Raw genomic sequence first — 57,274 nt, forward strand, 5'->3', positions numbered from 1 at the left:
GGCCGCGTTGCGTGCCGGACACGGCGTGCCCACCGCCGCACCGCGCGCCCTGCGCCAGTTCGCGCCGCAGATCGAGGCCGCCGCCCGCATGCCGTTCGCGCGCTGGGCCATCCTCGATGCGTTGACGCTGGCGTGGCAACCGTCCACCCAGCGCGACCCGACCGCCGCCGTCGCGCAATGGCTGGCGTCGGCGCCGCTGGAACGCTTGCCGCTGCCGTCGGCCGGTGCATGCGCGGCGCAGCTGGGTACGCTGGCACGGTTCTTCGACTTCGATCCGGCCGCGCGGCGCGTGCTGGGCGCGCGCCTGGCCCAGGCCCGTCCGGACATCGCCGCCGTGCTGGCGGCCCACGATTTCATTTCCCGAGGAGACCTATGATGAGCAATGGCAGCCTGAAGATCACCGGCGCGACGGTCACGCGCCCGGCCGCGGCGGCGGACGGCGCCAGTCCGGCCCCGCTGCAACTGTCGCTGTCGCTGGAAAACCCCGGCGACCAGGCCCTGCATGTCTGGGCCGGCTGGCGCGCCTACGACTACGATGCGGCCACCCACGTGCTGACCGTCTACCTCACCAGCCACACGCCGCCACTGCCGCCCGGCATCACACTGATTTCGGACCATCCGCGCACGCCGGCCCAGGTGGTCGTCGCGCCCAGGGCCAAGCTGAAAATCAAGGTCGAGATCCCGTCCACGATCCGCCGCCGCACGGCCGGGGCCGGCAAGGGCATCAGCTTCGTCGAGGAGCCGATCAGCCAGGTCGACCGGGTCGATACGCATCTGCAGTTCGCCCCCGAAGCGTTCGAAACCCGGCCGCATGAAACACCCGAACAACACCGTTCCCGCCTGCTCGCGCACGGCGACGTGGCGCGGGCCACCATTTCCACCAAGGAAGAAAAGGAGTAGCGGCTATGGCTTCCATCAACGACGTATTCAATGAACTGCAGGCGGTCAACGGCAATCTGGGCCTGATCCACGCGGACGGCATCGCGCAGACCAACGCCACCAACACGGTCAATGGCAGCGTCAACACGCTGGATGGCGACGTCAAGGCCGGCTTCACGGCCACCGTCAACGCGCTGAACATGAACGCGGCCATTGAAATCGAGGCGGTCAAGCTGCTGTTCCACCTGACGCAGCAGGCCGACACCATGATCTGCACGCTCGAGCATATCTCGAAAAACACCTGCGGCATCCTGACCCAGGCGACGATCCAGACCCATCTGCAAAAGGCCATCGCCGGCGAGCTGCACACCCTGGTCGAGCTGACCAAGCTGGCGCATCCGGCGGCGGCGCTAGAGCTCGAGCACTTCGCCAAGCTGCGCGCCGAGATCGAGCACTGCTGCCCGCCGCCGCAGATGCCGCCGCCGGCCTGCACTTACGAGCCGTGCAAGGCGCCCAAGCCGGTGGACATGCCGGACCTGCCCAACCCCTATCCGCATCAGCCGGGCTGATGGCGTCCGTGCGCGGCATGGCCGCCGAGCGCGCGGCCTGGGGCGCCGGCCTGCTGGTGCTGTGGGCTGCTGGCTACTTCGGCATCGGGCTGGCGCCGGCGCGGCTGGCGCTCGACACCTCCACCGCGTGGGATGCGGCGGTGCCGTTCGTCGGCGCCTCGGTGTGGATTTACCTGGCCGGACTGGCGATGATGGCGGCGCCGCTGTGGCTGCTGCCTTGCCGGCGTCTGCTGCGTCGCACCGGAATGGCCTATGCGCTGACCATCCTGGTATCGCTCGCCTGTTTCGCACTGTGCCCGGCATCGTCGGCCCGGCTGCGCGCGGCAATTGACCTGGAGCACATGGACCCGGTCAGCGGCTGGGCGCTGCGCGCGCTGCACGCAATCGACCCGCCCACCAATCTGTTTCCATCGTTGCACGTGTCGCTGTGTGCGCTGGCGGCGTTCGCGCTGGGCGAGGCGGCGCCGCCCGCGCGGCCGGCGTGGCTGGCCTGCATGGCCCTGGTCGCCATCTCCACCTGCACGCTCAAGCAGCATGTGCTGGCCGATGTGGCGGGCGGGCTGGTGCTGGCCCTCGCCGTGGGCGGTTTGCGCTGATGCGGCGCGTGTCGCCGGAAGCGCCGCTGCGCTCGATCACGGCCTGTCTGGAAGGGCGCGCCGCGCGTGAGCCGGAGCAATTGCTGTTCCGCTTTCTGCGCGCGGACGGCAACGGGGCTGAACATTACACCTGCCGCGCTTTCCTTGCACGCTCACGCGCCATCGCCGCCGGTCTGATCAGGACGCTGGGCCCGGCGCGCGGCCAGCGTGTGCTGCTGGCCTATCCGCCTGGACTGGAAATGGTGCTGGCCTTTTTTGCCTGCGCGCGCCTCGGGGTCATTCCGGTACCGGTGATGTCACCGGGTGCCGGCAACTTCAGCGGCGCCATGCACAAGCTCGACGTGATCGCGGCCGATTGTGGCGCCTGTGCGGTGCTCAGCACGGCCGCGCTGTGTGAATTCGTCGCCGCGCGCGACTGGCCGCAGCCGCAGCCGCGCTGGCTCGCCACCGATGGCATGACCGACCCTGCGGATGCGCCGCCAGACCATCCGCACCCGGTGCTGTTCTTGCAGTACACATCGGGCTCGACCGGCGATCCGCGCGGGGTGGTGGTCAGTCACGACAATGTGATCGCCAACGCGTTCGCCACCATCGATCACGTGCCGGTTGGCGTCTCGTGGCTGCCCCAGTATCACGACATGGGCCTGATCGGCTATTACCTGTTTCCGGTGGTGTGCGGTGGCGCCACGCATGGCATGGCGCCGGCGGATTTTTTGCGCCGTCCGGCGCTGTGGCTGCAGACCATCAGCCAGGTGCGCGCGACCTACGCGTCGGCGCCGAATTTCGGCTTCGACTATTGCCTGCGCGACGGCAAAATCAGCGCTGACGAGATGCGCGGAGTGGACCTGGGTTCGCTGCGGGTGCTGATGAATGCCGCCGAGCCGGTGCGGCCGGCAACGCGCGAGCGCTTCATCGAGCGTTTCGCCCGCCATGGCCTGCGTGACGACGCCTGCGTCGCCGCCTATGGGCTGGCCGAGAACACGCTGGCCGCGACGCATTACGGCCGCCACACGCTGGCGCTCGGGCAGGACAGCTTCCAGCGCGGCATCGTGCGTCTTGCCGCGCAAGGCGATGCCGTCCCGGTGCGCTTGGCCAGCTGCGGCGCGCCCTTGCCAGGCGTGGCGCTGCGTATCGTCGCGGCGGAGCGCGGCGTCGCGCTGGCGGAGGACGAAATCGGTGAAATCTGGCTGGCCGGCAGCAGCACCGCCGCAGGGTATTGGGGCCGCGAGCGAAGCGGCGGCGAAGCGTTCGGCAACCGCCTGGACGGCAGCGCGCACGCCTGGCTGCGTACCGGCGACCTCGGCTTTCTGCATGATGGCGAACTCTACGTATGCGGTCGCAGCAAGGATCTGATCATCGTGCGCGGGGTGAACCACTATCCGCAGGATATCGAGGCGGCGGTGGAGGCCGCGTGTCCCGCGCTCCGCTCCGGCGGCGTGGCCGCCTTTCAGGGGCGCGACGATGCCCTGGTGGTGCTGGCCGAGTCGCGCCGCGCGGCGCCCCCGGACATCGACGCGATGGCGCGCGCGCTGCAGATGCGCTGCCAGGTGACGCCGGACGCCATCGTGCTGGCGGCGCCGGGGATGATCGCCCGCACCACCTCCGGCAAGCCGGCGCGCAGCCTGACACGGCAGCGATACCTGGCGGGGCAATTGACCGTGTACGCCGTCCACCATCCGCCGGCGGATGGGCTGCTCGCACATCTGCGGGCGGCGCTGGCCGGCGGCGGGGCCGGCGACGCCAGCCTGGCCGACCTCGGCCTCGACTCATTGATGCTGACCGAGCTGGCGCTCGACCTGGAGCGGATGCTGCACCGCCGCGGCGGCGCGCAGCTGGCGGAGGTCATCGACCTGCCGCTGCTGCAGCGGTTGACGCTGGCGCAACTGGGGCAGCTGCTGCGCCAGCTCGACGGCGGTGGGGCCGCGGCGGCCATCGCGGCCGACCTGCGGCAACTGCGCGCCGGCTTCGACACCGATATCAGCCTGCGCATGCGGGCCGACGCGCAGTGGCGGCCGCCCCGCGCCGCTGCGCCCCGTCTGCCTGGCGCAGCGCCGGCGTCCGCGACGCCAGCGGACGGATCGCCACCTGCGTCACGGCCGGGTGGGCTGCTGTCGTCGGAGCCATCGGACGTCTTGCTGACCGGCGCGACCGGGTTTTTCGGCCCCTACCTGCTGGCCAGCCTGCTGCGATTGACGCCGCACACCTACCACCTGCTGGTGCGCGCCGACGACCAGGCGCATGCGGTACGGCGCGTGCGCCAGGCGCTGCACGACGCGGCCCTGCTGACGCCGTCCATGGCGACATTGCTGGCGCAGCGCACGCGCATGGTTTGCGGCGACCTGGCGCGGCCCGGTCTCGGGCTGGCAGCAGGCCAGTGGGACAGCCTGGCGGGCCGCACCGGCGCGGTGATCCACAACGCCGCCGCCGTCAACTACGTCGCTAACTACGAAGCGCTGCGTCCCCACAACGTGGAGGGCACGCGCACCCTGCTCGAGTTGGCCCATACCGGCCGGCGCAAGCAATTTCACCTGATCTCCACTACCTTCATCTTCGGCTGGACCACACAGGCGCTGTTGTCCGAGACCGACAACAATGACGCCATGGCCAACCTCGATTTCGGCTACGCCCAGACCAAGTGGGTGGCCGAACAGCTGGTGCTGGCCGCCCGGGCCGGCGGTCTCGATGCCCGCATCTACCGCCCCTCGCTGATCTCGACCTCGACCACCGGCGCCGGCGACCGCGATGACGTGGCGGTGCGGCTGCTGGCCTTCATGATCAACCACGGCGTCGCGGTCGATGCCGCCAACCAGCTCAGCATCCTGGCGGCCGACGTCGCCGCCGACAACCTCGCGGCCATCATCGGCGCCGGCGGCGAGGGCGGTGCCGCCATGCACCTCACCGTCGACGACTATTACAACATGGCCGACCTGACGCGTCTCATCACCCGCGACTACGGCTACCGCTTCACCTACTACGATATCCCCGGCTTCATCGCCGAAATGAACCGCCGTTGCACGCGGGCCGATCCGCTGTATCCGCTGCTCGACTTCTTCAACCGTTCGGCAACGAAAATCGCCGCGATGCAGCTCAAACGTTACAGCAACCAGCGCTATCGCGCCGCGCGCAGGCGCAGCGGCCAATCGCGCGCCGCGCCGGCGCTGGCCGACACCGTCTCCTTCCTGATCGCCTACCTGCGTGCCGAGCGCATGATCATCTGATTGGCCTCAGCTGTTAAGATAGGCGCAACCGGGAAGGACACGCATGAACGCGCCACACTTTGACGAATGGGAACTGACGGGCCGCACGCGCCGGCACGTGCAGCAGCACGCGCAACCACGTTTCGCCGCGCGGCCCGAGGTCGCCGCCGCCTTCCTGGCGCTGCGCGAGGCGGCACTTGCGGACGGCATCGACCTGTTGCCGATCGCCTCCTACCGGCCATTCGACAACCAGCTGCGCATCTGGAACAACAAATTCTCCGGCGAAAAGACGCTGTACGACCAGGCCGGCCAGCCGCGTGACTATGCCAGCCTGACGCCGCCCGAACGCGTGCGCGCCGTGCTCGGCTGGTCCGGCCTGCCCGGCGCCACGCGCCGTCACTGGGGCACCGACATCGACGTATTCGACCGCGCCGCCATGCCGCCCGGCTACCACACCAGACTGCTGCCGCAGGAAGTCGCGCCGGGCGGCGTGTACGAACGCCTGCATGCCTGGCTCGACGTGCACATCGCGCGCTTCGGCTTTTTCCGCCCCTACCGCGCCTACCGCGGCGGCATGTATCCCGAACCCTGGCACCTGAGTTACGCCCCCTCGGCGCAGGCGGCGCTGGACGCCTACCGCGCACAGGGCGTCGACCTGCTGGCGCGCGTGCTGCGCGAGGCCGACATGCTGGGCCGCGAACTGGTGCTCGAGATGCTGCCCGACCTGTTCCGCGACCACGTGCTGAGCGTCGATACACCAGACGCCGGATGACGGAGCTTTGGTGCCTAACGCGCACCAGTGTGTACCCGTTTCCATGCCTACCGGCGCCGCTGCGTCGTCTCTACCATGCAAGACATACGGCCTGTGCCGTGATCCCCGTCCGTCATCCCGTGATGCCGGACCGCCCACTGTCTTTTTGGAGATTCGATTATGTTATCCGTAGATCAAGCCATGCGCCCCGACCGCGCCGCAGCCAATGAACTGGTCCCGTCCCGCTACGCGCTGAAAGTTGGCGATCTCGATGTGCTGGTGGTCAGCGACGGTGTGCTGCCACTGCCGACCTCGACGATGGCTACCAATGCCGATCCAGCCGACCTGGCCGACTGGCTGAAACACCAGTTCATGCCGTCCGACGCCTACGATTGGCCGCTGAACGTGATGGTGGTGCGTAGCGGCGACAAGACCATCCTGATCGACGCCGGCCTGGGTTCGCAATTTTCCGGCTTCCCGCGCGCCGGCATGTTCCCCAAGCGCCTGCAGGACGCCGGCGTTCCGCTGGAAGAGGTCACCGACGTGATTGTCACCCACATGCACATGGACCACGTCGGCGGCCTGCTGGTGGAAGGCATCAAGCAGCGCCTGCGCCCGGATGTGCGCATCCACGTGTCCGAGGACGAAGTCAATTTCTGGGTCCAGCCCGACTTCACCCAGACCGTGATGCCGAATCCGGTGCCGGACGTGCTGCGTTCGACCGCCAAGGAATTCTATGCGGCCTACCGTGAACAGCTGCACATCTTCAAGGACAAATACGAAGTGGCGCCGGGCGTCGTCACCCGCCAGACCGGCGGCCACACGCCGGGCCACTGCGTGGTCGATTTGACGTCGAACGGCGAACGTCTGATGTTTGCCGGCGACGCCATGTTCCCGGTCGGCTTCGAGCACCCGGACTGGCACAACGGTTTCGAGCACGATCCGGTCAAGGCGGCGCAGGTGCGCAAGGGCCTGTTCCGCGAACTGTCGGAAAGCGGCGGCCTGCTGGTGGCCTCGCACCTGCCGTTCCCGTCCGTGGGCCGGGTCGGCACCGTCGGCGGGAACTTCCGCTACGTGCCCGTGATCTGGGATTTCTGAGTCCCCGCGCTTGATCGCCAGCCCTGCCACGGCAGGGCATTTTGCGTTGCCTCTCTCTTTTGCCAGAGCGCCTGGCCGAGTCACTAACCATAATTCGGTAATGACATGGTGCACTTTGTTTGACACACTCAGTCTACTTGCATTTTGTTAAGCAAGTCCCGTCGCACGCATTCCGCACATCCGCAGCACGTTTTAAGGGGTTCTCATGAATATCCATGCGATGTTCGTGCCAGCGCGCACGACCAAGCAATTTTTATGGTTGGGTCTGACACTGTCATTGACACTGACGCTGGCCGGTTGCGGCAAGCAGGATGACTCCGCCCAGCATGCCGGCGGCCCGCCGCCCGTGTCGGTGGCGCCGGCGGTCAAGCGCGATGTGCAGGAATTCGACGAATTCACCGCCCGGCTGGAAGCGCCCGACACCGTCGACGTGCGCTCGCGCGTGGCGGGGACGCTGGTGCAGGTGCATTTCCGCGAAGGCCAGCTGGTCAACAAGGGTGATCCGCTGTTCACCATCGATCCACGGCCGTTCGCGGCCGAAGCAGCCCGCGCCGAGGCGCAACTGGCGTCGGCCCGTACCCAAAGCGAACTGAACAAGCTGGAACTGGCGCGTGCCGAGAAACTGGTGGCGGTGCGCGGCGTCAGCCAGCAGGAGCTGGACCAGTTGCGTGCCGCGCTGGCCACGTCGCAATCGGCGGTCAAGGCCAACGAGGCGGCGCTGGTGCAGGCCCGGCTGAACCTGGAATTCACCCGCATCACCGCGCCGGTCAGCGGCCGCACCTCGCGCGCGAATGTCACGGTGGGCAACCTGGTCAATGTCGGCGATCCGGTGCTGACCACGCTGGTGTCCAATGACCGCATTTACGCGTATTTCGATGCCAGTGAGGCCATTTACCTGAAATACATGCGCGCCGCCCGCGATGGCACCCGGCCGTCGTCGCGCGACAAGCCGAACGCCGTCCGGCTCGGCCTGGCCAACGAGGAAGGTTATCCGCACGAAGGCAAGATGGACTTCGTCGATAACCGCCTGAACCCGGCCACTGCCTCGATGCGCGGCCGCGCCGTGTTCGACAACAAGGATGGCTTGTACACGCCGGGCCTGTTCGCACGCCTGCAAATGGTGGGCAGCGGTACGTATGCGGCTACGCTGGTGGCGGACCGCGCCATCACCACCGACCAGACCCGCAAGGTGGTGCTGGTGGTCGGCAAGAACAATATCGTCGAGCAGCGCGAAGTCAAGCCCGGCGCCCTGATCGACGGCATGCGCGTGGTCACCGGCGTCAATCCCGGCGAACTGGTGATCATCGACGGCCTGCTGCGCGCCTTCCCCGGTGCGCCGGTCGCGCCGCAGGTGCTCAAGCTGGACGAGCACGGCAAGCCGATACCGCCCGCGCCGGCCGGGGCTGCTCCGGCGGCCAAAGGCTGAGGGGCGGCGCATGGATATCTCGCGTTTCTTCATCGACCGGCCCCGTTTCGCCACGGTGCTGTCGGTCTTCATTTTCATGGTCGGCCTGCTGGCGATTTTCCAGCTGCCGATTTCCGAATATCCGGAAGTGGCGCCGCCGCAGATCGTGGTGCGCGCGCAGTTCCCCGGCGCCAATCCACGGGTGATATCGGAAACCGTGGCGGCGCCGCTGGAAGAGCAGATCAACGGCCTGGAAGGCATGCTGTATTTTGAAAGCCAGGCCACGGCCGACGGCAGCATGACCCTGACCGTGACGTTCAAGATCGGCACGGTGCCCGAGCAGGCGGAGACGGCGGTACAGAACCGCATCAACCGCGCGCTGCCGCGGCTGCCGGACATCGTGCGCCAGATCGGCGTCACCACCGAGAAGCAGTCGCCCAACCTGACCATGGTGGTGCACATGGTCTCGCCCGACAACAGCCACGACGCGCTCTACCTGCGCAACTACGCGGCGCTGAACGTGCGCGACGACCTGCTGCGCATCCCCGGCATGGGCTCGGTGCTGCTGTTCGGCTCGGGCGATTACGCGATGCGCGTGTGGATCAACCCGCGCCTGCTGGCCGGGCGCAACATGACCGCCGGCGACGTCGTCACCGCCATCCGCGAGCAGAACAACCAGGTCGCGGCCGGTGTGGTGGGCTCGCCGCCGGCGGTCAACGATACCGACTTCCAGCTGCAGGTCAACGCCCAGGGCCGGCTGATCAAGGAGGAGGAGTTCGCCAACATCATCATCCGCAGCGATCCCAAGACCGGCGCGCTGGTGCGCATCAAGGATATCGGCCGGGTCGAAATCAGCGCCAACTCGTACTCGCTGCGCAGCCTGCTCAACAACAAGGAAGCGGCGGCGATCGGTATCTTCCAGTCGCCGGGTTCCAACGCGCTCAAGCTGTCCAACGACGTGCGCGCCACCATGGAAGCCGCCAAAAAGAATTTCCCGAAAGGCGTGGATTACGACATCGTCTACGATCCCACCCGCTTCGTGCAGACATCGATCGAGAAAGTGGTCCATACGCTGGTCGAGGCGGTGCTGCTGGTGGTGCTGGTGGTAATCCTGTTCCTGCAAACCTGGCGGGCGTCGGTGATTCCGCTGCTGGCGGTGCCGGTGTCCATCGTCGGCACATTCGCGATGCTGCTGTTGCTGGGCTACTCGATCAACACGCTGACCCTGTTCGGGCTGGTGCTGGCGATCGGCATCGTGGTCGACGACGCCATCGTGGTGGTGGAAAACGTCGAACGCAACATCGCCGACGGCCTGACGCCGCACGACGCCACCGTGCGCGCCATGCGCGAGGTGAGCGGCCCCATCATCGCCATCGCGCTGGTGCTGTGTGCGGTGTTCATCCCGCTGACCTTCGTGCCGGGCTTGTCGGGCCAGTTCTACAAGCAGTTCGCCGCCACCATCGCGATCTCGACCGTGATTTCGGCGTTCAACTCGCTGACCCTGTCGCCGGCCATGGCGGCCTTGCTGCTGCGTCCGCACGACGCGCCCAAGGACCGCGTGATGCGCGCCATGGACAAGGTGTTCGGCAAGTTTTTCCACTGGTTTAACTGCATGTTCCAGCGCCGCAGCGCGGCCTATGGACGCGGCGTCACCGGCCTGCTGCAGCGCAAATCGCTGGCCCTGGTGGTGTACGGCGTCCTGCTGCTGCTGACCGGGCTGCTGTTCACGCGCATTCCCAGCGGTTTCGTGCCGGCGCCGGACAAGCAGTACCTGATCGGCATCGCCCAGCTGCCGGCCGGCTCCTCGCTGGGCCGTACCGAGAAAGTGATACGCGACATGAGCGATATCGCGCTCAAGGTGCCGGGCATCGTCGATTCGATCGCCTTCCCGGGGTTGTCGATTGCCGGTTTCTCGTCGGCGCCGAACGAGGGCATCGTCTTCTTCGGCCTGGCGCCGTTCGAGCAGCGCACCTCGCGCAACCTGTCCAAGGACGCCATTCTCGGCAAGGTGAACGGCGCAATCCAGGCCATCCAGGGCGCGCGCATGTTCGTGGTGCCGCCGCCGGCCGTCGATGGCCTGGGCAACGCCGGCGGCTTCAAACTGCAGGTGCAGGACCGCGGCGGGCAGGGCGAGCAGGCGCTGTATGGCGCGGTGTGGGGCAGTGTGCTGGGGCCGATCTACGGCAATCCCAAGTCCGGCATCGGCACGCCGTACTCGAATTACGATATCAATGTGCCGCAGCTGTTCGCCGATGTCGACCGCACCAAGGCCAAGCAGATGGGCCTGCCGCTGCAGGAAATCTACGACACCCTGCAGATCAACCTGGGCTCGCTGTACGTGAACGACTTCACGCGATTCGGCAAGACTTACCAGGTGGTGGTGCAGGCCGACGCGCCGTTCCGCGCGCAGGCCGACAGCATCACCAACCTGGAGACGCGCAACCAGTTCGGCCAGATGGTGCCGCTGGGCGCGGTGCTGCAGGTGGCGCCGACCTTTGGGCCGACGCGGGTGACGCGCTACAACGGTTTCCCGTCTGCCGACATCAACGGCGCCGCCAAGCCGGGCTTCTCCAGCGGCCAGGCGGAAGCCGAGATCGAAAAGCTGGTCAAGCAACTGCCGCGCGGCATGTCGTACGAGTGGACCGACCTCAGCTATCAGGACCGGCTGACGCGCGACATCACGCTGCCGGGCCTGAACATCAAGATTCCGACGCTGGGCGCCGTGCTGTTCCTGTCGGTGGTGCTGGTGGTGCTGGTGCTGACCGCCCAGTATGAAAGCTGGAGCCTGCCGCTGGCCATCATCCTGATCGTGCCGATGTGTATTTTGTCGGCCTTGTTCGGCGTCTGGATCTCGCACTTCCCGCCGTTCTCGCAAGGCGGCGACCTCAACCTGTTCACCCAGGTGGCGCTGGTGGTGCTGGTCGGCCTGGCGTGCAAGAACGCGATCCTGATCGTCGAATTCGCCAAGGACCTGGAAGAGCAGGGCCAGCCGATGCTGGAAGCGGTGATCAACGCCTGCCGTCTGCGTCTGCGGCCTATCCTGATGACCTCGATCGCCTTCTGCGCCGGCGTGATCCCGCTGATACTGGGCAGCGGCGCCGGCAGCGAAATGCGGCGCGCCATGGGCATCGCCGTGTTTTCCGGCATGGTCGGCGTGACCGTGTTCGGCATCTTTCTGACGCCGGTGTTCTACAGCCTGCTGCGCAAGAGTACCGAGAAAGGCCGTGCCCACGCGGCCGAACTGCGGCACCAGATCGACGCGTCCGCCCATCCATTCCACGCCGGCATCGACGATGCCGATCCGCCGCGCACCAAGGGGGGCGTATGATTTTGTCTCGCACACATCTGCTGGCCGCGGCCGCTACTGCTGCCGCGCTGGCATTGGCCGGTTGCTCCAGCGCGCCGCCGGTGAAGCTCTACCAGCCTGAGCTGGGCGGCGCCTTCGTCAACGCGCCGGCCTCGGCTGTGGCTGCGGCGGAAGAACCGGTCGGCGAATTCTGGCGCGCCTTCCACGACCCGCTGCTCGACTCGCTGGTACAGCGCGCGCTGCAGGCCAACACCGACCTGCGCACCGCCACCGCCAGCCTGCGCGAGGCGCGCGCGCTGAACCGCTTTGCCGATGCCGAGCTGCTGCCCAATGTCGGCGTCAACGCCGGCGTCTCGCGCATTCGCGGCACCAACGACCTGGGCGTGCAGAGCACCAACAATAACTACGCGGTCGGCTTCGACGTCGCCTGGGAAGCCGACCTGTTCGGCCGCCTCGGCGATGCACGGCGCGCCGCGCAGGCCAACGTGCTGGCCGGCGCGGCCGGCGTACGGGCGGCGCAGGTCAGCGTCAGCGCCGAAGTGGCGCGCAACTACTTCGAGCTGCGCGGCCTGCAGGAACAGCTGCGGGTGGCGGTCGCCTCGCTGCAGACCCAGCAGGCGGCGCTGGAACTGGTCGACGCCCGTCTCGACGTCGGCCGCGGCACGGCGCTGGATTCCGAACGTGCGCGCGCGCTGGTCAGCTCGACCGCGTCCAACGTCCCGGCGCTCGAGGCGGCCTTGATCCGCACGCGCTACCGGCTGGCCGTCTTGTGCGGCCTGCCGCCGACCGCACTCGATGCCGAGCTGGAGCCGGTGCAGCCGCTGCCCGGGCTGCAGGCGGTGCAACTGTCGGCGATAGGTTCGCCATCCGCGCTGCTGCGCCGGCGGCCCGACATCCAGCAAGCGGAAGCGCAGGCGGCCGCTGCGGCGGCGCAGGTCGGCGTCGCCCGCAGCGCGCTGTTCCCGACATTGACGCTGGGCGGCACGATCGGCCAGAACGCGCTGCAGTTCAGCGACCTGGGCAAGGGCAGCGCCTACGTCTACAACCTGGGCGCGCAGTTGACCTGGAACCTGCTCGACTTCGGCCGCATCCGCGCGCAGATCGCCGCCGCCGATGCGCGCAACGATGCGGTAATGGTCAACTACGAGCGTGTGGTCCTGGCTGCGCTGGAAGAAACCGAAGGCTCGCTGGCCACCTACACGCGCACCCAGCGTCAGACCCAGCTGCTGTTTGAATCGGCGCGCTCGTCGGAACAGGCGGCCGTGATCGCGCGCGAGCGCTTCGCGGTCGGCTCCACCGACTTCCTGACCGTGCTGGACGCCGAACGCGAACTGCTGTCCGCGCGCGACCGCCTGGCGCAGGCCCAGACCGGCGCCGCCACTTCACTGGTGGCAGTGTACAAAGCCCTCGCCGGCGGCTGGGAGGTGCCGGCGCCAGAGCATCATACTTTGACTGAGGAGATCCCATGAAAGCATACATCCCTATCGCGGCACTGGCGCTGATGGCGCTGGGTGCCGGCACGGCCCAGGCCAGCCCGGAACTGGCCAAGGCCAAAAACTGCACCGCCTGCCACGCCGTCAGCACCAAGCTGGTCGGTCCGGCATTCAAGGACATCGCCGCCAAGTACGCCGGCAACAAGGAAGCGGAAGCCATGCTGGCGCAGAAAATCCGCAAGGGCAGCACCGGCGTCTGGGGTGCGATCCCGATGCCGGCTAATCCGCAAGTCAATGAGGCGGAGGCGACCACGCTGGCGCAGTGGGTACTGTCGCAGAAGTGAAAGGCAGGCGTGGCCCGCTCAATGATCAAGCGGGCTGATAACGCCGCGCCCGCCGCGGTTCAGAACGTGGGTATAGATCATGGTCGTGCGGACGTACTTGTGGCCGAGCAGTTCCTGCACCGTACGTATGTCGTAGCCATTCATCAGCAGGCGGGTGGCGAAGCTATGGCGTAGTGTATGCGGCGTCACCTTCTTATCGATATTCGCTTCGATGGAAGCCTGTACCGCCTGTTCTTCGACATGATGGCGGCGCATCGCGTCCGAGCGTGGGTCGCGCGAGATCCGGCTGGCGGGGAAAACATACTGCCATTTCCATTCCCGGGCCGCAGTCGCGTATTTACGATCGAGCGCAAATGGCAGGTACACTTCACCGCCACCCTGTTCGCGGTCGCGCTGATGTTGCAAGCGAACCAGTTCCAGATGTGCCCGGAGCGGTTCGATCAAGGCGTCTGGCACCATCGTGATTCTGTCTTTCGCGCCTTTGCCATTCCGGACAATAAGCTGGCGCATGTTCAAGTCCAGATCGAGCACGCGCAGCCGGCATCCTTCCAGTACGCGCAGGCCGCTGCCGTACAGCAGAGACGCGATAAGCCATGCGTTGCCTTCCAGGTGAGCCAGCAGAGACCGAACCTCGTCCGTGGTCAAGACTGTCGGTAAATGCTGTGGCTGCTTGGCGGTGACCACATCGGTCAGCCAATCCACTTCAAGGCGAAGCACTTTCTGATACAGGAAAAGCAGGGCGGCTTTGGCTTGCGCCTGAGTCGACGCGGCGAAGTGGCGATCCACTGCGAGATGCGTGAGAAACGCTTCCAGCTCCTGCTTACCCATTTCTGCAGGGTGCCGCTTGCCGTGGAACAGGATGAAGCGGCGCGTCCAGTCTACATGGGCTTGCTCGGTGCGGATGCTGTAGTGCATTGTGCGGATGAGGGAGCGTACCTGTTCGAGTAGCTTCGGCGGATTCGGGGTCATGATGCTTTCCCACGGCGTTAGGAGGTTTTATCCTGACCGGAAGCGGAAGTCCACTGCTAGACCTTGATCAAATTGCCGTTATCTGGCATCTTGATGTTTTTAAAACGTCAATATTATGTCCACTTTACGTTAGTGCCCACAATGACGCCAACTGTCTACATTTACGCGGATGGATCTGACCTGCACGATGTTGCCGAAGAACTGCTATCGGGCTTCGGTGACCTTGCGAATTCATGGTTCGACCGTGGTGCCGTTTTAGTGAATTCTGCTCCGGGAAATACGCCTGCGGTGGAAGGCGAGGACTTCCCGGATTGGTTCTTGGGTATTAACATTCCGCTGGCCAGGTTTCATGATCGGGAGGTTTCTGAACTTCTCCCTGTCCTGACTACGCTCACTGAATCCACTGGGCGCGAATTTGTAATTGGTGTAGCTGACGAATCCGGACGTACTGAAGATCTGGTATTTTTTGATGAACGCAATGGCGAAAGCGCGCGACAAGAGCTACTTCAACGCGTGTGTGGGCTCTAACATGGCGGTCAACTGGACTGCCTCCACGCTGCGCGTTCCGGCAGCCAGTTACCTTGAACGTTAGGCTCTGTGATCATGGAAAAAGTCAGCTTTGCGCTAGATGTTGAAGATGGATGGCCTCCCGTCGCCGTGGCTTCCGCGCTGCGCGCTCCAGCTGCCGGTTATCGCATACGTTGGGCATCTCATGGACATCACTGAAGAACAAATAAAGGCTGCGCTTGAAGGAGGAGGCAATGCTTGGACAGAATTCTTTGTCCTCAATTCCCTTATCATCGCAAGACGAGACAAGAATGGCACTCTCTTTGCCAAGCTCATTGAGGATGACGTTTTGTCGAAGGCAGTTAAAGACTTCCTTATAACCCAAGGTATGGTGCAGAACCATTCGCCCAACCAAACAATCCAGCGGACGCCTGACGGCGCCGCTGATCGGTAACGTTGGCGTGTGGTCGGAATTGGTGTGCGAGCTGTAGCTCAGAGCTTGGCGCTTGGGCCGGTAGCAAATCAGGCTTCGCGGCTTCGGTAATGTTTTGGCCCGTGCTGTTTTGCGGGTAGTAGTGATGGTCGGCGTTTTGTCCGCGGTGACGCGCATTGTGCGAACTTCGGTCAGCGCTTTGTCCTTTGCTGTATTTGGTGCTGTGGTTCCGGTTTGTGTTTGGTTCGTGGTCCGCACGCGCCAACAGCTAGCTCAAGCGGACTGGCCGGACCCTAGCAGTTTTTTGTTTAATTTACGGGCGGCCAGCCGCTTAGCACCACGTTATGCCGCAAAAAGATGAAGACAACACAAATCACATTGCTAGCGCTCGCCCTTTTTTCGCCGCTTTCCTCTGCTTTTGCGGGCGGAATAAAACTCAGCCCTGCATTTGATAAGTGCATTACCAAAGCGGGTGCTGTTGATCCCGCAGTTCTGGAATGTATTGGCAATGAACATGAGGTACAAGATCGTCGCCTGAATTCAAGCTACAAAGCTTTAATGGCGAAGCTGGGTGCTTCACGAAAAAAACAACTGCAAGAGGCGCAGCGGCTTTGGTTAAAGTACGTCGAGGCCAATTGCGACTTTTACTACGACCCTAACGGTGGGACCTCCGCGCGGATGATGTCGGCGCAGTGTTCGGTCGATGCAAGGGCACAGCGCGCGGGTGAGCTAGAAGATCTCGCAAAATGGAACTAAAGCATAACCATAAGCTCCAGCGGACGCGCTACAGCGGGCTTCGCCCACTTACGCGCGCCGCTGAGCAATCACGTTGGCCCCGATGAACTATATCGATGTAATTTGGCATACCACTGATCCAGCTAATCCAATTCGGTTGGTATCGGAGCTCGACGAGCATGGCTTTGAGACACGTAAGCTGGAGTTCTTTCGTGATGGTGCTGTCGGATACGCTGATGAGACAACTTCGGCAAATGGCTGTGCTCTTGGTGAGCTTGCGGTGGCAGTGCTGGCCAAGATCAACGAGGATCGGGAGTTTGCGGGAGTGGCTATAACAGCGGCCGCCTTTGAAGAACTTTGGTCGGGGCGCTTTTCTGGCCCAACCATGCAATCAACTCGGACGCGCTAAAGCGCGCCGGTTATTTTGAAACGTTGGGCCAATACATGAAGCGGCTATTTGCATTCTTACTTTGGATTTCACTTTCCACCGCATCTTGGGCTGGTGCTTGGGGTGCTGGTAGTTTTGAGAATGATGACGCGTTGGACTGCGTCGCTTCGTGTACGGGACAAAATGATGAGAGCTGTCTCTCCCAGGCACTTCAGGCGGTTCGTTCGGCCTCATATGTTGAGGCTCCTGACGCAGCCGCAGCAGTCGCTGCGGCTGAAGTGATTGCGGCTGTCCTTGATAGCAATCAAGCTGCACTGCCTACTGAACTACGCTCGTGGCTGGCGAAACAAGATCAATCGAGAATTCGTGCGCTCGCGCCGTTTGCGTCGACCGCACTGAATAGAATTGCTAATTCTAGGGTTTCGGAGCTGGCCGCGTTGTGGTCCGAGGACGCCAAGAGCAATTGGGATGTTCGTATAAAGGCACTGGCGGGGCGCCTATCAAGCCTAACCAAGCAATCAACCCGGACGCGATAAAGCGCGCCGGTTATTTTTGGACGTCGTGCTAGATGTTATACCTCCGCAAATTTATGCTGATGACATTGTTTGTTGTCTGGGCAGCTTCTGCTCTTGCGCAGCGTTCTGAGCCGCATAACTATAAGCCGGAAGTCGGTTATGTGCCTGATGCTGCAACTGCTATACGAATCGCTGTGGCTGTTTGGGGACCAATTTACGGGGAAAAGATAATTGCGGCCGAGGCTCCTTTCCGCGCAGTCTTAAAAGATAATGTTTGGACGGTAGAGGGCTTTCTGCCTAAGGGCCACGTTGGCGGCGTTGCGATCGCTGAGATTTCAAAAAAAGACGCAACGATACTTCGGATTAGTCATGGAAAGTAAATCGCCCAATCCATCATTTCAGGGTCTTTGGGATAGCCTGGGAGTAGTTTTTTTATGAATATCCTTTTAATCAACGGGGCGGCTTAATTCGCATGTTGAGATGCCATGACGATCTTTCGTCTACTTGTGTGGTTGTATGCGGCGCTCGTTTTTTTGGTGGCTGCCTGTGCCTGGTATTTCGATATCCGTCTTTTGAATTCGGTTCGCGAACACCTGCTGCCCGACGTCTTGCTAATGTTGGTCTCCCTCCCAGCGTCGCTCTCGCTTGGGCCGATCTATGAGAATTGGCCTGGCGTTTTTTCTGAGCCTTTTGCTCAGCTTACTTGGCTTACTCTGTGTGGCGCTGGGCAGGTGGGGGTCTTATTTTCCGCGGTAAAGCTGGCTTCGCGTAAATAAAAGCGGAGCAGCCCTGACAGTTCATTCCAGCGGGCGTCTGACGGCGTCGCTGACCAATAACGTTACCTTATGAAATACGTCTCACTCATTCAAAACGGCCGCATGCACACTTCTGGCGCGCATGTATCTTCATTTGAATTCACGAACGATATGGATCTGGCGGCGCTGGCGAGTCGGCTCATTGATGAAGGGTTTGCGTTCGTTGATGAGCCCGCCGGCTGGCCACCTGCTGAAGTGCTGCGCGACCTGAATTCGAAAGGAATTTTGAATCGTTCATTCAATCCAATTAGCTGGACCAGCCCCGAGGTGTTTCATGTGTACGAGGTAGCACACGACTAACTACCCATCTTCTCATCCGATGGACGTGTATAAGCGTGATCGTTTGGGTTGCTGCGTCCGCTTATCGCTGCACTGCGGGATACCGGGATGGAGATAGTTGATGTGCCAGAAGCTGGCGCCGACAAAAACAGCCTCAGTTTTCAATGCTATGGGCGCCGCCGGCACGGCGCTCGAGCGACGTCATCATCATGACGTTACCCACAGAGTCAAGTACTCGTCCCTCGCGGTGCGCGGCATCGGGTTCGCGGCGGTCATCCATGATCACAATCACTTTCAACTCACGGTAGGCCGGCACCGCGCGGATGTCGAGCAATTTTTTTGCCGCAGCGCCGACCGAAGTATGGTGTGGGGTGATGGCGATGACGGCGTCGCTGTCAATGCTGAAATCAAGTCGATAGATATGTCCTGAAATTCCCGTGTATTCGGGGCCGGCCGAAATCCTCGCGGTCGGACGCCACGCCTGAAGATAGATGGCGACCTCGTCCAACAGCAGCGAGATATCGGTTGATACACCAACTTGGTCGGCCTCCCATTTTGCCAACGCGAGCATCGTGGAGATATAGTTCGCAAAAGCGGCTGGCGCGGCTTCCTCACTCGACCATATCTCCAGCTCGCCGAGATCACTCAATGAGACCTGGTATTGTTCAGCTATAGTTTTGACGAACTTTGTCTTACGATTGTCATCCATAGACAGACCGCGACCCATCAGATGCAGTAGCGCGCCGCCATCGTCAAAGAACCTGAGCTGAGGACCTAATTTTTCGACAAATATCGGCACGCCATCCCCATCTGGGTATTTGAATGGGGACTCTATCATGGCGACTGAGCCGTCGTCGGTCAGCGGATGGCAGATCAGGCCAAGCAGTTCGGAAATTCGATTGCAGACCATCATTGTTAGCCTTTGAGCTCAAAATGCTCGGGATGGTTTGGACCGGGAGACATGATTATGTTGGTAGTATTGCAAAAATATTGTAACACGTCTTCAAATTGCCAGTGTAGCCAAAATTCCTGCCCCTCGGAGCGGCGTGAACCCATGTGTTCATGAGATTTATCATGAAGATTTTTGATTGGTTTTTTACTGTGCCGGACGTCCAGTTGATATACGCGTTCCGTGCCGTGCGGGGTCCGTTTGAACACGCTGAAAACGTAGCTGATCAGGCCGGTCTTGTGACTGCGCCTAAACCGAAGTTCGACCTGCATCCTCGTTCCGACGCCGTCTTTATCCAGGAGTCCGGCGGCAAGGGTATATGTCCCGGGCTGAATTTTTTCTGGCATCCAGTCGCGATCCATTTCGCAATAGGTAAAGGACGCTAACAGCGATCTGGCTTCGGACTCCGATATATCGTTCATCTCGTGTCTTTGCTTACCGTCCGGCTACACTACGCACCGTATATGGGCTTAATCATGGCAGCGATTCGAAATTATATAGTTCGTTGGCAATTGAGAATCTCGTAAATTGTCACTTACCCACCACCCGGCCTGCAGACGGTGTGACTATCGGCGATCGGTTCGCCATCCTCGCTGCTGCGCTGACGGCACGTCCGGGTTTGCGTCACCGTTTGGGGATGTGATAAATTGACACCGGTTTGTCCAGGATGAGAGGCAATAAACATCCCGACCACCCTCATGCAATCCCGGATTATCGAGCAAGGAGTGACCAATGATGAGCGATCGTAATGTCGAATGACGAAGCGCAAATCCGCAGCCTGGTCGACACCTGGCAAGCCGCGACCAAGGCCGGCGACGTCGATACTGTGCTCAGTCTGATGAGCGACGACGTGGTCTTCCTCGTGCCAGGCCGCGAGCCCATGAATAAGGCCGAGTTCGAAAAACTGTCCCGCGTCCCGGTTGGTGCGACCAGGCCGCAGTTCGATAGCAAATCGGAAATCCAGGAAATACAAATTGCCGGCGACATGGCTTACCTGTGGAGCAAGCTCGCCGTGAGCGTGACGCCGCCCGGTGCGGAACACGCCATCGAGCGCGCCGGCCATACCCTGACCATTTTCCGCCGGATCGATGGCAAATGGCTGCTGGCGCGCGACGCCAATCTGCTGTCACCAGTCCCGCGCCCCACCGAATAAGCAAGGATAACCATGGCCAAATACTTGATTTCCTTCCCCAGCGCCGCGATGGTCATTCCCGACGGGGAATTCGAGGCGGTCAGCCGCGACGCACACGCCGTGATCGAAGAAGCCAAGCTTGCCGGCGTCTACGTCTTTGGCGGCGGTATCGATGAGTCCGTGCCGCCGGTGCTGGTCGCGGCCGATGGCACGGCCGCGGAAGGCGGCTACCCGTGGGCGCCGACGCTCGACGGCGGTTTCTGCGTGCTGGAGATCGCCACCCGCGACGACGCCATCGTCTGGGCCGCGCGCATCGCCAAGGCTTGCCGCTGCGACCAGGAATTACGTGTCTTCCAGTTCGACCCGGCCTCCTGACGCGCTGTGGTTTCGCGCGGACCCGCATATACCTCCGGTCACGACTCGTGCTAGAGTCTTGCTTTCGATCTGAAAGAGGAGTTCCTGTTGCGTTTATTCCGCGTCATAGCCATGCTGGCCTTGCTATGGAGCGGTTATTGCTGTGCCGCCGTCCCCGCGCCCGACCTGGATAGTTATCATTTTCGCAGCTGGATGATCGAGCAGGGACTGCCGCAGATCACTGTCAACGGCATCCATAGAGACGCTCGCGGCGCGCTCTGGATCGCCACCGAAAAAGGTCTGGTGCGCAGCTACGGCACCGACATGGAAGTCTTCCGCAGCGCCGACACGCCGGCGCTGGGCGCCAACTGGATACAACTGCTGCTGCCGGCTGTGGCTGATTCGCGGCTGTTCATCGCCACGCAAAAGAACCTCTCGTGGTGGGACGGCGCCGCGTTCCACCCGATTCCCGGCAGCGAACAGCTGGGGACGGCCCGCCAGCTGGCGGTCGGCGCCGACGGCAAGCTATGGATACTGGCCGACCATCTGAGCTCCTGGGACGGCCAGTGCCTGCACACCTACACCGAGCTGCTGCCGGCCTTCACCGCCCTGGCGCTGAACGGCGCCGAGCCGACGCTGGCGGACAAGGAAGGGCGGCTGTGGACGCTGCGCGCGGGCAAGCTGGCCGAACTCCCGTTGCGCTGGTCCGAAGGCGCGGCGATCCGGCAGCTGCAATGGCGCAAAGCGCAGCTATGGCTGGGAACTACGCAGGGTCTCTACCTCTGGCAGCCGGATGGCGGCGTGCCGGCCCGTCAGATCGGCGCGGACACCGCCGCGGTCGATCAGCTCAGCCTGGACAAGGAACAGCACCTGTGGGTGATGGCCGGCGGCGGCCTGCGCGTATTCGACGGCGAACGCAACGTCGCCACGCTGCCGGCCGACGCGCCCAGCGCCCTGAGCACGGCGCGCATCGTGATGGCGGAAGATCTCGATCATTTCTGGATCGGCGCCCGCACGCTCGGTCTGCGCTACTACTGGAACGGCGCGACGCGCACGCTGCAGCCGGAAGCCAACGGCGAGCCGCTGCAAACCTGGTCCTACGTCCCCACCAGCCATGGTCTGCTGGTCGGCACCAACCAGGGCGTCTGGCGCACCGACGGCGAGCGGATGGAACCGTTTTACACGGCGCCCGAGCTGAAAGGTCAGGTCGCGTATTCGATGCTGGAAGACAGCGGCAAGCACTTGTGGATCGGCACCCGCAACGGTCTGTTCATCCTGGAGCAAGGCAAGCTGCAGCGCGTGGACCAGCTCGAAGGCATCCAGGTCAGCACGCTGTTCCAGCGCAGTGACGGCCAGCTGCTGGCGGCCACCGCGCAAGGCTTGTACGCCGTCGACGGCGCCACCCGCACGGCCACGCGTCTGTTCCGCAGCCAGCTGCCCGGCACGGTCAGCACCATGTACGAAACCCGCGACGGCGCCTTGTGGATAGGCTCGGCCAACGGCCTGTGGCGCTGGCAGGGCGGGCAGATGCAGCCGCAGGCGGCCGCCGCGCTGGGCCAGGCGCTGATCACCGCCTTGACCGGCTACGGCAAGACCGGCGTGCTGGCCGGCACTTATCAGCACGGCATCCACGCCGTCGAAGGCGGCAAGCATCGCGGCTGGCTGCGCGCCAACGGCATGCCGTCCGACGGTGTCGGCTCGCTGGCCTGGCACGACGGCTGGTTCTGGGCTTCGTATGTCGATGGCGTCTTCCGTTTCCAGCTGCCGCCGGAGGACAGTAACGCCGCGCCGGTGGCGCAAGTGATTTACACCGATCTCGGCAACGCGCCCGGCCGCAACCGTATCCGCTGCTGCAACGGCATGGGCCGCGACAAGGGGTATCTGGCGGCGCCGTATTTCTGGACCGCCAGCCTGGCCGGTGCCGTGCGCACCCGGCTGGACGTGCCGCCGCCGACCTTGCCGCAGGTGTTCATGCGCAAGGCCGATGTCGATGGCGACGTGCATGATCTGGCCAGCGGCGCACTGCGTCTGGCGCCCGAACAGCGCGCGCTCGAGATCGGCTTCGAAGCGCTGGAATTTCAGCTGCCCGAGCGCTTGAAATACCGTTACCGCATGCCGCCGCTGCAGCCGGAATGGCGCCAGACCGGCGCGCGGCACACGGCGTATTTCACCAATCTGCCGGCCGGTGAGTTCCGGTTTGAGGCCCAGGCCAGCTGGGACGGCCAGCACTGGGGACCGGCCGGGCTGCTGACGTTGCAGGCCGAACCGGTCTGGCACGAGCGCACCTCGGTGCGCGCGCTGGGCGTGGTGCTGGCGGTGCTGTTGCTCTACGGTCTGGTGCAGCTGCGCCTGAAGCAGCTGCAGGCGCGCAGCACGGAGCTGCAGCGCGAAGTCGACCGGCAGACCGAGGCGCTGCGCGCCGCCAACGCCAACCTGGAGCTGCTGAACCAGTCGCTGGAACTGGCCAGCCTGACCGATCCGCTGACCGGTCTGCACAACCGCCGCTTCGCCCAGCAGCAAATTCCTGCCATGCTGGCCGGCCTGCGGCGGCGCCGCGCGGTGCCCGGCGCGACCGATGTGCTGGGTGTGATGCTGGTCGATCTGGACCATTTCAAACGCATCAACGACAGCTACGGTCACGATACCGGCGACGTGGTGCTGCAGGGCGCTGGCGCGGCGCTGCGCTGCGTGATCCGCACCGAGGATCACTCGATCCGCTGGGGCGGCGAGGAATTCCTGCTGCTGGTGCACGGCCAGAGCGTCGAGGATCTGTGGGCGGTGGCGCAGCGCGTGCACGCCGCCCTGGCCGAGTACGCCGGCCGTACGGTGGCCGGCAAGGTGACCGCGTCGCTGGGCTTCGCCAGCCTGCCGCTGCCGGACGGCGGCGGCGATGAGCATGCACTCGACTTTGCGCTGCAGATGGCCGACTTCGGCCTGTACGCGGTCAAGAACGACGGCCGCAACGGCAGCGCTTATGCCGAGCTATGCGCGTCCGTGACGTGGCCGAAGGAGGGAGCGCTGAACGAGGCGCTGCACGCATGGGAGCGGGAGGGACGGCTGCGGCTGATCCGCCGCCCCGCCAAACAATGATAACAACCAGAGGGGACACCATGAAGAAATGCTTATCCATCCCGTTCGCCATCCTGCTGTTGCTGGGTGGTGGCGCGCACGCCGAGGAACCGCGCGTCGAGCTGTCGACGCTGCTGCACCAGGAACAGGTGCTGCAGTTCGACAGCTTCGACAACGACACCGCACTGGCGCTGGGCCTGAAGGCGATCGAATTGGCGCGCGCCGGCCACAAGACGGTGGCGGTCAATGTCACGCGCGACGGCCTGATGCTGTTCTATTACGGCATGCAAGGCACCAATGCCGACAACGCCAACTGGATACGCCGCAAGAGCAACCTGGTCAACACCACCGGCCACAGTTCGTTTTACACCCATAATGAAATCAAGAACAGCGGCGGCGACTTCAATGTGATTCCCGGTCTCGACGCGCGCGACTATGCGGCACATGGCGGCTCGTTCCCTATCGTGGTCAAGGGACAGGGCCGCATCGGCACCATCACCGTGACGGGCTTGCCCGGCCCGGACGATCACGCGCTGGTGGTGGCCACGCTGAAAGCCTATCTGAAGGTGGACGGCGAGCTGTAACGCCGCTTACCAGTCGCGGCGCACGCGCAGCATGGCGAACGGCTGGGTGCGGGTGATGTTGTGTTCGGCAAAATCGACCACGCCCGCCAGCCGGTCGCCGCCGGCGTAGTGACTGCGGTCATAGATGACGGTGCGCGCGGCCAGATTGTTCAGCTCCAGCGTCACCGTCAGGTTCGACGCCGGCCGGTAATTGACGAAGGCCCGCGCCCAGCCACTGCCGCTGCTGGTGTCGCGCTCGGCGGTCTGCCAGCTGTCGTTGTACCAGCCGTTGTCCACCGAAAAGCCCCAGGCGGTGCGCTGCTGCGGCAAGTCCTGGGAGAACTCGACGCGCCAGGCCAGCGCCTGCTCGCCGGACAGTTGGCGCGTGGCCTGCGTGGCGGGATCGGTGACCGACGACGACCGCCAGGTGGTGCTGAGCTTGAGCAGTCCCTGCGGCAGCAACCAGCTGTCGGTGGGCAGGTTCAGCATGCCGGTGACGCTGTCCGCGCTGGCGTCGCCGATATTGCCGGCGACGTCGGCCGTGGTGGTGGCCGAGCGCATCGGCATGCGGTCGATGACGTCACGGATGTGCGATTGGGTGTAGCTCAGCATCGCCGCGCCGCGTTCCAGGAAACGGTACTCGACCGTTCCTTCGCACAGCCAGGTCTTGGCCGGTACCAGTTCCGGGTACTCGGCGCGCAGTGCCTTGTCGGCGACGGCGAAATAGCCGGCCGCGTCGCCGAAATTCAGCTGGCTGATTTCGCGCTCCATGCGCAGCCGCAGCTGCAGCGAGGTCGATGGCGACAACGACAGGCGCAGGCGCGGCTTGGGGTAGAGAGAGGCCTTGCCGTCGGCCGGGCCGGCGCCCGTGCTGAGGCTGGCGTGGGAGATTTTCAGTCCCGCCTCGGCGCTGAGCGTCTGATCGACTTGCCAGGCCGAGGACAGTTGTCCTTCCAGCCGCGCTTCCTGCACCCAGGCGCCGGTGCCGGGCGTGGCCGGGCTTTGCGCGTCCGGTTGATAGCTGTTGCTGTTGTCGTTGGTGTTGACGGCGCGCTCGATGCCGCCGCGCAGCACCACGCCGTCCAGCGCCTGCCAGGTCAGTTCGCCCGCCAGCACCTGTTCGCTGGCGCTGGTCGCCGTCAGCGCGTGCGAAGTCACGCCGGCGGTGACGGCAGCCGCGTCGGCGTTCGTCTCGGCGGTCCGGTAGAGTGCGCGCAGGTCGATGCTGGCGCCTGGCGCCAGGTCGCGGGTATAGGCCAGGCCCTGTTCCAGCGTGCGGCCGGCGTTATCGTTGCTGCTGACGGTATGGGTATCGCCATCGTAGCGGGCCTGCGACTGGTAGGACCAGGGATTGTAGGCGCCGTTCCAGGTCAGTTGGCCGTCCAGCACATCCTGGCCGAGATTCAGTTTGAGCGCCTTGTTGTCGCTGAGGCCCGCCCCTTCTACCGCGACATCGGCGGCCGGCGCGGCATTGGCGTAGACGGTGGCGCGGTGACCGTGTCCCTGGCCGGTATCGGGCGAGCGCTTCCAGGCGACGGCCAGGTTGATGCTTTTGTCGCCGCGCTTCAGGCTGTAATTGCCCTCCAGCGCCGGCTGCAGGCCATCGGCCGTCAGGTAGCTGGACGCGGTGCCGCTGGCGGAGACCAGATCCATCGGCTTGAGCACCACATTGGCCACCGTCGCGTATAGCCCTGCATGTCGATACCGCCGGCGCCGCCGCTGATCATGTCGATGCGCTCCACGGCCGCGGCGGGAACGCGTGCCAGCATATCGGCCAGCGGGTCGGTCTTGGCGGCCGGCCGCTTGCCGTTGATGAGTACGTTGCCGGCCGCCCCGCGTCCCGGATTGCCGCCTTCAAACACGAAACCGGGCAGGCGCGACACCATCTCCATCGCGGTCGCCGCCTGAAACTGCACGAAATAGTCCGGCGCATACGTCTGCGCCCGCGCCCCGGCCACGACCAGCGAACAGGCGAGCAGGATTGCCGGGCGAATTGGGGACGATGAGCGCATTTCAATATTGTGCAATGAATATGATGTCGGCGGCAATACCGATCTGGCCGGCTGGTCTAAGGTTGTGGCTAGTAACGATCAGCGTTGTTATCGGTCATGCCAATTCTCTCATTCGCATGTTCGGATACGGGATGGAGCACAGTCGGCGCCACGGAAGTCGAGATTGTCGATTATCACTGAATGAGAGTCATGGATATGCATGAGGTTCCTTATCCGCACCCCGGAGAGATTCTTTTGGAAGAGTTCCTGAAACCTCTCGGAATTACTCAATATCGCCTTGCGAAGGGAATCGCAGTGTCACAACGGAGAATTGGGGAGATTGTCGCGGGCACACGCGGTGTGACGGTGGACACGGGGCTCCGGCTGTCCCGGTTTTTCGGCCAGTCGGACGAATTTTGGATTGGGCTGCAGTTGGATTATGACGCCCGGATGGCAAAAGCTCGGTTATCCGATGTTCTTGATGGCATACGCCCATGGTCACCGGCGGAAAAGGTCGCTGAACCATGATGCGCTCAGGGCTTCCAGCGCATGAACCCACGAACTTCATGTGCGCTGGCGTACATACTGGCAGGGGCTGATCCCGTAAGCTGGCGCCATATGGACTTGCGAAGGAATGTTCATGGAACACGATAATCGGGGACGGGTGGTGGGCTTCATCCATGGTGGACCGCGCACGGTGTCCGCGCCGGTCGCGCCGCCGGCATACCGTCCGCGGGCGTTGCGCCTGGTGGCGCGGCCCGATGCCAGGCTGGCGCGGGTGATCGAAGACGGTCTGCGCGTGCAGCAGACGCGGGGACATCTGGCGGCGATCGACTTTCTGATGGAGGCCAAGGTCTCGCTGCGCACCATCGCGCGGGTGCTGTGGAAGCCGCAGTTGCGGCGCACCGGGGACGCATGACGCGTGCCGGAGGCTGATGTGCCGACCAAATTTGTCGATGGTTACGAGATCGAGTTCACTGGCGAACCGCTGCCCGGTTGCGACCAGTGGGGTGCCTACGTGGCCATCTTCGGCGTGTCAGACAATCCGATGCATCTGACTAACCTCTATCCTCGCCAGCGCGTGGCTGCCGACGTCATCCTGGCCAGTGAGGCGGCTGCCGAGCAGGCGGCAGAGCGGGCGGGCATGCGCATCCTGGAAGAGTTGCGCGCCGCGCCGGCCAAAGCGGGCTGAGCGCCCGACCCGGCCGGCTGCGTCTCCTCGCCGCCCCTCAGCGCGGCGCCAACACCGTGCCGCTGACCGCGCCGAAGCCGATGCGCGGCCGGCCGTCGCGACTGGCCCAGCCGCGCATTTCGATGGTGTCGCCATCTTCGAGGAAGACGCGCTGTTCGCCATTGGGCAGCGTCAGCGGCTGCTTGCCGCCGCCGCTGAGTTCCAGCAGCGAGCCGGCCTCCGCCGCGTCCGGTCCGGACTGCGTGCCCGAGCCCAGCAGGTCGCCGGCGCGCAGTACGCAGCCGTTGACGGTGTGGTGCGCCATCAGCTGCGCCACCGTCCAGTAGGAATGGCGGAAATTCGACAGCGAGATGCGCACCGGCGCCATGCCGGCGTTGCGCATGGCTGCCGTCTGCAACAGCACCTCGAGTTCGACATCGAAGCCGCCGCTGTCGCGCAACGCCGGATAGTCCAGATAGGGCAGCGGCTGCGGATCGGCGGCGTCGCGGGTCCATGGCGCGCGGTAGGGCGCCAAGGCTTCCAGCGTGACGATCCAGGGCGAGATGGTGGTGGCGAAGTTTTTCGCCAGGAACGGTCCCAGCGGCTGATATTCCCACGCCTGCAGGTCGCGCGCCGACCAGTCGTTGAGCAGGCACAGGCCGAACACGTGACGTTCAGCGTCGGCCGCCGCGATCGGCGCACCGCCGGCATTGCCGCCGCCGACGAAGATACCCACTTCCATTTCATAGTCGAGCCGCTTGCTGGGGCCGAACACCGGTTCGGTCTCGCTGGCGCCGCGCGTCTGGCCGCGCGGACGGTGGAAGCGTTGGCCGGAAACGCCGATGGTTGACGAGCGGCCGTGGTAGCCGATCGGCACCCATTTGTAGTTCGGCAGCAGCGGATTGTCTGGCCGGAACAGCTTGCCGACCGCCGTCGCATGGTGGATCGAGGTGTAGAAATCGGTGTAGTCGCCGATCTGTGCCGGCAGCGCGTATTCGGCGGCGGCCTGCGCCACCAGCAATTCCGGTCGCGGCGCGGCATCGCCGCGCAGCAGGTGCGACAAGGCGAGCCGCAGTGCCGACCAGGCGGCCGGGCCGGCGTCCATCAGCGCGTTCAGCGTCGGCTGCGCGGCCAGCGCGGCGGCAGACCGCGCTTCGGCGCTTACGCCGGACAGCGCACTGCCAAGCCGACCCAGGTCGACGATCTGGTCGCCGATGGCGACGCCGCCCCGGTAGGCTTCATCGCTGCCGGCGCGGCGGAACACGCAGAACGGCAGATTCTGGATCGGGAAATCGGTGCCGGCCGTATTGGCCGACGCCACCCAGCTGCGCAGCGCCGGGTCATGGGTTTCGTTCAGTTGCATGTTCATGCCTGGTGTCCGGTGAAGTGTTTTTGGAACCCCTGCCAGCATTGGTAATAGTCAGGTTGCAGCTCGGGCGCGGCCAGCGCCTGCGCGGTCGGCAGGATGACGTCCATGCTTTCGAACATGAAGGCCATGGTGTTGTCGACCTTGTGCGGCGTGCTGGTGTCGATCGCGCTGGCTTTCTCGAACGTCGGCGAATCCGGCCCGTGACCGCTCATGCAGTTGTGCAGGCTGGCGCCGCCCGGACGGAAACCGGCCGACTTGGCATCGTACTGGCCCTCGATCAGGCCCATGAACTCGCTGGCGATGTTGCGGTGGAACCACGGCGGACGGAAGGTGTGCTCGGCCGCCAGCCAGCGCGGCGGGAAGATCACGAAGTCCAGCGTATCCACGCCCGGCGTGTCGGACGGCGCGTGCAGCACCAGGAAGATCGACGGGTCGGGATGGTCGTAGCTGATCGAGCCGATGGTGTTGAAGTGGCGCAGGTCGTACTTGTACGGCGCGTAATTGCCGTGCCAGGCCACCACGTCCAGCGGCGAGTGGCCGATGCGGGCGCTCCACAGATTGCCGCGGAACTTGGCCACCAGTTCGAAATCGCCTTCGCGGTCCTCGTAGGATGCGCGCGGCGTCAGGAAATCGCGCGGATTGGCCAGGCCGTTGGAACCAAGCGGTCCCAGGTCCGGCAGGCGCAGCAGGGCGCCGAAGTTCTCGCAGATGTAGCCGCGCGCGCTGCCGTCGGGCAGGCTGACCTGAAAACGCATGCCGCGCGGCACCACGGCGATTTCCTGCGGCGCCAGTTCGATCACGCCCAGTTCGGTGGCGATGCGCAGCCGGCCCTGTTGCGGGACGATCAGCAATTCGCCGTCGGCATCGTAGAAATAGCGGTCCTGCATATCGCGGTTGGCGGCGTACAGGTGGATGGCCAGGCCGGCGTTGCCGGCCATGGTGACCCAGCCGTCGAGGAAATCGGTAGGCGCCTCCGGCAGTGGCAGCGGATCCCAGCGCAACTGGTTGGGCGTGGCGACCACTTCGTCGAAGCGGCTGAGCATGCGGCCGTTGCCGATCTGGCGGAACGGCTCATGCATGGCCGAGGGCCGGATGCGGTACAGCCAGCTGCGGCGGTTGTGGCCGCGTGGCGCGGTGAAGGCGGTGCCGGACAATTGCTCGGCGTACAGCCCGTACGGCGCGCGCTGCGGCGAATTTTGATGGGCGGGCAGGGCGCCGGGCAGCGCTTCGGTGGCGAACTCGTTGCCGAAGCCCGACTGGTAGCCGGGATGTTCAAACGTGGCGTTCACGCTGTCTCCTTGTGGTTCGTCTAGCCGTGAATGTAGTGCAGTCCCATTGAATTTGCGATATAAATGCAAAAATTGAGACTATTTATAGTGTGAATAATGGAGCTGCGCGACCTCGACCTGAATTTGCTGCTGGTGTTCCGCGAGATTTTTCGCGAGCGCCAGATCTCGGCCGCCGCCCGGCGCCTGCGCCTGACGCAGTCGGCGGTCAGCAATGCGCTGGCGCGGCTGCGCCTGAGCACTGGCGATGATTTGTTCGTGCGCACGGCCGAGGGCATGCAGCCGACACCGTTCGCGGAAAACATGGCCGAGCCGGTCGCCGCCGCGCTGGCGCAGCTGGAGCAGGCTTTTCGTCCGCCGCAGGCGTTCCAGCCGGGCGCCACCTGCCGCCGCTTCACGCTGGCCATGACCGATGTCGGGGAAATGTATTTCATGCCGCGCCTGGTGGCGCGCTGCGCGGCCTTGGCGCCGCAGGTGGAAATCGCCACCGTGCGGCTGGGCACGGTCGATCTGCGCGCCGAGATGGAGGCCGGTCGCATCGACCTGGCGCTGGGCGCGTTCGAAGATGCGCCGGGCGCCTGGTTCCAGCGCCGCCTGTTCCGTCAGCCGTACGTCAGCGTATTCCGCGCCGGCCACGCGCTGGCCGAGGGGCAGTTGACGCGCGAACGGCTGGCGGCCGCGCGCCACTTGGTGGTGACGGCGATGGACAGTCCCTACAACGGCATCAACGCCGCGCTGGCGGCGGCCGGCGTCGACCTGGAACGCGCGTTCAGCGTGCCGCATTTCGCCGCCGTGCCCTACATCCTCGGCAGCACCGACCTGGTGGCGACGGTGCCGCAAAAGCTGGCCGAAGGCGCCGCCGCACCGTTCCGGCTGCGTTACGCCGACACGCCGCTGGCGCTGCCGCCGTTGCAGACCAATATGTTCTGGCACCGGCGCTATCATCAGGACGAGGGCGGGCGCTGGCTGCGCCAGCTGCTGGTGGAACTGTTTGCAGAATGAGGGTGATCAGTGCGGCAGTCTTTCGTCGGCGCGCAAGGTCAGCACGCGGAAGCCGCTGCGGGTCACCGCCACGGTGTGTTCGAATTGCGCCGACAGCTGGCCGTCGCTGGTGACCACGGTCCAGCCGTCGTCCTCGGTATGCACCGCGTGGCGGCCCTGGTTGAGCATGGGCTCGATGGTGAACACCATGCCTTCGCGCAGCAGCAGGCCGGTCTGTGGCTTGCCCCAATGTAGCACCTGCGGTGGCTCATGCATTTCGCGGCCGATGCCATGGCCGCAGTAGTCGCGCACCACCGAATAGCCGTGCCGGCGCGCGTGGCGCTCGATGGCGTGGCCGACGTCGCCCAGCCGGGCGCCGGGACGCACCGCGCGGATGCCTTTCCACATCGCCTCATAGGTGGTCTGCACCAGGCGCCTGGCCGGCGCCGCCACCTCGCCGACCAGATAGGTCTTGCTGGAATCGGCGATGTAGCCGTTCTTCTCCAGCGTGATGTCGAAGTTGACGATGTCGCCGCTATGCAGGATGTCATCGGCGGAGGGCACGCCGTGGCACACCACATGGTTGCGCGAGGCATTCAGCGCATAGGCATAGCCGTACTGGCCCTTGCTGGCCGGCCGCGCCTGCAGCTGGTCGACGATCAGGCGGTCCACCATGTCGTTGACCTGCATGGTCGACATGCCGATCAGGTTCAGACCGTCGAGATGCGCGAACACCCCGGCCAGCAGGCGGCCGGATTCGGCCATCAGGGCGATTTCTTCGGGGCGCTTGGTCATGTCGCGGCCACCCTCACGGCTTGCTCCAGCACCCCGGCCGCGCGCAGTTCGCGGGCGACGATGTCGTTGAAACTCATGGTGGGATTGACTTCGCACAGCATGCCGATCTTGATCCAGAAGGCGGCCTGCGCGTTGATCGAACGGCATGACACCGCGCTGGCCTTGCGTATCTGGTCGTGCAGATCTTCATCTATGTTGACGATGCCCATGTATACTCCGTATATGATCCATATGCGGATTATATACACGTGCCGTGCGCGAGTGCAAATAATGTTAGATTGATGTTTTGCGACTCAGGGCATGATCTTGGAATCCAATCTGGCAGTATTCAGCCGCGCGGCGCTCGAAGAGCAATTGCGGCACGGCAGCGCCCAGCGACAGGCGCTGTTCGAAGCGATCGACGACGGCTTTTGCATCATCGAGTTCATCGATGGTCCGCACGGTCCGCTCAGCGATTATGTGCATGTGGAGGCCAACACCGGCTATGAGCGTCACACCGGCATCGGCGGCATCATCGGCAAACGCTTGCGCGAGATCGAGCCCGACAACGCGCAAGTCTGGCTCGACCTCTACGGCAAGGTGCTGCTGACCGGCGAACCGGCGCGTTTCGAGCAGGAATTCGTCGCGGCCGGGCGTTATATCGAAGTGTCGGCGCGGCGCGTGGGACCGGCGGCGATGCGTCAGGTGTCGGTGCTGTTCCGCGACATCACCGCGCGCAAGAAGACCGAGGCGGAATTGCGCGATTATGTGCAGCGCGTGCAGTTCCTGACCGAAACGCTGGAGCAGCGCGTGGAGGAGCGCACCGCCGAACTGGTCGAAGCGCAGGCCGCGCTGCGCCAGGCGCACAAGATGGAAGCGGTGGGCCAGCTGACCGGCGGCCTGGCGCATGATTTCAACAACATCCTGGCCGGCATCAGTGTCAGCCTGGAGCTGATGCACGTGCGGCTGTCGCAGGGCCGTCTGGCCGATCTCGACCGCCATGTCAGCGGCGCGCAGGCGGCCGTGCGCCGCGCGGCGGCGCTGACGCAGCGCTTGCTGGCGTTTTCGCGGCGGCAGACGCTGGACCCGAAGCCGGCGCGCCTGGACCGCGTGGTGGCCGGCATGGAGGAGCTGATCTGCCGCAGCGTCGGCCCGGCCATCGCGGTCGAGCCGCAGGCCTGCAGCGGTCTGTGGCATACCTTCGTCGACATCGGCCAATTGGAAAACGCGCTGTTGAACCTGTGCCTGAACGCGCGCGACGCCATGCCCGACGGCGGCCGCCTGCGGATCGCCACCGCCAACCAGACGCTGGATGAGCGCGCGGCGGCGGCGTTGGCGGTAGCGGCCGGCGAGTACGTGTCGCTGGCGGTCAGCGACACCGGCGTCGGCATGCCTGCCGAGGTGATGGCGCGCGCCTTCGATCCCTTTTTCACCACCAAGCCGGCCGGCCAGGGCACCGGGCTCGGTCTGTCGATGGTGTATGGCTTTGCCGGCCAGTCCGGCGGCGCCGCGCGCATCGACTCGGCGCCGGGCCGGGGCACCACCGTCAGCCTGTATCTGCCGCGCCATGCGGCCGTGGACGACAGCCCGGAGCAGGCCGCGGCGCCGGCGGTCGAGGTGCCGGCGGCCGTATCGCGCAAGAAAATCCTGGTGGTGGACGACGAAGCGCTGGTGCGCATGATGACGGCCGAGGTGCTGGAGGAACTGGGCTACGAGGTGATCGACGCCGCCGACGGCGCGGCCGCCTTGCGCCAAGTGGCCGCCCACGCCGACATCGACCTGCTGCTGACCGACGTCGGCCTGCCGGCCGGCATGAACGGCAGGCAGCTGGCCGATGCCGTGCGCGCGCTGCGGCCCGAGCTGCCGGTGCTGTTCGTTACCGGGTATGCGGAAAATGCCGTGCTCAATCACGGCCACCTGGCGCGCGGCATGCAGGTGTTGACCAAGCCTTTCGATGCCAATGTGCTGGCGCGCCGCGTGCGTGAGATGGCCGGCGGCGACGGTCCGTCGGCGCTCTAGCGGCGCGTCGTGTCCAGGGTTTTCTTCCAGGGGCTGCCGGCGCCGCGCCGCAGTTCCGGTTCGGCGATCACGCGCGCGATCACGCGCAGCGGTACGCCGGCGTCTTCCATGAACTTGGCGGCGACGTAGCGCCCCTCGGCGTTGATCAGTTCGATGCCGAGATCGACGACCATGGCCATGGTCTGCTGCGGGCGCGAACGGCGCGCGCGCAGTTCCGGATCTTTTTTGGGCGGCAGGTCGGTCACAAACATGGGGCAGTCCGATGGGTCAGTCCGGTTGGCAGCCTCGCTGTAGCCAGGCCAGCAGTATGTCGGCGATGCGTTCCGATGCCGCGCCGTCCCAGTAGGCCGGTATGCGCCCCGACTTGCCGCCGTCGCGCAGGACCGCCTGATATGCGGCCATGATAGCCGCAGGATCATTGCCTGCCAATACATTGGTGCCTTCGCTGATGGTGATCGGCCGTTCGGTGTTGTCGCGCAGCGTGATGCAGGGCACGCCCAGCGCGGTGGTTTCCTCCTGGATGCCGCCGGAATCGGTCAGCACCACGCGCGCATCGCGCATCAGCCCCAGCATTTCCAGATAGCCCATGGGCGGCAGCGGCAGGATGGCCGGCCGCGCGATCAGGTCGCGCAGGCCAAAGCGCTCGATGGTGGCCAGCGTGCGCGGGTGCACCGGGAACATCACCGGCGTCTGCTCGCTGATCGCGCCGACCGTGCGCAGCAGGCGGTCCAGCGTTTCCGGCTGGTCGACATTCGACGGCCGGTGCAGCGTCAGCAGCGCGTAGCCGTCGGCGGCGCTGTCGACAAAGCCGGCGCGGCCGGCGTCGGCGGCGATGGTGCGCGGCGCGATCGCCCGCTCCAGGTTGGCGCGCAGGGTATCGATCATGACGTTGCCGACGAAATGCACGCGCCGCGCGTCGACGCCCTCGCGCGCCAGGTTGGCCGCGCCATCGGGTTCGGTGGTGAACAGCAGGTCCGACAGCTGATCGGTTAGCACGCGGTTGATTTCCTCCGGCATGGCGCGGTCGAAGCTGCGCAGGCCGGCTTCGACGTGGATCACCGGAATGCCCTGCTTGCGCGCCACCAGCGCGCAGGCCAGGGTCGAGTTGACGTCGCCCACCACCAGCACCGCGTGCGGCGCCAGGTCGGCCAGCGCGCTCTCGAAGCGCAGCATCACCTGCGCGGTCTGCACCGCGTGGCTGCCGGAGCCGACTTCGAGGTTGAGGTCGGGCCGCGGCAGGCCCAGCGATGCGAAATACTGTTCGTTCATGGCGACGTCGTAGTGCTGGCCGGTATGGACCAGCTGCGCATGCAGCGCCGGCCGCTTGCCGAACGCGGCCAGGATCGGCGCCATCTTCATGAAATTGGGTCGGGCGCCGACCACGCACAGGATGCGGTAGGGCGGCGCGGTAACAGGCTGGGTCATACGGATTCCGCTATCGAGTCGACGAGGATTTACATATTGCCACGTATTTCGGGAACTGGCATTATTCACAACACATGTATCAATCAAACAACGAAACAATTATTTTAGATGCGGGGGATTGCGGCAGCATCTGATTAGCGGTATGGTTGCAATAATAGCAATTCTAATTCTAGGGGATTACCATGCGTACCGATACTGTCGTTGCGGTAGTGGGGTTGGGCTATGTGGGCATGCCGCTTGCGGTCGAATTTGGCAAATATGTCAGGACGCTGGGTTTCGACCTGTCCGAGAGCAAAATCGAGGCGTATCGCGGCGGCGTCGATCCGACCGGCGAGCTCAGTCCCGAGCAGCTGCGGGCCGCGCGCCACCTGGAAGTCAGCACCGATCCGGGGGTGCTGGCGCAGGCCGATTACATCGTGGTGGCGGTGCCGACCCCGGTCGACCTGGCGCACAACCCGGACTTCGGCCCGCTGATCGGCGCCAGCACCAGCGTCGGCCAGCACATGAAGCGCGGCGCCATCGTCGTCTACGAATCCACCGTCTATCCGGGCGCCACCGAGGAAGTCTGCATCCCGGTGCTGGAGCGCCATTCGGGCCTGCGCTGGAAGGACGATTTCCACGTCGGCTACTCGCCGGAGCGCATCAATCCCGGCGACAAGGAACACACGCTGACCAGCATCGTGAAAGTGGTCTCGGGCGACGACGCCGCCACCACCGAGGCCGTGGCCGAGCTGTACCGCACCGTGGTCAAGGCCGGCGTGGTGCAAGCCTCCAGCATCAAGGTGGCGGAAGCGGCCAAGGTGATCGAAAACACCCAGCGCGACCTGAATATCGCGCTGATGAACGAGCTGTCGATCATCTTCGACAAGATGGGCATCGACACGCTGGAAGTGCTGCAGGCGGCCGGCACCAAGTGGAACTTCCTGCCGTTCCGTCCCGGCCTGGTGGGCGGCCACTGCATCGGCGTCGACCCCTACTACCTGACCTACAAGGCCGACATGCTGGGCTACCATCCGCAGGTGATCCTGGCCGGGCGCCGCATCAACGACAACATGGCCAAGTTCGTCGCCGAGAAAACCGTCAAGGAACTGATCGCGCGCGACTGCCACGTCAAGGGCGCCAAGGTCAACGTGCTGGGCCTGACCTTCAAGGAAAACTGCCCGGACTTGCGCAACTCCAAGGTGGCCGACGTCGTCAGCGAACTGCGCAGCTACGGCATCGACGTGCACGTGCACGACCCGGTGGCCGACAGCGCCGAGGCCGAGCACGAATATGGTGTCACGCTGGACAGCTGGGATGATCTGCCGCAAGCGGACGGCATTGTGCTGGCCGTCGCCCACCGCGAGCTCACCACGCTGGGCCTGGATGCGGTACAGTCCAAGCTGAAGCCTGGCGGCTGCTTCATCGATATCAAATCCCAATACAACGCGGCGGTGCTGCGCGAGGCTGGATTCCGCGTCTGGCGCCTGTAACCCGAGGTTGATGGTGTGACTAAGTTTGAACAAGTAAAAGCGCAGCTGCGCGCCGCCCCGCGGCGCTGGCTGGTCACCGGCGCGGCCGGTTTCATCGGTTCCAACCTGGTGGAGGCGCTGCTGCGGCTGGGCCAGCAGGTGCGCGGCCTGGACAATTTCGCCACCGGCTTCCAGCACAACCTGGACCAGGTGCGCGAGCTGGTCGGGCCGGCGCTGTGGGCCAATTTCGAGTTCATCGAAGGCGACATCTGCCAGCCGGCCACCTGCGCCCGGGCGTGCGCCGGCATCGACTACGTGCTGCACCAGGCCGCCATCGGCTCGGTGCCGCGCTCGGTGGCCGATCCGCTGACCACGCACAACACCAACATGACCGGTTTCCTCAACATGCTGATGGCCGCGCGCGACGCCCGGGTGGCGCGCTTCGTGTATGCGGCTTCCAGCTCGACCTACGGCGACCACCCGGGCCTGCCCAAGGTGGAAGACCAGATCGGCCGGCCGCTGTCGCCGTACGCGGTCACCAAATACTGCAACGAACTGTATGCCGACGTGTTCGCGCGTTGCTACAACATGCAGTCGATCGGCCTGCGCTACTTCAACGTCTTCGGCCGCCGGCAAGACCCGTTCGGCGCGTATGCGGCGGTGATTCCGCAATGGGTGGCGGCGCTGATCGGCAACCGGGAGCTGTACATCAATGGCGACGGCGAGACCACGCGCGACTTCTGCTTCATCGACAACGTCGTGCAGGTCAACCTGCTGGCCGCCACGGTGCAGGACGAGGCGGCGCTCAACCAGATTTACAACGTTGCGCTGGGCGACCGCACCACGCTGACGCGGCTGTACCAGATGATGCGCGAACAGCTGCGGGACCGCTATCCGCACGTGGCGGCGCACCAGCCGCAGTACCGCGGCTTCCGCGCCGGCGACATCCGCCACTCGCAGGCCGACATCAGCAAGGCGCAAACCCTGCTTGGCTATGCGCCCACCCATGCCATCCAGGACGGCCTGCGCGAAGCCATGGACTGGTACGTCGCCCACCTGCCGCAATAAAGGTCGGGGTCAGAGCCGATATTCGGACACGAGCCCGAATCGGTGGGCGGCGAGGGCCAGTTGGCCGTATTTGTCGTAGGCGACCTGCGCGGCCATGCGGCGTATGCTCTGCCCCAGCGTGCCTTGCAGCAGCAGGTTGTCCGGCGGCTGCTTCAGGCCGGACGGCGCGGCGCGCGCCAGGCCGCTGGGCGTGAAACGGTCGCGGTTGCGGTCCAGATAGGCGCACAGCGAGGTCAGCCGCTGCTGGTTGAGGCGGTGACGGCGCGCCGGCGCCCGCCCCAGGTCGCGGCTCTGCACATATTCGAACGGATGGGTCAGGATCACCACCAGCGGGATGCCGGCGCGTTCGGCCATGTCCAGCAGCGAGCAGGTTTCGGCCAGGCTGGTGCCGGCGATGGTCAGCGTCTTCAGGTGGCGGCGCGCGCCCAGCCGCCAGTCGCTGAAGGTCAGCAACGGACATTCCAGTACGCCGTGGCGCACGTGGGCGCCGCTGTACAGGCGATAGTCCGGATCGCCGCTGTCATACACCGACAGGCCGATGTTGGAGCTGTACGGGATGCCGCTGCGCGCCAGCGCACGGTACAGCTGGTCGTCGTGCTGCAGGCTGCCGCTGCGGAACGCGGCCGGACGCGGCAGGCCCCAGGCGCGGAAGCTGTCCAGCCCCTGTTCGATCAGGCGCAAGGAGTCGTCCTCGGCGCGGCCGGCGAAATCGTCCTGGCGCGGCTGCCGGCGCACGCGCTCGCGCCAGTCGGCATGCTCGAACACCGACCAGCAGGGATGCACGTGCAGTTGCACTTCGTGGCCCGCCTCGGCGATGCGGCCGACGATGGGGCGCATCGGGTCATGGCGGAAATAGGCGCGGTGCAGCGCTTCGACAAAGAAAGTGGCTTCGATCCGGTGCTGCGCAAAGCACTGCAGCAGAAAGCCCAGCCCTTCGGAGCGGCCGTCGACGTCGCACCACACCACCGGATCGGCTATCGGCTGCAGCGCGGCGTCGGCAAACGCGCCGGCGATGCTGTACTCGGTATCGATGGTGATGCAGACGTGCATGCTCATGACGCGCCGTGTAGTAAAAACAAGACAACAATATTAGCATTGGTTCACTTGTCGCAAGCAAAAAATCCTAGGTAATTTCAATACCAAGTTGACAATGTCCGGCGCCTGCGGGCATGATGCTAAACAGTCATGTAAGCACCGAATTTTGGCCGGCGCGCCGGCGCAACCCTTGCTGATCTATCCCTATGGCCAATGACTTCGCGCTGATGTTCGAGCGCCTGCAGCTGCCGCGCGATCTGCCGCGCGTCCACGCCGCGGTCGCGCCGCTCGCCCCCTTGCTGCAGGCGCTGCTGGGCGAAGCCGCGTGTAACGAGGATGGCCAGTTGTCGGTGATGGTCGGCAGCCGCGCGGGACAGGCGGTGCTGCTGGCGCCGTGCCGCGATCAGGCGCTGGAACTGCCGCTGCGCCTCGGCGAGAAAGTCCTCTGGCGCCAGAGCCTGCCGGCGATGCGGCTGACCGGCGGCGCGCAGGATGGCGTCGGCTCGGCGGCCGACGCGCTGGACCTGCTGGCGCGCTTGCGCGTGGCCATGCCCGGCCGCGCGCTGGTGCTGTCCGATGTCGAGGTAGACAGTCCGCTGTACCAGGCCGTGCTGCGCGCGCGCGAGGCCGGTTATGTGTTGACCCGCAACGCGCCCGATACGCATCTGTACCACCGCTTCGTCGACAGCTATGACGCCTTTTTCCAGCAGCGCAGCAGCAAGCAGCGCACCCAGCTGCGCAAGAAGGAAAAAGTGTTTGTCGAGCGCTACGGCCGGGAATATGCATTCCGCGAATATCGCCAGCCCGGCCAGGTGGCCGAGTTCCTGCGCGCGGCCAGGGCGATCAACCGCAAGACGTATCAGTTCCGCATGTTCGGCGAGCGCATCGACGATGACGAGGCCAGCATCGCCGCCGGACGCCGCGCGGCGGCGGCGGGACGTTTCCGTTCCTTCATCCTGTGGCACCGCGATCAGCCGCTGTGCTTCATCGTCGGCCACCAGCGCATCGACGGCACCTTCGAGCACCGCTGCACCGGCTTCGACCCCGAGCACCGCGACGCCGCGCCGGGCATCAACTGCAACATCCTGCTGCTGCAGCGGTTGTATGAGGAGGACCGGCCGCGCGTGCTCGATTTCGGCGGCGGCGATGCCGATTACAAGCGCCTGTTCGCCAACGAGTCGCGCCTGACGGCCGATCCGGTGCTGCTGCCGCGTCGGTGGCGCTTCCTGCTGGCGCGCAGCCTGTACGAACGCTCGGCGTGGGCAAACGAGAGCGCGGTGCGGGTGCTCAAACGCCTGGGCCTGCAGCAGGCGCTGAAACGCTGGCTGCGCGGCACGCCGCCATGAACCGCGCGTTCTCGATTTATCTGGACCTGCTGCGTTTCCTGGCGGCCTGTCTGGTGGTGATCTACCACTCGAACTCGCGCCTGCTGTCGGCCAGCGTGCTGCCGCTGTCCACCTATGGCCACGAGGCGGTGATCGTGTTCTTCGTGTTGTCGGGCTATGTGATCGCCTACGCCACCGATGCGCGCGAAAACAGCCCGGCCAGCTACTGGGCCAGCCGGCTGTCGCGCATCTGGTCGCTGGCGATTCCGGCCATCCTGCTGACGCCGCTGCTGGACATGGCGGGCGAGGCGCTGGCGCCCGCCGTGTACGAGGGCTACACCACCCACGATCATGCGGCGCTGCGCATGGCCACCAGCGCCCTGTTCCTGAATGAAGTGTGGACGGTGTCCATCATGTGCTTCTCCAACATCGCCTACTGGTCGCTGAATTACGAGGTCAGCTATTACCTGCTGTTTGCGCTGTATGCCTTCGGTGGCCGCCGGCGCTGGCTGTGGATGGCCCTGGCTGGTGCGCTGATCGGCCCCAAGATCCTGCTGCTGGCCCCGGTGTGGGTGCTCGGCGTGGCGGCCTACCGCTGGCGCGCACCGCAGCGCATGCCGGAATGGCTGGGATGGACCTGCGTGGCCGCTTCCTTGCTGCTGTTCGCCGCCATCGAAGCCAGCCGCCTGAGCGAGCTGCTGAGCGCGCAGGTGAGGGCGGCGCTGGGCGCGCACTGGTATCGCGAACTGAATTACTCCAGGTGGTTCCTCAGCGATTACCTGCTGGGGCTGAGCGTGTTCCTGCACTTCATCGGCGTGCGCCGTGTCGCGGACCGGCTGGCGCCGGCGCTGCTGGCGCTGGAGCGGCCGGTGCGCGCGCTGGCTGCTTATACCTTCTCGCTGTATATCCTGCATCAGCCGCTGCTGTATTTCTATACCGCGCTGATCGGCCTGCCGCCGTCCGATGCGCGCAAATATGTCGCCGTGATCGGCTGCGTGGCGCTCACCGTGTGGCTGATCGGCAGCCAGACCGAGCAGAAACGCCATCGGCTGCGCGCCTGGCTGGAGCGGGCCTTGCAGCGTCCCGCCATGCGTTACAGGAGTTCCTTATCATGAGCAAGGTGATGGCGCGGCTGGCGCGCGAGTTGCGCGGACGCGGACTGGTCGGTTTCACGCATTTTGTCGCGCGCCGTTTCGTGCAATGGCGCGCGGATGTGCTGTACGAACAGGACTTGCGCCTGCTGCCGGCGGCCGCTGCGCCCGTGCCGGCGCCGTCGGCGCGGGTGACGCTGATCGACCGCGGCAATTTCGGCAGCGAGGCCACCGCCGCGCTGGAACGGGCGGTGCTGGTGGGCGGCAATGTCGATTACGTCAGCGACCTGCGCGGTACCGGCCAGCTGTGGATCGCCACCGACGAGCATGGCGCGGTGGCCAGCTATGCCTTCGTGGTGTTCGCCTCGTTTTACAAGCACATCCTGCATGAGGATTCGGGCACGCCCATCATCTGCAATTGCGTGACCATGCCGGCCCACCGCGGCCAGGGCCTGTATCCGCGCCTGCTGCGCGAGAGTTGCCAGCGGCTGGCGGCGCAGGGCTTCGGCCGCGTCATCATCACGTGTGAGCCGGATAATCGGGCCTCGATTCGCGGCATCGAAAAGGCCGGATTCCAGCGCGTCAAGACGCTGTACAGCCTGATCCTGTTCACCCGCCTGATTGCGTTCCAGCGAGTGGCGTGGGCGCCGGGCCAGTCGCTGGCAGAAAACGCCGCGTTTCGCTGAACAGGCGCGGCTGCCGCTGCTGGCAGGCGTCGCGCTCGGCGGCGATGCGCCGGCGGTTCTGTTCGCCGTTGGCGTGGTCCAGCACATAGCCGAACCGTAGTCCCGGCTGCGGCTGCAGCGTCTGCCGCAGGACGATGTCGCCCAGCGCCTTCTTGAAGTGGCCGCCTTCCCAGTACCATTGCGTGACGCTGCGGCGGTCGTCCGGCGCCGGAATGGTTTCGCAGGCGTACACGCCGTAGCCGCTGAAGTCGTGCAGGGTGATGCGGGCGTCCGGGTGACGCCGCCGCGCCTGCTCGGCGGCGGCGATCAGCAGCGTCTTCCAACGTTCGAACGCGGGCCAGATGCCGGTTTCCTCCATCAGCAGCAGAATCTGCGCGTGATACGGATAGATCAGCAGGTGAATATCGGCGCCCGGCGCGGCGGCGGCGTCGAGGAAGGCGCCGACTTCGCGCCGCACCTCTGCTTCGTTCAGGCCGTCCATGGCCTTGCGCGTGAAACTGACGGCGTTTTCGCGCGCGCGCTGGGCGAACATCTGGTAATAGCCATCCGCGCGCGCGTATTTGACGTAGTCGCGCAGCGGGTTGTAGCCGCCGGCGCTGATGGTGGCGGCTTCCTCGTCATGTTGAATCGCCAGCGTGGTCAGCGCATCCTTCACCGAGCTGAGCGAAAATAAAGTCTGTACACGCCAGGACCAGTCCTGCACCGGGTGCGCCGCGACCGGCGGCGGCACGCTCTGCCGGTCCATGAAATCGAGAAATTCCATGCCCGCCACCACCGTCGCCGGCCGCACGCCGTGCGCGCGCAGATAGCGCAGCTGTTGCACCGCGACCCCGATGCCAGTGCCGGGAATCGCCAGGTTGTAGCCGGCGCCGCGCGCCGCCATGGCCGGCGTCGCCGGGTCGAAGCCGATGTCGGCACGCGAATTGCCGAAGATGAGTTGCGTGGCGCCGCTGTGCAGCGCCCGCGTCACCTTGATCTCGTCCTGGTAGCGCGTCAGCGCCGGCTTGACCTGGTTGAAGCCGGGACGGTCGATCAACCCGTACAGGCCGTACGGATCGACCAGCACCACCAGCGTCACACACAGCAGGCTGCCGAGCAACAAGGTTGCCAGGTTCCAGCGCAAATAGGTCGTCGGGCTCATTCAGAACTGGAAATAAAGGAAGTCGGTCGGCCGGCTCAGCGACAGCAGGCAGGCCAGCGCGCACAGGCCCATCAGCAGCGCCCACGCGCGTGTCGGCTGCCACACCAGCCGGCGCGCCAGCGCGCCGTGCGCCACCGCGGCGCCGGGTACGAAGTCGAAGGCCGGCTCGAAACGGCGGACGATTTCCTGGGTGTTGGGGCAGGCGAACGCCAGCAGCGCCGCCAGCAGCACCCAGCTCCAGGTTTCGATGAAGCGGGCGCCGCCGCCGGCAAAAAATCCCATGCCCAGCTGTTCCAGCCACAGGCGCGCCGGCCCCAGGCGGTTGCCGATGGCGTCCGGCAGCGCCAGGCCATGCAGGCCGCTCATGCCGCGCACGATGTCCAGCGCGGTTGCGGTATCGCTGGCGCGGAAAAACACCCAGGCGTAGCAGACGGCGACGAAGGTGAGGGCGGCGGCCAGCCAGCGCCACAGCCGCGCCTGCAGCGGGAAGCCGAGCCGCGTGGCCAGCGCCAGCCAGCCGTGGTTGACCGTCAGATACAGGCCATGCAGTCCGCCCCAGATTACGAAATTCCAGCCGGCGCCATGCCACAGCCCGCCCAGCAGCATGGTGGTCATCAGGTTGACATGGCGGCGCAGCGGTCCCTTGCGGTTGCCGCCCAGCGGCAGATACAGGTAATCGCGCAGAAAGCGGGACAGCGTCATGTGCCAGCGGCGCCAGAAATCGATGATGTTGGCCGCCTTGTACGGCGAATTGAAGTTCAGCGGCAGGCGCACGCCAAACAGGCGCGACAGGCCGATCGCCATGTCCGAGTAACCGGAAAAATCGAAATACAGCTGAAAGGCATAGGCCAGCACGCCGCCCCAGGCCGGCAGCAGCGAGGGCGCGTCCGGCGCGGCGAACAGCGGCGAGGCGTAGGCTGCCAGGTTATCGGCCAACAGCACCTTTTTCGCCAGGCCGATCAAGAAGATGGCCGAGCCGACCGCGAAATTTTCCGCCAGCGGGGCATAGGTCCGGCGGGCGGCGAATTGCGGCATCATTTCCTTGTGATGCAACACCGGGCCGGCGATCAGGTGCGGGAAATAGGTGACGAACAACAGGTAGTGGATAAAGCGGCTTTCCCGCACCTTGCCCTGGTAGGAGTCGACCAGGAAGGCGATCTGCGTAAACGTGTAAAAGGAGATGCCGATCGGCAACACCACATGCAGCAGCGGCAAAGGTCGGCCGCTGAGCGCGGCGGCGCTGGCCAGGAAAAAGTCGGCATACTTCATATAAGCCAGTAACAGCAGATTGACGGCGATGGCGCCCGTCAGCCAACGCTTGCGGACCGGCTGCGGCGCGGCGCGGCAGCGCAGGCCGCAGACATAATTAAATCCCACCGAAGCCAGCAGCAGCGGAATATAGCGGTAATCCCACCAGCCGTAAAACACCAGCGACGCCAGCGCCAGCCATGCCGCCGCCCACGCCTGCGAACGCCGCGCCAGCGCAAAGAACAGCAGCAGCGTGACCGGCAGGTAGCCCAGCAGGAAAGGGAATGAGTTGAACAGCATGAGCGCGGCGGGTATGCAGTCGAGAGACCTGCCGAGAATAGCATTCAATTAACTTTTCGTTTGGGATTTAGTGGCGAGCTGTAGTATTTCGACAACGAAAAAAAATTTCAATTTAGTAACAACTACCGGTTTCCCTGTGGAGAATATAAAGTGTTCTATTGGCAACAAATTAGAGCATTGCATATCGGCGTGTAATGAGATATTTTTGAGTCTGCAAGATGAAAGAAAAACAATTCTATTGGCAGGGACATACCGTTATGAGCAGCGTGCATGAAGTTGCGGTGGTAGCAACCTGTAGGAGACATACTCCAGGCCCGTTCGCCCGGCGTCACCGATGGCGGACCTGCCGAGTTACTGTGCCGTCCGGCTGATCACAGGGCAAGGCCGCGCGGCAGACGATCTGCCGGTAAATAATCCAGACCGTGGAAGGTACCCGCCAGGGCGGGGGGGCACACGCGCTTATATGGCGGCAGAAATGAGGGACTGGCGTCCACAGTCCCGGCGGTAGTCATAAAAAATTCCCGAGCGCGCGCCGCCTGCGGCGTGCTCTCGGCCACAACGAAAAAAAAACGGGGTCTGCAATGTTTAAGATTGCGAATCATTACGTGTCCAAAGTGGTGGTCTTGCTGCTGTTCCTGGAGTTCTTCATCCTCATCGGCGCGTTCTACGCCGGCGCCGATCTGACCTTCTTCGATCGCGGCACCTTGATCCTGCCGGAGCCGGCGCGCTTGCTGGCGTCGTCGCTGGTATTTGCCGGCATCATCGTGTTCAGCATGAGCGCGCTGGGCATGTACCAACTCGATTTTGAAGTCGACAAACGCATGCCGGTGCTGCTGTGGCTGCTGCCATCGTTCTTCATGGGCTTCTGCCTGATCATGCTGGCCTGCTTCCTGGCGCCGACGCTGTACATCGATCGCAGCACGCTGCCGCTGGTGTTCGCGTTTTCCGCCGGCGGCATCGTGCTGGCGCGTGCCACCTTCCTGCGCACGTCGCAATCGCCGTTGCTGGAGTCGCGCATCCTGGTGATGGGCACCGGCCAGCTGGCGGCCAAGTGCGGCGAACTGGCGCAGAGCGGCAGCGGCTACCGCAAATACAAGGTGGTCGGCTATTTGCCGATGGCGTCCGAAGAGGTGTGCGTGCCGGCCAACCGCGTGATCGAGCTCGCGCCCGGCCAGACCTTGCTGCAGCTGGCGCAGAACCTGCGCGTCAGCGAGATCGTGGTGTCGGTACAGAACCGCCGCGGCGGCGTGCTGCCGATCCGCGAACTGCTGGAGTTCAAGCTGCACGGCCTGAAGGTGACGGATACCTCCGATTTCTTCGAGCGCGAAACCTGCCAGATCCGGGTCGAGTCGGTGCAGCCCAGCTGGCTGGTGTTCAACCGCGGCTTCGATCAGGGCATGCTGCGCCGCCTGATGAAGCGCGGCTTCGACCTGACCGTCAGCGCCGTGATCATGGTGCTGACCCTGCCGCTGATGCTGGTGACGGCATTGTGCGTGGCGGCCGAGGATGGCGGTCCGGTGTTTTACCAGCAGGAGCGGGTGGGCAAGAACGGCGTCACCTTCAAGGTGCTGAAGTTCCGCAGCATGGGCATCGCCGCCGAGCAGGCCGGCAAGCCGCAGTGGGCCCAGGCCAACGATCCGCGCATCACCCGCGTGGGCAATGTCATCCGCAAGCTGCGGATCGACGAGCTGCCGCAGCTGCTGAACGTGTTCAAGGGCGAGATGAGCTTTGTCGGCCCGCGTCCGGAACGGCCGTACTTCGTCGAGCAGCTGAACCAGGAGGTACCGTACTACAACGCACGCCACAGCATCAAGCCGGGCATCACCGGCTGGGCGCAGGTGCGTTACGGCTATGGCGCCTCGGTGGAGGACGCGGTACAGAAGCTGCAATACGATCTGTACTACGTCAAGAACAACAGCCTGTTCCTCGATTTCCTGATACTCATCGACACCCTGAAAGTGGTGATGTTCCGGGGCGGCCGATGACGCCGCGCAGTCGATGCCGGAGCTGAAGCCGGAAAAGGCGTGCACATGCTGAACAATGTCGCAGCCGTGAGTTATGGGATCGCCACGCTGGCCTTCCTGCTGTTGTGCGTCTTGCTGTTGACCAGCTGGCGCGGCCGTGCCCACGGTCTGCCGCTGGCCTTGGCGTGCGCCGCCACCGTGCTGTGGAGCGCGGCCAGCGTCTGGTATGCCGGCACCCGCGCGCAGCCGCTGCTGCTGGCGCTGCTGGAAACCGTGCGTAACGGCGCCTGGTCGGCTTTTCTGCTGATGCTGCTCGGCCATCTGAAACGCGAACGCGGACTGCGCCCGCTGCCCTGGCTGGTGGGCGCCGTGCACGCGCTGTTCCTTGTCATCCTCGTGCTCGATACGCTCGGGGTACCGCCGTTCGACGCCATCGGCCTGCTGGCGCTGGTCACCACGCGCGTCGGCCTGGCGGTGCTGGGCATGCTGCTGGTCGAGCAACTGTACCGCAACAAGCCGCTGCACGAGCGCTGGGCCATCAAGTTCGCCTGCCTCGGCATCGGCGGCATGTTCGTGTTCGATTTTTACCTGTACAGCCACGCGCTGCTGTTCCGCGGCATGGATCCCGAGATCTGGGCCGCGCGCGGCCTGGTCAACGCGCTGACGGTGCCGCTGATTGCGGTGTCGGCCGCGCGCAGCGCCTCATGGTCGTCGGAAATCGCGGTGTCGCGCCGGGTGCTGTTCCATTCGGCCGCGCTGCTGGGTTCGGCCGCGTATCTGCTGCTGATGGGGTCGGCAGGCTACTACCTGCGCTACTTCGGCGGCGAATGGGGCATGGTGATGCAGGTGGCTTTCCTGTCGGCCGCCACCGCGCTGCTGGCCGGCATCCTGTTTTCCGGCACCGTGCGCGCCTGGCTCAAGGTTTTCATCAGCAAGCATTTTTACAGCTATAACTACGACTATCGCGAAGAATGGCTGCGCTTTACGCGCACGCTGTCGATGGAAGGCCCGAACCTGGGCGAGCGCAGCATCCAGGCCGTGGCCGAGCTGGTGGAAAGCCCCGGCGGCGCGCTGTGGATACGGCGCGAATCGGGCCTGTGCGAGCCGGCCGCGCACTGGCACATTCCGCCGCCCAGTTTCAGCGAGCCGGCCAATTCACCGTTCAGCCTCTACCTGGAAAGCAAGCAGTGGGTGATCGACCTGGCCGAATACGCCGACAAGCCCGAACTGTACGGCAATGTCGAGATGCCCGAATCATTGCGCCACTTCGCGCGCGGGCGCCTGATCGTGCCGCTGATTTTGCAGGGGCGTCTGTTCGGCTTCGTGATGCTGATCCAGCCGCGCAGCAGGATCGTGCTCAACTGGGAAGTGATCGACCTGCTGAAAATCGCCGGCAGCCAGGCCGCCAGCTACCTGGCGCAACAGGAGGCGGCCAATGCGCTGATGTTCGCGCGCCAGTTCGAATCGTTCAACCGCATGTCGACCTTCGTGGTGCATGACCTGAAGAACCTGGTGTCGCAGCTGTCGCTGCTGAGCCTGAACGCGGAAAAGCACCGCGACAATCCCGAGTTCCAGCGCGACATGGTGGAAACCGTCGGCTACTCGGTGCAAAAGATGAAGCTGCTGCTGCAAAAGCTGGGCCGGGTGCCGGCCGCCGAACGGCCGCTGCCGCTGGCCATCGACCAGGTGGTGCAGCAGGCGGTGGCGCTGAAGGCCGCGTTCGAGCCGCGCCCGATACTGGACATCGCCGAGCCGGGGCTGACCGTGCTGGCCGACCGCGAGCGCCTCGAACGTGTGCTCGGCCACCTGATCCAGAACGCCATCGAAGCCACGCCGAAAGACGGCCAGGTGCGGATCCGGCTGCATGCCGAAGCGGACGCGGTGCTGGTCGAAATCAGCGACACCGGTCAGGGCATGAGCGAGGAATTTATGCGCGAGCGTCTGTTCAAGCCGTTCGATTCCACCAAGTCGGCCGGCATGGGCATAGGCGCGTTCGAGAGCCGCCAGTACATCCACGAGCTGGGCGGCCGGCTCGATGTCAGCAGCCGGCCGCTGGCCGGCACCACCTTCCGCGTCATACTGCCGCTACACCGGCAGATGATGCAAACCGTAGATCAGGCCGCATGACGGACCAAGGAAAGCTGTGACCCCAAGCAAACCGAAATTGTTGATTGTTGAGGATGACCCCGGCCTGCAAAAGCAGCTGCGCTGGAGTTTCGACGCGTATGACGTGGTGGTGGCGGGCGACCGCGACGCCGCGCTGGCGCAGCTGCGCCGCCACGAGCCGGCGGTGGTGACCTGCGACCTCGGCCTGCCGCCCGATCCGGACGGCGCCACCGAGGGCCTGGCCACGCTGCAACAGATTCTCAGCCTGGCGCCGGACACCAAGGTGATCGTCCTGACCGGCAACCAGGACCATCGTCATGCGCTGCAGGCGATTGCGCTGGGCGCTTACGATTTCCATCAGAAGCCGGCCGATCCGGAAGTGCTGAACCTGGTGATCCAGCGCGCGTTGTTCCTGCATGGCTTGCAACAGGAAAACCGCCGCATGCAGCTGAGCCACGGCGAATCGCCGCTGGCCGGCCTGCTGACGCGCGATCCCGGCATGCAGAAGCTGTGCCGCAGCGTGGAAAAGGTGGCGCCGACCTCGGCCTCCGTGATGCTGCTGGGCGAGAGCGGCACCGGCAAGGAAGTGCTGGCGCGCGCATTGCACCAGCTCAGTCCGCGCGCCGGTCAGCGTTTCATGGCCATCAACTGCGCCGCGATTCCCGACACCCTGCTCGAAAGCGAACTGTTCGGCTACGAAAAGGGCGCCTTCACCGGCGCCGCCAAGCAGACCAAGGGCAAGGTCGAACTGGCCCACGGCGGCACCTTCTTCCTCGACGAGGTCGGCGATCTGCCGATGGCCTTGCAGGCCAAGCTGCTGCGCTTTTTGCAGGAGCGCGTGATCGAGCGGGTCGGCGGCCACGAGGAAATTCCGGTCGATGTGCGCATCGTCTGCGCCACGCACCAGAATCTGAAGGAGCTGGCCAACAGCGGCCGCTTCCGCGAGGACTTGTATTACCGGCTGTCCGAGATCGTCATCAACATCCCGCCACTGCGCCAGCGCGTAGGCGATGCGGCGCTGCTGGCGCACCACTTCAAGAACAAATTCTGCGCCCAGGAAAACCGGCCGCCGCTGCAGTTCAGCCAGGATGCGCTGGCGCTGATCGAGGCCCATCCGTGGCCGGGCAATGTGCGCGAAATGGAAAACTGCATCAAGCGCGCGGTGATCATGGCTGACGCCAACCAGATCGTGGCGGAAGACCTGGGCCTGGCTACCGACGGCTTGCCGGAGGAACCGTTCAATCTGCGCCAGGTGCGCGACGATGCCGAGTGCAAGGCCATCGTCAAGGCGCTGGCGCGGGTCGAAGGCAACATCGTGCGCGCCGCCGAACTGCTGGGCATCAGCCGCCCGACCCTGTACGACCTGATGGCGCGGCACGCGTTAAAACCGGCTGACTGATTGCTCATGGCTGACTTTCACCATTTCGATCCGACACCGTGCCATTTTCCCATCCCCGGCGCGCCGGTGCTGCCGGCCTGGCGCGGGGCCGATCTGCATTGGTCGCCGGCTGGCGAATCGGAGCTGCTCGACGGTCCCGGCGTACGTCACTACAGCCGTGGACGCTACGCGCTGCATGCGGCGCTGGAGGCGTCCGGCGTGGGGCAGGGCGCTGTCCTGCTGGCGCCAGCCTATCATTGCCTGACCATGGTCGATCCGGCGCTGGCGCTGGGCGCCGGCTTCCGGTGTTACGGCACGGATGAGCATCTGGTGCCGGACCTGGCGCAGGTGCGCGCGCTGCTGGACGCCGCCGACGGCGCGGTGAAGGCGGTGCTGGTGCCGCATTATTTCGGCATCGAACAACCGCCCGCCGTGATGGCGCAGCTATTGGCGCTGTGCCGCTCGCACGGCGCCACGCTGATTGAGGATTGTTCGCACGCCTGGCAGGTGGCGGCGCGGCGCGTGCGCGCGGGCGTGGCCGACGGTGTGCTGCTGGTCGGCAGTCCGTACAAATTCTTTGCGTGCGAAGATGGCGGCATCTTGTGGGGACCGCCGGCGCGGCTGGCGGGGCTGGCGCCACGCGCCTTGCCGTGGAGAGATGAGCTGCGCGGGCTGCGCGACGCCTGGGTCCGCAACCGGGCCGCGCATCGTGCGCCAGTGGCCGTGTACGGTGCTGCCAAGGCCATGACTGGCAAAGCCACGGCTGTGGGCGGCGACGCGACAGGCGGGGGCCGAGGTGTGCACAGCGTCGAGCGACGGCAGCGGCCGTCGGCGCAGTATCGGCCGGAGTTGGAAGGCGTCGGCGGGTTGCGGCTGTCGCGCTGGATCATGCGCCGCACCGACGTCGAACAGGTGGCACAGGCACGCCGCCAGCATTATCGGCAATGGCTGCAGGCGGTGCAGCACCTGGCCGCTGCGCGCGCGCCGCACCCCACGCTGGCGGACGATTGCGCGCCTTACATGTTTCCCTTGCTGCTGGCCGATCCGGAACCGCAGTTTTATGCGCTGAAACGCGCGGGTGTACCGGTCTGGCGCTGGGACAACATGGCGCTGTCCGACTGCCCGGTCGGCGCCCGCTATCGCCTGAGCCTGCTGCATCTGCCGTGTCACCAGGGTTTAAGCGCGGAGCAGATGACATGGCTGACTTCGACTGTTGCGCGGGTGCTGTCGTGAGCGTTGCGCATCAAGTACAGGTACTGGCGTCGGCGGCGTTGCTGCCGGCCGACGTGCGCGCCTTCCTCGACCGCGCCGAGCAGGACAACGTCGAATTCGGCTCGGCCTGGTACGACAATCTGTGCCAGACGGTGTTCAGCGGCGATGCCGGCGTGCGCTTTTACGTACTGCGTACCGACAGCACGGTGCGCGCGGTGCTGCCGCTGCTGGCGCGCCGTGCGCCGGGCGGCTGGCAGTTGTACAGCCTCAGCAACTTCTACACGACGCTGTATCAGCCGGTGATGGACCCGACGCTGCAAGCCGCGGACCTGCTGCCGCTGCTGCATACCCTGCGGCGCGAGTTTCCCTGGCTGGGCAGTTTCAACCTGTCGCCAATGGATCTCGACGGCCATCCATACCGCATCTTGCTGGGCGCGCTGCGCCTGGCCGGTTGGCTGCCCTATGAATTTTTCTGCCACGGCAACTGGTACCATCTGGCCGAGCCGAGCTGGGCGGAATATCTGGCCGCGCGCTCGGGTTCGCTGCGCAGCACGGTCAAGCGCATGGGCAAGAAATTCGCGGCCGACGGCGGCGTGCTGGAACTGGTGACGGCGGGCCCGACGCTGGAGCAGGCGATTCAGGCCTACCAGCAGGTCTACGCCGGCAGCTGGAAACGGCCGGAGCCGTATGCCGGCTTCATGCCGGGCCTGATCCGCAGTTGTGCGCGTCAGGGGCAGTTGCGGCTGGGGCTGGCGCGGCTGAAGGGCGTGCCGGTGGCGGCGCAGGTGTGGATCGTGGCGCACGGCCGGGCGGCGATCTACAAGGTCGCGTATCACGAAGACTACAAACAGTATGCGGCCGGCACGCTGGTGACCGCGCTGCTGATGGAACAGGTGATCGATGTCGATCGCGTCAAGGAAATCGACTATCTGATCGGCGATGATGCGTACAAGAAGACCTGGATGGCGCACCGTCGCGAACGCTGGGGCATCATTGCCTACAATCCGCGCTCGCCGCGCGGCCTGATCGGGCTGGCGCGCGAGATTGCGGCGCGTAATGCCAAGCTGTGGTTGCAGCGCTGGCGCAGCTGGCGACAGACGGTCACCGTTCCCACCACCAAGCAAGGGTTGAAGCAATGAATCTGAAACGGCTGGTCCTGCATGCGATGAAATTCTGTGGCCTGTTCGCGCTCGGACGGGTGATGACGCGCGACGCTCACCGCATCCTGTGCTACCACGGCGGCAGCATTGGCGACGAACACCTGTTCAATCCCAAGCTGTTCTGTACCACCCATCATCTGGCCCGGCGCCTGGATTGGCTGCAGCGCAAGGGTTTCGTGCCGAGCTCGCTGGATGCGATCGTCACGCCGCCAGGCACACGCGTTGCCGGGATTCCGGTCACGATCACGCTGGACGACGGCTGGTATTCGAGCGGCGCCAGGCTGATTCCGCTGATGCAGCAATACCGCCACACGCCGGTGCTATACCTGGTCACCAAGATGTTCAGCGAGGGCGTGCCGGTGGCCGACGTCAGCCTGCGCTACGCGGTGTGGAAGGCGCCGGTGGCGCCGGTGCACCTGCAAGGCTTCAGCAGCGAGCTGGACGGCGATTACGATCTGCGCACGGCCGATGGCAAGCGCCGGCTGGCAGACGCCGGCGACCGCTGGCTGAAGGCATCCGCGCCCGCGCCGGCGCAGCTGCCGGCCGAAATCGAACGCTTTGCCGCCGCTATCGGCGTCCCGCGCAAGCAGCTGGACCTGGCATCGCGCCGGTTCCACCTGATGCGTCCCGAGGAACTGATGGCGGTGCGCGAATACGGCATGGCGGTGGAGTCGCACGGTCACGCGCATTGCTACCAGCCGGGCGATGCCGTACGCAATGCGGCCGACATCGCGCTGTGTCATGACCACGTGCTGGCGCTCGGCCTGCCCGCGCCGCGCCATTACTGCTATCCGAGCGGGGAATACGATGGCGCGGCGCACGAGACGCTGCGCCGGGCCGGCCTCAGCTCCGCGACCACCTGCAAGCCCGGCCTGGTGCGCACGGTGGACGAGCGCAGCCGCTATTACCTGCCGCGCTTCCTGGATGGCGGCGATGTCGCCATGATCGAATTCGAGGCGGAAATGAGCGGGGTGCTGGAGTGGCTGCGGGCGCTGCGCCGTCGCGGCGCGCGCGCAACCGCCCCGGCCCCCGCGATCGCCTGAGCGCGGGAGCGGCTCAGGCCGGCTGCCGCCAGGTGCGCTCCTGGCCCCCGCGGCGCTCGAGGAAATACGCGGCCTGGAAGGCGAAGCCCAGCTTCTCGATGACGTGGCGCGACGGGCCGTTGTCGGCCAGTACCATGATGTAGGCATATTGCGTGGCCGGACTGGCGAAGGCGTCGCGCAGCATGCGGCTCAGCGTCAGGCGGTAGTAGCCGCGGCCGCGCCAGTCGGGATGCGAATAAAAATCGTACAGCGTGACGCTGCCTTCCGGCAGCTCGATCTGCTGCTTGACTTCCGTCATATAGGACGCGCTCTGGCGCGACATCCAGCCGCTGTGCGCCAGCTGGCCGTCGACGCAAATGGTGTAGGCCTGGGTGCCGGCTTCCAGCCGCTCCAGCGCGCTCGACAGATAGGCGTCGCGCGATTGCCAGCTCTCTCCCGGTTCGAAACAGAGCAGATCGTCGATGGCGTTGACGCGCACCTGGCCATCCGCCGCCAGGGCATCGACCAGGCTGCGCTCGGCACGGTAGACCCGGTATTCGCGCGTGAAGTCGCGCCGGCTTTGCAGCTTGCGGCGGATGCTGCCCACATTGATGCGGCTTAGCCGGTCGCGCCAGGCGCGCACCTGCGCCGGCGTGATGCCGACCTGACCCAAGCCCGCTTTCAAACGGGCCGCGATGACCTGCTTCGCCACCGCGCTGCGGCGCGCGCCGGCCTGACGGTACAGCATCAGGTCGAACACTTCGTCATGGCTGTTGGCGAAGCGCTCTTTCCAGGCGTCGCCACCTGGCGTCAGGTCCAGCATTTCGACGCCTTGCCGGACCAGATAGTCCGACAGCTGCATCAGGTGCAGCTTGCCGGGCGAGTGTTCGGCCAGGAAGGGCGAGGAAATCAGCATGCCGAGGTGCACCGTCTTGCCGCTCAGCGTGCCCCAGAAGGCGGCGATCGGCTGCTGATCCAGATAGCTGGCGGTGACGCACAACTGGTCGCCGGCCAGCGCGAACTGCGCCAGATGAAAGGCGCGCTTGTGCGGATCCTCGCGGAAAGGCGCGGTCTGGTTGATGGCGGACTGGCGGAAATCGTAATAGCGTATCAGCTCGTCGAAAATCCGCTCCAGCTCGGCGATGTCGGTGATGCGCCGGAAGCTCAGCTCGCCCAATTTTTTCAGGCGGTTGAAGCGGCTTTTGTTGCTTTTCTTGGCGGCCGAGGCGGCGATTTCGGCGGCATCGAGCCGCATCAGCGGGCGCGGGCAGCCGCGCGCCAGCACGCGATCGGCGCCGATGGCGTCCCGCAGCAGGGCCGCCGCGCGCGCGCTGCGCAGGTATTTGAAGCGCAGGGAGACGAAGGACAGGCGCGCGCACAGGCAGCGCCAGGCGGCGGCGACGAATCCGGCTTCCAGTTCCGGCAGGCACAGCCAGCCGTGATATTCGGCCTGATGCTGACCCGCATGGACCAGTGCGCCGTCGCCGTCATGCGCCAGCGGCCACAGCGCGGCCAGTGTGCCGTCCGCCGCGCGTTGCAGCAGCAGCACCGGGCGCCAGTCGGCGGCGTAGCTGCGGTACCAGGCAAGGGCAAATCCCGGCGTCTGAAAACCGCTGGCCTCGGGCACGCGCGCGTGCAGTTGCCGCCATTCCGCGCGGAAGCCGGCATCTTCCAGCAGCGCGGCGGCCGCGGTTCCTTCCAGATAGTCGATGGGCATCATGGTCATTCCCGAAATCATGTATCGGCCGCGGCTTCCACGTGCAGCCGCCGGCGCTGGCGCGACCGCCGCGGCGACGCGGCCATCGCACGTTGCGGTCGCAGGCTGGCGGCGTACAGCACCATGAAGAACACCAGCGTCAGGCGCGGCACGTCGAACAGGCTGTCGAACAGGCCGACCAGCAGAAAACCCGCCATGGCGGCCAGCGCGATCGTCGCGGTGCTGTCGCCATTCAGGCCGCGCATGGCGAGGCTGGCGAAGCTGGCCGATAACAACAGTCCCAGGGCTGCGGCGCCGACCGCGCCCAACTCGAAATAGCTGTTGACATAGAAATTCTTGATGTGCCAGGGGAAGTGGTTCCGGTCGCTGCTGAAGAACCAGTGATTGCTGGTGGCCGAGAAGCCACCGTTACTGAGCAGTTCCGCGCCGCTGTCGAGGTCGCGCAGGCTGAGGTTGTCGACGTCGGCGTAGCCCTGTTTGCCATCGACCGCCATTTCGAACTGGGTCGGCGTGGCGGCCGGCCAGATCTGGCCATTCAGCGCCACCTCGTAATGCTGCCACTGGCCATCGGGCGCGCGCAGTTTGAGTTTTGGGTAGGCGCAGTTTTCGGGGTACAGCAGCCAGCGCGCGCAGACGCCGGCAAAGAAAACGGCGTCGGCGCTGCTGCGCCGCAGGTCGAAGCTGAGGCTGTAACGGCCGCCGGTGCGCGCCGGCACATGCTGCAACATGCGCAGCACTTCGCCGTAGCCCGCTTCGTAGCGCGCCGTGCCCAGCCGCAGGTAGCGCCCGTGTTCGGTTTGCTCGTCCTGATAGCTGTAGCTGCCGGGGATTTCGCCATGCAGGTTTTTCCAGAAATAGGTGCGCGGGTAGGCGCCCAGACCCATGCCGAAGGCGGTGGTGGCCAGGTCGGGCTGCATCATCAGCACCGCTTCATTCCAGTGGCGCAGGCGCACGCCGGCGTCCGCGCCGACGGTGGCGAAGCGCTCGGTGAAGTAGTAGCTGCTGGTGATCGGAATCAGCATCGCCAGCACGATGCCGCTGAACAGGGCGGCGGTCGTGGTCTGGCGATCCAGGCGCAGCAGCGGACCGGCGCCGCCGCGGTTGAGCAGCACCAGGCCGGCGGCGATGGCGACCAGCAGCACGCTGTCCGGCGCCGCCCGCACGCCGCCCCAGTGGACCGCCACCAGCACCGCGCTCAAACCCAGCGACGGTGCCGCGGCCATCGCCAGCGCCATGCCGCGCGAACGCAGCGCCGGGACGGCGCTGAACAGCAGGACGGCGCCGAGGCCAGATAGCGTGGCGGACAGCCCGAACGCCAGGTAGGCGCCCTTGACCACACCGCCATACGTCAGCGCCAGATCGATGCCGCAAAGCAGCACCGTGAAACCGATCACGGCGGCGGACAGTCTCGGCCGTTCCGGCGTGCCGGCCAGCACCAGCGCGGCCGCCAGCACGATCAGCGCCGCCGCCAGGCCACGGTAGCCGCCGGTGGCAAACACGCGGTATAGCGCAAAGCTGATCACGGTCAGCACCACGGCCGCGCCCAGTACCGTGCGCCAGTTGATCCTGTCGCCGCGCAGCCGATGGCCGAAGGACAGCAGCGCCACCACGGCCAGCGCGCCGCCATAGGCCAGATAGATGTCGCGCGAGAACAGGGCGAAGCCGGCGAAGCTGCCCAGGGCCAGCAATAGCAGTCCCGACACCAGCCGCGTGCGCGCGCGATGCTGGTCGGCATGGCTGCGGGCGTCGTGCAGCCAGAACAGGACGAACGGCAGGCTGATGGCGAGGTAGGCGTCCAGCGCGGCGCCGCCGGTGTGCATGGCGGAAAATGGCGCGGTCGGGCGGTAGTCGGCGGAAAAGTTCAGCAGGCCGGGGAAGGTGTTGCGTTCCCACAGCACGGCCAGGCAGGTGCCCGCCAGCCCGATCAGCATGCCCGGCACGAAGTAGCGCATCAGCCAGTCGGGATCGCGGGCGGCGCTGCGACGCATCAGCGGCAGCAGGACGAGCGCCCACAGATAGCCCTTGGCGGTGCGCAGGCTGTTGTAAGGGCTGTTGTAGTTGGTGAAG

At 65.2% G+C, this 57,274-nt stretch carries 53 protein-coding genes and 1 pseudogene (1 of these 54 cut by a window edge); 38 read left to right on the plus strand and 16 right to left on the minus strand.

The annotated features are described in order from the left end of the window. The 11 genes from E4L98_RS20950 to E4L98_RS21000 all read left to right on the plus strand — a co-directional run. The coding region (locus E4L98_RS20950; RefSeq protein WP_205746794.1) for a hypothetical protein at positions 1–376 on the plus strand (376 nt) is incomplete at its 5' end. Continuing rightward, the gene (locus tag E4L98_RS20955) at positions 373–900 is read left to right on the plus strand and encodes a hypothetical protein (protein WP_167761400.1); all 528 of its coding nucleotides are present in this window, start codon (positions 373–375) and stop codon (positions 898–900) included. The genes E4L98_RS20950 and E4L98_RS20955, both read left to right, overlap by 4 nt. Positions 901–905: 5 nt before the next feature. After that, complete coding sequence (locus tag E4L98_RS20960; protein ID WP_135203485.1) at positions 906–1,448, plus strand: hypothetical protein; 543 nt, start codon at positions 906–908, stop codon at positions 1,446–1,448. Continuing rightward, positions 1,448–2,044: a phosphatase PAP2 family protein gene (locus E4L98_RS20965; protein ID WP_135203486.1), complete on the plus strand. Its 597-nt coding sequence runs from the start codon at positions 1,448–1,450 to the stop codon at positions 2,042–2,044. The genes E4L98_RS20960 and E4L98_RS20965 overlap by 1 nt, the downstream gene beginning before the upstream one ends. Then, positions 2,044–5,262 carry a thioester reductase domain-containing protein gene (locus E4L98_RS20970; protein WP_135203487.1) on the plus strand — a complete coding sequence of 1,073 codons (3,219 nt, stop codon included), beginning with the start codon at positions 2,044–2,046 and terminating at the stop codon, positions 5,260–5,262. The genes E4L98_RS20965 and E4L98_RS20970 overlap by 1 nt, the downstream gene beginning before the upstream one ends. A 43-nt stretch (positions 5,263–5,305) precedes the next feature. Then, positions 5,306–6,013, plus strand: a complete 708-nt coding sequence (locus E4L98_RS20975) for a M15 family metallopeptidase (protein WP_135203488.1) — start codon at positions 5,306–5,308, stop codon at positions 6,011–6,013. Positions 6,014–6,172: 159 nt separating this feature from the next. Then, entirely contained in the window at positions 6,173–7,090 is a 918-nt protein-coding gene (locus E4L98_RS20980; protein WP_135203489.1) for an MBL fold metallo-hydrolase, read from the plus strand. Between the two features lie 205 nt (positions 7,091–7,295). After that, a complete protein-coding gene (locus E4L98_RS20985) occupies positions 7,296–8,516 on the plus strand; it encodes an efflux RND transporter periplasmic adaptor subunit (RefSeq protein WP_135203490.1) in 1,221 nt (406 codons plus the stop codon). A gap of 10 nt (positions 8,517–8,526) precedes the next feature. Beyond that, a complete protein-coding gene (locus E4L98_RS20990) occupies positions 8,527–11,823 on the plus strand; it encodes an efflux RND transporter permease subunit (RefSeq protein ID WP_135203491.1) in 3,297 nt (1,098 codons plus the stop codon). Positions 11,824–11,825: 2 nt separating this feature from the next. Next, a complete protein-coding gene (locus E4L98_RS20995) occupies positions 11,826–13,271 on the plus strand; it encodes an efflux transporter outer membrane subunit (protein ID WP_167761401.1) in 1,446 nt (481 codons plus the stop codon). Then, positions 13,268–13,579 (plus strand): c-type cytochrome, encoded by a 312-nt coding sequence (locus tag E4L98_RS21000; protein ID WP_135203493.1) that lies wholly within the window; start codon positions 13,268–13,270, stop codon positions 13,577–13,579. The genes E4L98_RS20995 and E4L98_RS21000 overlap by 4 nt, the downstream gene beginning before the upstream one ends. An 18-nt stretch (positions 13,580–13,597) precedes the next feature. Here the strand turns inward: E4L98_RS21000 and E4L98_RS21005 are convergent, their stop codons facing one another. Further along, positions 13,598–14,548 (minus strand): integron integrase, encoded by a 951-nt coding sequence (locus E4L98_RS21005; protein ID WP_135203494.1) that lies wholly within the window; start codon positions 14,546–14,548, stop codon positions 13,598–13,600. 63 nt (positions 14,549–14,611) lie between these two features. Here E4L98_RS21005 and E4L98_RS21010 point away from each other — a divergent pair, with 63 nt between their 5' ends. The 7 genes from E4L98_RS21010 (at position 14,612) to E4L98_RS21040 (ending at position 18,241) form a co-directional block, all read left to right on the plus strand. Beyond that, positions 14,612–15,076, plus strand: coding sequence for a hypothetical protein (locus E4L98_RS21010; RefSeq protein WP_135203495.1), 465 nt, complete (start codon positions 14,612–14,614; stop codon positions 15,074–15,076). A gap of 184 nt (positions 15,077–15,260) precedes the next feature. Next, positions 15,261–15,509 (plus strand): hypothetical protein, encoded by a 249-nt coding sequence (locus E4L98_RS21015; RefSeq protein ID WP_135203496.1) that lies wholly within the window; start codon positions 15,261–15,263, stop codon positions 15,507–15,509. Positions 15,510–15,845: 336 nt separating this feature from the next. Further along, a complete protein-coding gene (locus E4L98_RS21020) occupies positions 15,846–16,244 on the plus strand; it encodes a lysozyme inhibitor LprI family protein (protein WP_135203497.1) in 399 nt (132 codons plus the stop codon). Between the two features lie 82 nt (positions 16,245–16,326). Continuing rightward, a complete protein-coding gene (locus E4L98_RS21025; RefSeq protein ID WP_205746795.1) occupies positions 16,327–16,632 on the plus strand; it encodes a DUF6881 domain-containing protein in 306 nt (101 codons plus the stop codon). A gap of 35 nt (positions 16,633–16,667) precedes the next feature. After that, positions 16,668–17,147 carry a DUF4259 domain-containing protein gene (locus tag E4L98_RS31320; RefSeq protein WP_135203498.1) on the plus strand — a complete coding sequence of 160 codons (480 nt, stop codon included), beginning with the start codon at positions 16,668–16,670 and terminating at the stop codon, positions 17,145–17,147. A gap of 53 nt (positions 17,148–17,200) precedes the next feature. Next, entirely contained in the window at positions 17,201–17,506 is a 306-nt protein-coding gene (locus tag E4L98_RS21035) for an NTF2 fold immunity protein (RefSeq protein ID WP_205746796.1), read from the plus strand. 465 nt (positions 17,507–17,971) lie between these two features. Further along, positions 17,972–18,241, plus strand: a complete 270-nt coding sequence (locus E4L98_RS21040; RefSeq protein WP_135203500.1) for a hypothetical protein — start codon at positions 17,972–17,974, stop codon at positions 18,239–18,241. Between the two features lie 133 nt (positions 18,242–18,374). On the opposite strand, the gene E4L98_RS21045 is transcribed toward E4L98_RS21040, so the two are convergent. Together E4L98_RS21045 and E4L98_RS21050 are read right to left on the minus strand one after the other, a co-directional pair. After that, positions 18,375–19,133 (minus strand): DUF1828 domain-containing protein, encoded by a 759-nt coding sequence (locus E4L98_RS21045; protein ID WP_135203501.1) that lies wholly within the window; start codon positions 19,131–19,133, stop codon positions 18,375–18,377. A 2-nt stretch (positions 19,134–19,135) separates the two neighbouring features. Beyond that, a complete protein-coding gene (locus E4L98_RS21050; protein WP_135203502.1) occupies positions 19,136–19,591 on the minus strand; it encodes a hypothetical protein in 456 nt (151 codons plus the stop codon). A 326-nt stretch (positions 19,592–19,917) separates the two neighbouring features. On the opposite strand from E4L98_RS21050, the gene E4L98_RS21055 reads away from it, so the two are divergent. The 4 genes from E4L98_RS21055 (at position 19,918) to E4L98_RS21070 (ending at position 24,308) form a co-directional block, all read left to right on the plus strand. Then, positions 19,918–20,322, plus strand: a complete 405-nt coding sequence (locus E4L98_RS21055; protein WP_135203503.1) for a YybH family protein — start codon at positions 19,918–19,920, stop codon at positions 20,320–20,322. Between the two features lie 12 nt (positions 20,323–20,334). Continuing rightward, the gene (locus tag E4L98_RS21060; RefSeq protein ID WP_135203504.1) at positions 20,335–20,676 is read left to right on the plus strand and encodes a YciI family protein; all 342 of its coding nucleotides are present in this window, start codon (positions 20,335–20,337) and stop codon (positions 20,674–20,676) included. Between the two features lie 87 nt (positions 20,677–20,763). Continuing rightward, a complete protein-coding gene (locus E4L98_RS21065; protein ID WP_135203505.1) occupies positions 20,764–23,745 on the plus strand; it encodes a ligand-binding sensor domain-containing diguanylate cyclase in 2,982 nt (993 codons plus the stop codon). A gap of 20 nt (positions 23,746–23,765) precedes the next feature. Continuing rightward, on the plus strand, positions 23,766–24,308 hold the full coding sequence (locus tag E4L98_RS21070) for a heme-degrading domain-containing protein (protein WP_135203506.1): 543 nt from the start codon (positions 23,766–23,768) through the stop codon (positions 24,306–24,308). A gap of 6 nt (positions 24,309–24,314) precedes the next feature. On the opposite strand, the gene E4L98_RS21075 is transcribed toward E4L98_RS21070, so the two are convergent. Next, the gene (locus E4L98_RS21075) at positions 24,315–25,940 is read right to left on the minus strand and encodes a TonB-dependent receptor (RefSeq protein ID WP_135203507.1); all 1,626 of its coding nucleotides are present in this window, start codon (positions 25,938–25,940) and stop codon (positions 24,315–24,317) included. Beyond that, on the minus strand, positions 25,898–26,314 hold the full coding sequence (locus tag E4L98_RS21080; protein WP_135203508.1) for a Plug domain-containing protein: 417 nt from the start codon (positions 26,312–26,314) through the stop codon (positions 25,898–25,900). The genes E4L98_RS21075 and E4L98_RS21080 overlap by 43 nt, the downstream gene beginning before the upstream one ends. A 174-nt stretch (positions 26,315–26,488) precedes the next feature. Between E4L98_RS21080 and E4L98_RS21085 the strand changes: the two genes are divergently transcribed. The 3 genes from E4L98_RS21085 to E4L98_RS21095 all read left to right on the plus strand — a co-directional run bounded on the left by E4L98_RS21085 (position 26,489) and on the right by E4L98_RS21095 (position 27,470). Then, entirely contained in the window at positions 26,489–26,806 is a 318-nt protein-coding gene (locus E4L98_RS21085; protein ID WP_371857266.1) for a HigA family addiction module antitoxin, read from the plus strand. A 112-nt stretch (positions 26,807–26,918) separates the two neighbouring features. Beyond that, a complete protein-coding gene (locus E4L98_RS21090; protein ID WP_135203509.1) occupies positions 26,919–27,197 on the plus strand; it encodes a hypothetical protein in 279 nt (92 codons plus the stop codon). Positions 27,198–27,215: 18 nt separating this feature from the next. Beyond that, positions 27,216–27,470: a hypothetical protein gene (locus E4L98_RS21095; RefSeq protein ID WP_135203510.1), complete on the plus strand. Its 255-nt coding sequence runs from the start codon at positions 27,216–27,218 to the stop codon at positions 27,468–27,470. A gap of 37 nt (positions 27,471–27,507) precedes the next feature. Here E4L98_RS21095 and fahA read toward each other — a convergent pair whose 3' ends face one another. Both fahA and hmgA read right to left on the minus strand, forming a co-directional pair. Then, positions 27,508–28,818 (minus strand): fumarylacetoacetase, encoded by a 1,311-nt coding sequence (fahA, locus tag E4L98_RS21100; RefSeq protein ID WP_135203511.1) that lies wholly within the window; start codon positions 28,816–28,818, stop codon positions 27,508–27,510. Further along, positions 28,815–30,107 (minus strand): homogentisate 1,2-dioxygenase, encoded by a 1,293-nt coding sequence (gene hmgA, locus E4L98_RS21105; RefSeq protein WP_135203512.1) that lies wholly within the window; start codon positions 30,105–30,107, stop codon positions 28,815–28,817. The genes fahA and hmgA overlap by 4 nt, the downstream gene beginning before the upstream one ends. Before the next feature lie 96 nt (positions 30,108–30,203). Here hmgA and E4L98_RS21110 point away from each other — a divergent pair, with 96 nt between their 5' ends. Beyond that, entirely contained in the window at positions 30,204–31,106 is a 903-nt protein-coding gene (locus E4L98_RS21110; RefSeq protein WP_135203513.1) for a LysR family transcriptional regulator, read from the plus strand. Between the two features lie 6 nt (positions 31,107–31,112). Here the strand turns inward: E4L98_RS21110 and map are convergent, their stop codons facing one another. Beyond that, positions 31,113–31,880, minus strand: a complete 768-nt coding sequence (map, locus tag E4L98_RS21115) for a type I methionyl aminopeptidase (RefSeq protein WP_135203514.1) — start codon at positions 31,878–31,880, stop codon at positions 31,113–31,115. Then, positions 31,877–32,089, minus strand: a complete 213-nt coding sequence (locus E4L98_RS21120) for a ParD-like family protein (RefSeq protein ID WP_135203515.1) — start codon at positions 32,087–32,089, stop codon at positions 31,877–31,879. The genes map and E4L98_RS21120 overlap by 4 nt, the downstream gene beginning before the upstream one ends. A gap of 91 nt (positions 32,090–32,180) precedes the next feature. Here E4L98_RS21120 and E4L98_RS21125 point away from each other — a divergent pair, with 91 nt between their 5' ends. Continuing rightward, positions 32,181–33,878 (plus strand): response regulator, encoded by a 1,698-nt coding sequence (locus E4L98_RS21125; protein WP_135203516.1) that lies wholly within the window; start codon positions 32,181–32,183, stop codon positions 33,876–33,878. Here the strand turns inward: E4L98_RS21125 and E4L98_RS21130 are convergent. Then, positions 33,875–34,129 (minus strand): hypothetical protein, encoded by a 255-nt coding sequence (locus tag E4L98_RS21130; RefSeq protein ID WP_135203517.1) that lies wholly within the window; start codon positions 34,127–34,129, stop codon positions 33,875–33,877. The two genes, E4L98_RS21125 and E4L98_RS21130, sit on opposite strands and share 4 nt — an antisense overlap. Positions 34,130–34,145: 16 nt before the next feature. Then, a complete protein-coding gene (wecB, locus tag E4L98_RS21135; RefSeq protein WP_135203518.1) occupies positions 34,146–35,303 on the minus strand; it encodes a non-hydrolyzing UDP-N-acetylglucosamine 2-epimerase in 1,158 nt (385 codons plus the stop codon). Between the two features lie 182 nt (positions 35,304–35,485). Between wecB and E4L98_RS21140 the strand changes: the two genes are divergently transcribed. Then, positions 35,486–36,775, plus strand: a complete 1,290-nt coding sequence (locus E4L98_RS21140; protein ID WP_135203519.1) for a nucleotide sugar dehydrogenase — start codon at positions 35,486–35,488, stop codon at positions 36,773–36,775. A 15-nt stretch (positions 36,776–36,790) separates the two neighbouring features. After that, the gene (locus E4L98_RS21145; RefSeq protein WP_135203520.1) at positions 36,791–37,822 is read left to right on the plus strand and encodes an NAD-dependent epimerase/dehydratase family protein; all 1,032 of its coding nucleotides are present in this window, start codon (positions 36,791–36,793) and stop codon (positions 37,820–37,822) included. A gap of 9 nt (positions 37,823–37,831) precedes the next feature. On the opposite strand, the gene E4L98_RS21150 is transcribed toward E4L98_RS21145, so the two are convergent. After that, positions 37,832–38,878 carry a polysaccharide deacetylase family protein gene (locus tag E4L98_RS21150; RefSeq protein WP_135203521.1) on the minus strand — a complete coding sequence of 349 codons (1,047 nt, stop codon included), beginning with the start codon at positions 38,876–38,878 and terminating at the stop codon, positions 37,832–37,834. A gap of 185 nt (positions 38,879–39,063) precedes the next feature. Here E4L98_RS21150 and E4L98_RS21155 point away from each other — a divergent pair, with 185 nt between their 5' ends. Genes E4L98_RS21155 through E4L98_RS21165 form a run of 3 tightly spaced genes read left to right on the plus strand, consistent with a single transcriptional unit; the run spans position 39,064 to position 41,959 of the window. After that, entirely contained in the window at positions 39,064–40,203 is a 1,140-nt protein-coding gene (locus E4L98_RS21155; protein WP_135203522.1) for a GNAT family N-acetyltransferase, read from the plus strand. Continuing rightward, positions 40,200–41,297, plus strand: a complete 1,098-nt coding sequence (locus E4L98_RS21160) for an acyltransferase family protein (protein WP_135203523.1) — start codon at positions 40,200–40,202, stop codon at positions 41,295–41,297. Before E4L98_RS21155 ends, E4L98_RS21160 begins: the two co-directional genes overlap by 4 nt. Further along, positions 41,294–41,959 carry a GNAT family N-acetyltransferase gene (locus E4L98_RS21165; RefSeq protein WP_135203524.1) on the plus strand — a complete coding sequence of 222 codons (666 nt, stop codon included), beginning with the start codon at positions 41,294–41,296 and terminating at the stop codon, positions 41,957–41,959. Before E4L98_RS21160 ends, E4L98_RS21165 begins: the two co-directional genes overlap by 4 nt. On the opposite strand, the gene E4L98_RS21170 is transcribed toward E4L98_RS21165, so the two are convergent. Together E4L98_RS21170 and E4L98_RS21175 are read right to left on the minus strand one after the other, a co-directional pair. Further along, positions 41,883–43,100 (minus strand): hypothetical protein, encoded by a 1,218-nt coding sequence (locus E4L98_RS21170; RefSeq protein ID WP_135203525.1) that lies wholly within the window; start codon positions 43,098–43,100, stop codon positions 41,883–41,885. The two genes, E4L98_RS21165 and E4L98_RS21170, sit on opposite strands and share 77 nt — an antisense overlap. Continuing rightward, positions 43,101–44,648: an MBOAT family O-acyltransferase gene (locus tag E4L98_RS21175; protein ID WP_135203526.1), complete on the minus strand. Its 1,548-nt coding sequence runs from the start codon at positions 44,646–44,648 to the stop codon at positions 43,101–43,103. Positions 44,649–45,229: 581 nt separating this feature from the next. Between E4L98_RS21175 and E4L98_RS21180 the strand changes: the two genes are divergently transcribed. The 6 genes from E4L98_RS21180 to E4L98_RS21205 are packed head-to-tail and all read left to right on the plus strand — an operon-like array spanning position 45,230 to position 53,511. After that, a complete protein-coding gene (locus E4L98_RS21180; RefSeq protein ID WP_135203527.1) occupies positions 45,230–46,633 on the plus strand; it encodes a TIGR03013 family XrtA/PEP-CTERM system glycosyltransferase in 1,404 nt (467 codons plus the stop codon). Between the two features lie 45 nt (positions 46,634–46,678). Continuing rightward, the gene (gene prsK / locus E4L98_RS21185; RefSeq protein WP_135203528.1) at positions 46,679–48,739 is read left to right on the plus strand and encodes an XrtA/PEP-CTERM system histidine kinase PrsK; all 2,061 of its coding nucleotides are present in this window, start codon (positions 46,679–46,681) and stop codon (positions 48,737–48,739) included. 16 nt (positions 48,740–48,755) lie between these two features. Further along, complete coding sequence (gene prsR, locus E4L98_RS21190) at positions 48,756–50,117, plus strand: PEP-CTERM-box response regulator transcription factor (protein ID WP_135203529.1); 1,362 nt, start codon at positions 48,756–48,758, stop codon at positions 50,115–50,117. A 6-nt stretch (positions 50,118–50,123) separates the two neighbouring features. Beyond that, positions 50,124–51,329, plus strand: a complete 1,206-nt coding sequence (locus E4L98_RS21195) for a DegT/DnrJ/EryC1/StrS family aminotransferase (protein ID WP_135203530.1) — start codon at positions 50,124–50,126, stop codon at positions 51,327–51,329. Beyond that, entirely contained in the window at positions 51,326–52,447 is a 1,122-nt protein-coding gene (locus E4L98_RS21200) for a GNAT family N-acetyltransferase (protein WP_167761402.1), read from the plus strand. The genes E4L98_RS21195 and E4L98_RS21200 overlap by 4 nt, the downstream gene beginning before the upstream one ends. Beyond that, the gene (locus E4L98_RS21205) at positions 52,444–53,511 is read left to right on the plus strand and encodes a polysaccharide deacetylase family protein (protein ID WP_135203532.1); all 1,068 of its coding nucleotides are present in this window, start codon (positions 52,444–52,446) and stop codon (positions 53,509–53,511) included. The genes E4L98_RS21200 and E4L98_RS21205 overlap by 4 nt, the downstream gene beginning before the upstream one ends. A 13-nt stretch (positions 53,512–53,524) precedes the next feature. Here E4L98_RS21205 and E4L98_RS21210 read toward each other — a convergent pair whose 3' ends face one another. Then, positions 53,525–55,210 (minus strand): GNAT family N-acetyltransferase, encoded by a 1,686-nt coding sequence (locus E4L98_RS21210; protein ID WP_167761403.1) that lies wholly within the window; start codon positions 55,208–55,210, stop codon positions 53,525–53,527. A gap of 14 nt (positions 55,211–55,224) precedes the next feature. Continuing rightward, a pseudogene (locus E4L98_RS21215) lies at positions 55,225–57,274 on the minus strand (hypothetical protein); its annotated part runs 447 nt beyond the window's last position; the annotation flags it as partial.

This window comes from Duganella callida (assembly GCF_004614165.1).
GTDB classification, from domain to species: Bacteria; Pseudomonadota; Gammaproteobacteria; order Burkholderiales; family Burkholderiaceae_D; genus Rugamonas; species Rugamonas callida.

Coding starts and splice junctions, on each gene's coding strand:
- E4L98_RS21140 (WP_135203519.1), top strand. CDS start 35,486: ATGCGTACCGATACTGTCGTTGCGGTAGTGGGGTTGGGCTATGTGGGC.
- E4L98_RS21025 (WP_205746795.1), top strand. CDS start 16,327: ATGAACTATATCGATGTAATTTGGCATACCACTGATCCAGCTAATCCA.
- E4L98_RS21155 (WP_135203522.1), top strand. CDS start 39,064: ATGGCCAATGACTTCGCGCTGATGTTCGAGCGCCTGCAGCTGCCGCGC.
- E4L98_RS21000 (WP_135203493.1), top strand. CDS start 13,268: ATGAAAGCATACATCCCTATCGCGGCACTGGCGCTGATGGCGCTGGGT.
- E4L98_RS20970 (WP_135203487.1), top strand. CDS start 2,044: ATGCGGCGCGTGTCGCCGGAAGCGCCGCTGCGCTCGATCACGGCCTGT.
- E4L98_RS21020 (WP_135203497.1), top strand. CDS start 15,846: ATGAAGACAACACAAATCACATTGCTAGCGCTCGCCCTTTTTTCGCCG.
- E4L98_RS21120 (WP_135203515.1), bottom strand. CDS start 32,089: ATGGGCATCGTCAACATAGATGAAGATCTGCACGACCAGATACGCAAG.
- E4L98_RS21090 (WP_135203509.1), top strand. CDS start 26,919: ATGGAACACGATAATCGGGGACGGGTGGTGGGCTTCATCCATGGTGGA.
- E4L98_RS21085 (WP_371857266.1), top strand. CDS start 26,489: ATGGATATGCATGAGGTTCCTTATCCGCACCCCGGAGAGATTCTTTTG.
- map (WP_135203514.1), bottom strand. CDS start 31,880: ATGACCAAGCGCCCCGAAGAAATCGCCCTGATGGCCGAATCCGGCCGC.
- E4L98_RS20985 (WP_135203490.1), top strand. CDS start 7,296: ATGAATATCCATGCGATGTTCGTGCCAGCGCGCACGACCAAGCAATTT.
- E4L98_RS20975 (WP_135203488.1), top strand. CDS start 5,306: ATGAACGCGCCACACTTTGACGAATGGGAACTGACGGGCCGCACGCGC.
- prsK (WP_135203528.1), top strand. CDS start 46,679: ATGCTGAACAATGTCGCAGCCGTGAGTTATGGGATCGCCACGCTGGCC.
- E4L98_RS21195 (WP_135203530.1), top strand. CDS start 50,124: ATGGCTGACTTTCACCATTTCGATCCGACACCGTGCCATTTTCCCATC.
- E4L98_RS21150 (WP_135203521.1), bottom strand. CDS start 38,878: ATGAGCATGCACGTCTGCATCACCATCGATACCGAGTACAGCATCGCC.
- E4L98_RS21045 (WP_135203501.1), bottom strand. CDS start 19,133: ATGATGGTCTGCAATCGAATTTCCGAACTGCTTGGCCTGATCTGCCAT.
- E4L98_RS20955 (WP_167761400.1), top strand. CDS start 373: ATGATGAGCAATGGCAGCCTGAAGATCACCGGCGCGACGGTCACGCGC.
- E4L98_RS21125 (WP_135203516.1), top strand. CDS start 32,181: ATGATCTTGGAATCCAATCTGGCAGTATTCAGCCGCGCGGCGCTCGAA.
- E4L98_RS21180 (WP_135203527.1), top strand. CDS start 45,230: ATGTTTAAGATTGCGAATCATTACGTGTCCAAAGTGGTGGTCTTGCTG.
- E4L98_RS21040 (WP_135203500.1), top strand. CDS start 17,972: ATGAAATACGTCTCACTCATTCAAAACGGCCGCATGCACACTTCTGGC.
- E4L98_RS21005 (WP_135203494.1), bottom strand. CDS start 14,548: ATGACCCCGAATCCGCCGAAGCTACTCGAACAGGTACGCTCCCTCATC.
- E4L98_RS31320 (WP_135203498.1), top strand. CDS start 16,668: ATGAAGCGGCTATTTGCATTCTTACTTTGGATTTCACTTTCCACCGCA.
- E4L98_RS21075 (WP_135203507.1), bottom strand. CDS start 25,940: ATGGATCTGGTCTCCGCCAGCGGCACCGCGTCCAGCTACCTGACGGCC.
- E4L98_RS20965 (WP_135203486.1), top strand. CDS start 1,448: ATGGCGTCCGTGCGCGGCATGGCCGCCGAGCGCGCGGCCTGGGGCGCC.
- E4L98_RS21055 (WP_135203503.1), top strand. CDS start 19,918: ATGTCGAATGACGAAGCGCAAATCCGCAGCCTGGTCGACACCTGGCAA.
- fahA (WP_135203511.1), bottom strand. CDS start 28,818: ATGAACATGCAACTGAACGAAACCCATGACCCGGCGCTGCGCAGCTGG.
- E4L98_RS21015 (WP_135203496.1), top strand. CDS start 15,261: ATGGACATCACTGAAGAACAAATAAAGGCTGCGCTTGAAGGAGGAGGC.
- E4L98_RS21035 (WP_205746796.1), top strand. CDS start 17,201: ATGCTGATGACATTGTTTGTTGTCTGGGCAGCTTCTGCTCTTGCGCAG.
- E4L98_RS21210 (WP_167761403.1), bottom strand. CDS start 55,210: ATGATGCCCATCGACTATCTGGAAGGAACCGCGGCCGCCGCGCTGCTG.
- E4L98_RS21060 (WP_135203504.1), top strand. CDS start 20,335: ATGGCCAAATACTTGATTTCCTTCCCCAGCGCCGCGATGGTCATTCCC.
- E4L98_RS21205 (WP_135203532.1), top strand. CDS start 52,444: ATGAATCTGAAACGGCTGGTCCTGCATGCGATGAAATTCTGTGGCCTG.
- E4L98_RS21170 (WP_135203525.1), bottom strand. CDS start 43,100: ATGAGCCCGACGACCTATTTGCGCTGGAACCTGGCAACCTTGTTGCTC.
- E4L98_RS21130 (WP_135203517.1), bottom strand. CDS start 34,129: ATGTTTGTGACCGACCTGCCGCCCAAAAAAGATCCGGAACTGCGCGCG.
- E4L98_RS20960 (WP_135203485.1), top strand. CDS start 906: ATGGCTTCCATCAACGACGTATTCAATGAACTGCAGGCGGTCAACGGC.
- E4L98_RS21165 (WP_135203524.1), top strand. CDS start 41,294: ATGAGCAAGGTGATGGCGCGGCTGGCGCGCGAGTTGCGCGGACGCGGA.
- E4L98_RS21160 (WP_135203523.1), top strand. CDS start 40,200: ATGAACCGCGCGTTCTCGATTTATCTGGACCTGCTGCGTTTCCTGGCG.
- E4L98_RS21050 (WP_135203502.1), bottom strand. CDS start 19,591: ATGAACGATATATCGGAGTCCGAAGCCAGATCGCTGTTAGCGTCCTTT.
- E4L98_RS21110 (WP_135203513.1), top strand. CDS start 30,204: ATGGAGCTGCGCGACCTCGACCTGAATTTGCTGCTGGTGTTCCGCGAG.
- E4L98_RS20980 (WP_135203489.1), top strand. CDS start 6,173: ATGTTATCCGTAGATCAAGCCATGCGCCCCGACCGCGCCGCAGCCAAT.
- E4L98_RS21070 (WP_135203506.1), top strand. CDS start 23,766: ATGAAGAAATGCTTATCCATCCCGTTCGCCATCCTGCTGTTGCTGGGT.
- E4L98_RS21175 (WP_135203526.1), bottom strand. CDS start 44,648: ATGCTGTTCAACTCATTCCCTTTCCTGCTGGGCTACCTGCCGGTCACG.
- wecB (WP_135203518.1), bottom strand. CDS start 35,303: ATGACCCAGCCTGTTACCGCGCCGCCCTACCGCATCCTGTGCGTGGTC.
- E4L98_RS20990 (WP_135203491.1), top strand. CDS start 8,527: ATGGATATCTCGCGTTTCTTCATCGACCGGCCCCGTTTCGCCACGGTG.